This window comes from Lacrimispora sp. 210928-DFI.3.58 (assembly GCF_020554865.1).
Classification (GTDB): Bacteria; Bacillota; Clostridia; order Lachnospirales; family Lachnospiraceae; genus Enterocloster.
On record NZ_JAJCIC010000028.1, the window covers coordinates 1 to 57,671 of the forward strand.

Below are 57,671 nucleotides of genomic sequence, written 5' to 3' on the forward strand. Positions count from 1 at the left end.
TCAGGTGCTAAAGAATTATTTGCAGTCAGTGTAACAAATGTTTGACAAACCTACATTTTTCCTTGCGAATCCGATGATTTTTGCCGCTAAAGCGGCGGATGCCCGGCAGGCAGCCGGGAGAAAATGAATATGGATATTCTATCTCTTAAGCTTCTCCAGCTGAGCCTGCAGTTCCTTGATCAGCTGATCCTGCTGCATGCGCTGATCTTCAGAATATGCCAGCTTTGCATGAGCTTCACTTAGCTCTCCTTTTGCCCGGCTTAGCTCTCCCTTTGCCTGGCTTAGCTCTCCCTTTGTCTGGCTTAGCTCTCCCTTTGCCTGGCTTAGCTCTCCCTTTGCCTGGCTTAGCTCTCCCTTTGCCTGGCTTAGCTTCCCCTCCGTCTGGCTTAACTTCCCCTCCGTCTGGCCCAGCTTGCCCTCTATCTCATTCAGCTTCACTTCGTTCTCACACAGCTCTTTCCTCTGCCTGTCCAGCTGCTCCTGCATCTCATCGATCATATATAATACTGTATTGTGATCCAGCTGCGCCAATTCCTTTGAATACATATTCATCACCTTCTCTATATTCAGGCAGATCTCATAGATGTCCTGATACATGGTTTTAAACTGGGGATAACGGGTGATTAGTTCTATGATCCGCTCCGGCTCCTCCGTGCTCAGGAACGTAAGCCATGCCTCCAGCCTGCTGTCTATAGATTTATTGTCCATACTTTTAACAAAAATGTCAAGCGGTACAAATACATATTCCTGGAGTAAATTCAAGATCAGTCCTGAATCTGAGCTTTGACGGAAAATATGAAGCCACTGTTCGGGCTGTTTATGGAATTCCTGGGGTGATTTCTCAAAAAATACAATCGTGTACACATTCTTGATGTCACGGTAATGAAAACGCTTCCCTTTCTTCCCTCTTACCCGTTTGTATTGCCTGAGAAGATGATCCGCCGAGTAGCAGGCACAGCGCTCTCCTGGAAATGCATAGCCGATTTTTCGGATTTCAATATCTGCCAGGCTTTCGTCCTCCAGTTCAACAATAATATCCGTATAAAGCAATGCCGACTCTGCCCCCAGCCGGACAGAATCATTAGGCAGAACTGCTTTGATATGTACATCCCGGTCAAGCAAAAGTGACAAAAGTTCCTCCAGACGCTCCGGCGTGGCCTCCGGGTTAAAGATTTCCTTAAAAATGCCATCATAGAGCACCTTTATCCCCCTTATGCCTGAACAATAATCCAGAAACATCTCCTGGTCAGTCTCACTCCATTGCTCAAACAGACTCTTTAATTCTACGTTTTCTCCTATCCTTTCCCGTATGTCCTCACGGGTACGTATCATAGGGAAATACTTCCCCAGCAGATTGCTTGCGGGAACCACGGTCTCCTCACTGCAGCCTGTGACTGTGTGCGCAGCTTCATAATTCAGTTTTGTCATTGCAGTTTCCTCCTGAGTGTTTGCTTCATTGCGGAATGGGGATCTTTCCCGAAATGCCGAAATGAGATGCCTTATGGCCTAGACTTTAGTTGATAAGCAATATAGACTCCAGCTGGCAGAACGCCGCCTGGATCAGATATCTTTAGGATACCACAGTTCACATGCTATTTCAATATTTATTCGCCCTTCTTCGCACCTATCTATAGACAGCATCAACCATGAGTCTGTATCTTCACCGATTTTCACAGGAGGCTCCGGAGAAGTTTCCTTTCATATAAAATAAGCATCGCGTAACCACGATGCTCTCTTAATATCTTTAAAACGCAAGGTATTTCCTGCGGTATCACATTAAAATAAACGTATCTTCTTCACCATTTCCACAAACTCCCTGTTGTTCCTGGTCTTTGAGAACAGATCCAGGATCTTCTCTACTGCGTCCTCCGGCTTTAAGGAATTAGTGGCCTTGTGGATGATGTCCACAGCCTCGGCCTCCTCTTTTGTCAGAAGCAGATCATCTCTTCTTGTGCCGGATTTTAAGATGTCAATGGCGGGGAATATCCTTTTTTCGGAAAGCTTTCTGTCAAGAACTAATTCCATGTTGCCTGTTCCCTTAAATTCCTCGTATACCACATCATCCATGCGGCTTCCTGTATCTACCAGAGCTGTTGCCAGCACGGTCAGGCTTCCTCCCTCTCTCATATTGCGGGCTGCGCCAAAGAAACGCTTTGGCATATGAAGGGCTGCCGGATCGAGACCGCCGGAAAGGGTACGTCCGCTGGGGGCAACGGTCAGATTGTAAGCGCGGGCCAGACGGGTGATGCTGTCCAGCAGGATAATGACGTCCCTGCCATGCTCTACCAGGCGCTTTGCGCGCTCGATCACCATCTCGGACACTCTCTTATGGCGCTCCGGAAGCTCGTCAAAGGTGGAATAGATCACTTCGACATTCGGACCCACAATGGCCTCCCGGATGTCTGTGACCTCCTCAGGACGCTCATCAATGAGCAGGATCATAAGGTGCATATCCGGATGGTTGGTGGTAATGGCCTTTGCCACCTGTTTTAACAGAGTTGTCTTTCCTGCCTTGGGAGGTGACACGATCATGCCACGCTGTCCCTTTCCGATCGGCGCCAAAAGATCCAGAACGCGCATTGCCACCGAGGTGCGCTCCCTGGGGTTCTCCATATGAAGACGCTGGTTTGGGAAAATAGGGGTCAGATCCTCAAAATTAGGTCTTGTCTCTGTGGCGCTTATGGGATAGCCATTGATTGTCTTGAGGTATAAAAGAGCGGCAAACTTCTCAGTGACAGATTTCACCCTTCTGTTTCCTACGATGATGTCGCCTGTTTTCAGATTAAAACGGCGTATCTGGGAGGGCGCCACATAGACGTCATTTTCTCCCGGAAGAAAATTCTCGCAGCGGATAAAGCCAAAGCCGTCAGGCATGACCTCCAGAATACCGTTTGCCTCAATGCCACTGTCCAGCTCCGCCATGTCCTGGCTTGAAAGGCCCACAGCGTCATTCCGCTGCTCTGTCCTCTGGAAACGCTCTCCGTTCTCAGAAGCCGGAGCCTGGGCAGGCTGCACTGCTCCCGCGTTCCCATAGCTCTTTCCCTGCTGGTTCCTGGTCTGGGAATACTTGTCATAAGTTCTTGTATTGCTGCGCCTTGTATCATAATTCCGGCTTTCCTGACGCTCAGTCTGCTCCTCGCGTCTGGGTTCATAAGTTTTTACTTCCCTTGCCGGCACTGGCCTGGCCTCTGTCCTTCGCACCTCTGCAGGCTTTACCTGGGGATTCTCCTCTGCCTGCTGGCATAAAAGGTCAATGATCTCAGCCTTTCTCAAGGCACTGATACCTTTTAACCCCTGAGCCTTTGCCAGCTCCTTAAGCTCTGCAAGAGGAAGTGTCTGTAATCTTTCTCGCATATATTCTCTCCTTATACATCATACACAGGCTATACCGCCCATCCCGGCCGGTATGTATTAGTTGCTTTATATCCATCTTTGGTTTGTCAAAAATTAGGGGGGTTTTCCAGATCTGAGGATATCCTGGAGATTGACAGACTGCTGGCAGTACTAAAAAAGAATCCTGCAGCGGGTTGCTTCAGCGGCATCATTCCTCTCCGCTGCAGGCATTGGCTTACTTAGCGGGTGTAACGAGTTTAGGGAACAAGCCCCTTTAGGGCTGCGATCCTGCCCGAAGGGCTTTTTGTTACATAGGAGGCTCCAAAGGAGTTTTCTATGTAACAAAAAACTGCCAGCTAATCTATGTATAGTCATATTATATACATCAAAAGAGCGAAATGTAAAGAAGAAAATTCATTAAATGAAGTTTATCAGACAAAACGGCCTTTTTTTATCACTTGACCGCCTTTATATCCTTTGTGGTGATCACATCTGCATCATAGCCTAGCAGACCGTGAATGAGCACCGTTCCAGATGCTACCGGGGCTGTAAGGACACATTTTTTTATCTCAGCCATGGCATCAAAAATATGCGCCTTAGGGATCGGCTTTGTCAGACGGACACTCACAAGAGGAAGTTCCCCTCCTTTTACCGGAACGGAGGTTGCAATATTGCGTTCCGGAGCAGTCAGCTCCTTTTTTGCATAGATTGTTCCCCTGGGGCAGGAAGCGCCCTCTATAGAGAGGATCTCCAGCGCTCCCTCCGATGTTTCTTTTACCTCTGCCTTTAAACTGCATCCATTAGGACAGATGATACATGTTAATTCTCTCAGCATTCTACGCTCACCTCCAGATCAGAATGGCCTGCCAGCTTCTCCGGGCAGATGGGAAGCTGTATCATTTCTGCCGGTATCGCCTTTTTCATCTTCTTTTCAGCCACTAGCATGTCATCCTGACGCACAACAATGCGGCAGTTCTCAAATGGCCTGCTGACACGCAGGGACAAGCTGACCTTCCCTGTCCCGCTGATCTGCTGTGGGACTGTATGGTTTATGCTTCTGTCTGTCCTGACATGGATAGGGCAGGGAGCCAGCTTTCCGTCCTTTATATAGGAAGCAGCGGCCTCTGCAAGCTTTTCTGCTTCCAGGGATACAAAATCCACCAGATCATGTACATGGAGCACATTTCCGGCTGCAAAGATGCCCTCCACATTTGTCTGGAAATGCTCATCTACCACAGCTCCTCTTGTTCTCTCGTCCAGGCAGACTCCTGCATCCAGAGAAAGCTCATTTTCCGGCAGGAGGCCTACAGACAGGATCAAGGTGTCACAGCTGTACTCTCTTTCTGTTCCGGGTATGGGCTTCATGTGCCCATCCACCTTGGAAACAGTGACTCCTGTCAGACGTTCCCTTCCATGTATGGCTGTAACTGTGTGGCTTAAGTACAATGGGATCCCATAATCATGGAGGCACTGCTCGATATTTCTGGGAAGGCCGCTGGGATAGGGCTGGATCTCAAATACGGCCTGCACATGAGCGCCCTCCAGTGTCAGGCGGCGCGCCATGATCATCCCGATATCGCCGGAACCCAGGATGACCACCTCTCTTGCCGGCATTCTGTTGTAAAGATTGATATAGGCCTGGGCCACTCCTGCGGTGAAAACTCCTGTTGGACGCTCTCCCGGAATTCCCAGGGCTCCTCTGGTACGCTCTCTGCAGCCCATCGTCAGAATAACAGCCTTTGCCTGCCACTGCCTTAAACCCTCTCTGGTAGCAGCTGTTACCACTTTGCTTCCTGTCACCTCCAGCACGGCTGCATCCGTGAGATAGGGGATCCCCCGCGCCTCCACTTGATCAATAAACCTCTTGGCATACTCAGGGCCGCTTAGGGTTTCCTTAAAGCGCGTCAGCCCAAATCCATCATGGATACACTGGCGCAGGATCCCTCCCAGCTGTTTTTCACGCTCAATGATCAACAGATTGCGGATGCCTTTCTCATACAGCTTTATGGCGGCTGCCAAGCCGGCAGGGCCGCCTCCCACTATGACAACATCAACCTTCTCTATCTTGATTCCTTCCATATGATCTCCCTTCATTCTCCCATTTCCCTGACTTTTCCAAAAAACATCCGGGAGCCTTCCCTTGCATACTGTATCTCGGTCTCCTTTTTTCCCAGCTCCTTCTCGATCAGCTGGGCAATACGCATCTGGCAGTAGCCTCCCTGACAGCGTCCCATCATGGAGCGGGTCCTGTACTTGATGCCTGCCATGGTGTCCACCCCTAAGGGATTGTGGATCGCCTGAAGGATCTCCGCCTTTGTCACCTTCTCGCAGCGGCAGATGACCTCACCGTAGTCAGGATCTTCCAGGATCAGACGGTTCTGCTCCTCCTTTGCCAGCTCTGCAAAGCGCCGGATACCCTTTCGCGCAGGGTTAAAATCCGGGTTTTCCTGAAGCTTTTCCCGCTCTGACATCAGGCCGATGGCATATCTGGCAATAGGCACTGCCGCTGTCAGTCCGGGAGACTCGATGCCCACAAGGTTGATGGCTCTTGGGGCCAGCTCATCCCTTATCTCGATCTTGAAGTCCTGGATCTTTCCATTCTCATCCACCCATTTCGGGAGAATACCGGAATAGTTGCGGATATAGTCCTTCTTATGAATGCAGGGCCACAGGTCAGAAGCGCTCTCTGCCAGATAATCCATGTTCTCCTGAGGTACGCCATAATATGTAAAATCTGTCACAGTCTCCGCATTAGGGCCTATGATAACATTGCCGTCTGTGGTATTGGTTACGTGGATGCCCATGTAGGTATTGCTGGGTACAGGATACACAGGCATGGGAAGCAGAGGGCCTGTGCGTTTATCCAGGATAATATAGTCGCCCTTGGAACCGATCACATGATAGCCTCGGATCCCCAGCATATCGGAAACCTTGCCGCAGCCTAATCCGGCACTGTTTACGACCCAGCGGCTGTAAAATACGCCTCCCGCTGTGGTAATGGTATATATGTCATCCCCGCCGCGGCATATCTCTGTCACTTCACATCCGAAGTGGTATGACACTCCGTTTGCATGGGCATTTTCTGCCAGTACAATGGTATATTGGAAAGGATCTACGATCCCGCTGTTTTGGGAAAACATGGCAAATTCTCCTACCACTGCCGGAACCAGTTCATGAAGCCTTTTTTTTCCGATCAGTTCTAAGCCTTGTGCTCCGTTATCTTCTCCCTGCCTGATGGTGCGTTTTAAGGTATCCATATCCTCCTCTGTATTTCCCACCAGCACCTTGCCGCAGCGGATAAATGGGAAATCCAGCTCCTCTGCAAGTCGTCCCATGTCTTTGTTGCCCTCTACACAGAGTTTCGCCTTCAGCGAACCTCTGTCATAAGCAAAGCCGCCGTGAACTACACCGGAATTGCGTCCGCTGGTTTCATAGCAGACATCCAGATTTTTTTCCAGAACACCGATCTTTAAGCGGTATCTGGACATTTCCCTGGCAATGGCGCTTCCCACCACGCCTCCGCCGATGATGAGCACATCATATAACTCCTTCATTTCACTGCTCCTCCTGTAATCTTTTTACGCGTGAGATTCATCCCATGAATTATACGTTAGTTTTACCATATACAAGGGAATATGTCAATAGCAGGCGAAAAAAAACAGCTTTATTCATCCCATGAATAAAGCCGTTCTATCCTCTGTTTTTCATATTCACTTGTTTGTCGTCTCACCTTTATAGCGATTCTCGTTGTACATAAGGTGAAAGTACATGGCCTGTTGTGCTTCTACCGGCCTGCGGTCTCTGATCGCCTCAAAGATCCGGCGGTGGGAGGTGAGTGTCTGCTCGTACTCTGTCTCCTGTACTGAGTCTGCGAACACGCGGACTCCATCTGTAATAACGGGTATCAGGTTCGTCATCACCAGGTTGTGGCTGCAGCCAGCGATCTTTGCATGAAACTGGGAATCCTTTTCTGCATAGTCCTCCCTGGCCTCGATCAAAGCCTCCAGCTCTGCCAGTATCTGCTCCAGCTCTGCGATCTCCGAAAGCTCGGCATTCTGGGCAGCCAGGGCGGCAATGGGAGGCTCCAGCATGACACGCACCTGTATCAGGTCCTCCGTCAGCTTGCGCCTGTCATCGATCATGGAAAATCCCAGAGGATCATCTGCAACACCATTCTTTTCTGATATAAAGGTCCCCGATCCCTGGCGTATGGTCACAATATTCCTGGACATGAGGATCCGCAGGGCCTCCCGCACCGTATTGCGCCCCACTCCCAGGTATTCCACCAGCTCTGCCTCTGTGGGAAGCTTGTCTCCGGCCCCATAGCCCTTTTCCTGTATCATATCCATGAGCTTTCGGGAGGCAATCTCTCCCAAAGTCTGTTTCTCCATGTTACTCCTCCTGTCCCCACTATCAGTGTACCGGCATGTTCACCTTTCATTAAATTCGTAACAGTTCAGACGGGGTATCTTCTTGCCCGGCCAGGCCGGACAAGAAGCATCGGATGTCCATCCGATGTGGAAATCTATAGAAAAATGGCCTTACAAGCAAGCTTGACGGCTATTTTTCTATAGATTTCCTCGCCGTCTGAACTGTTACTTAAATTCTGCTACACCCGCACGATCTTATAGCCAGCCGCCTTTGACAGGCGGTTCATAATAGCCTGTCCCAGATGATCCTCTGAAAAGCTCTCAGAGAATATCACATCCACTCCCAGATCGTCAAATTCCCTGAGCACTGCATAGAGGTTGTGGGCTACGGATTCCTGACTTCTCCTGGCACCGATGGAACGAACCAGGAAGCTGTCGATCCCTTTAAGGCTCTTATAGCTCTCTATGGACTCGTCTGTTCCGATAATCCCTGTCCGAAGGCCCTCTGCTGCCTTCTTCTCTGCCAGGCGGCCTACCATATCCACCATGCGTCTGATACCGTCTTCATCCATTCCCGGCTGCCGGGCACAGGCCAGATCCTGACAGCTGCCTAAACCCACCGTGCAGCCGTCCAAAGCGTTCTCTGGAAGCTCCGCCCCATTTCGGAGCGGCTCCACCAGCGTCAGATCTGCCTTCGGCGCATAGTGCTTATACTTCATTCCCGGAGCCTTTGGCCTCATCCCCGCGGACACAGGACCCAGGATCGCCGGGTCAACTGCCACCTCTCCCAGCACTTCCTTCAGCATCTCCATGGTGATGGCTCCCGGCCTTAAAACCGTTGGGATATCGGAGGACACATCCACGATGGTAGATTCCACACCGATCCCCACAGCTCCGCCGTCTATGATCATGTCAATGCGCCCGTTCATATCCTGCCATACATGATCTGCCGTGGTAGGACTGGGACGGCCGGAGGTGTTCGCACTGGGAGCAGCAACAGGAACTCCCGCAAGAGCGATCAGACGGTTTGCCACCGCATCATTTGGCATGCGGACTGCCACTGTATCCAGGCCTCCTGTGGTGCCATAGGGAACTCTGTCACTTTTGGGAAATATCATCGTCAGCGGTCCCGGCCAGAAGGCCTCCATCAGCTTCCTCCCCGCCTCCGGTATCTCCTTTACAAGAGGCTTCAACTCTGCTGTGCAGGACACATGGGCGATCAACGGATTGTCCGAAGGACGCCCCTTTGCCGCATAGATCTTCCCGGCCGCCTCCTCATCAAGGGCATTCCCTCCCAAGCCATACACTGTTTCCGTAGGAAACGCCACAAGGCCTCCTGTCCTCAGGATCTTTGCCGCCTCCAGAAGTTCCTCATCCTTTATATGCTCTCTGTCTGTGATCACAACTCTTTTGGTTTCCATTTCTGCCACCTCTGTCTCTTCCGTCCTCAATGTCCCATTCATTTTATCACCGGAGCCCGGCGCTGTAAAGACAAATGGAACTTGAGTTTCCGCATTTTGCACCTCAGCAGCCGGGGGAAAGGCTAGTGCTCCGGTTTCGGACATAAGAAGCACTATGGCACCTGATTTTTCCCTAAAGCTATCGCAGCATGGCAGAGGCAATCTTTTATTTTCACAGGCATACCATTGAAAAAAGCGCCTCCGGCTCTCACCGGAAACGCTCTAATCATTTTATTCTGCTGATCCTACTCCTGCTTTCCCGCAGTCCCGATACGCACCAGGGCGCGGTGCAGTTTGGCTTCGGCGAGCTTTAGCTCGCGCTCGGAGATCCCGCTCTGGGCCAGGCGCTCTTCTGCCTTTTTCTTTGCAGCCTGGGCGCGCTCCAAATCAATGTCCTCGCTCCACTCCCATGTGGTGGGGATCAGGCGGCACTCGCCGTCCATGACGGACAGCATGCCTCCGATACAAGCGGCTTTCCTCACGCTGCCGTCCTCCAGCACTACCTGGGCAGTGCCCATTCCAACGGCTGTGCAGTAGTTGCAGTGCCTTGCTAAGATTGCAAGATCACCATGGACGGTACGGCAGGATACACTCTGTACCTGGCCGTCATACTCCAGCCCGTCCATTGATACGATCTGTAAATGGAAGGTTGCCATTACGCCTTTCGCCCTCCCCTCTACTGAAGCTTCTTTGCTTTTTCATATACGTCGTCAATGGTTCCTGCAAACAGGAAGCAGCTCTCCGGTATATCGTCACACTCGCCGTCCAGGATCTTCTTGAAGCCTCTTAAGGTCTCCTTCAAAGGTACGTACTGGCCAGGCATACCTGTAAACTGCTCTGCCACAGAGAAGCTCTGGGACAGGAAGCGCTGGATCTTTCTGGCTCTGGCTACTGTCAGCTTATCCTCCTCTGACAGCTCATCCATACCCATGATGGCGATGATATCCTGCAGCTCCTTATAGCGCTGCAGCACCTTCTGTACGGAACGTGCAATGTTGTAGTGCTCCTGTCCTACTACCTCCGGTGACAGGATACGGCTGGTAGAATCCAGCGGATCTACTGCCGGATAGATACCCTGGCTTGCGATCTCACGCGACAGGGTAGTGGTTGCATCCAGATGGGTAAATGTGGTTGCAGGTGCAGGGTCAGTCAAGTCATCTGCAGGCACGTATACTGCCTGGATGGAAGTGATGGAGCCCTTCTTTGTAGAAGTGATACGCTCCTGCAGGGCGCCCATCTCTGTTGCCAGTGTTGGCTGATAGCCTACTGCGGAAGGCATACGTCCCAGCAGAGCGGATACCTCAGAACCTGCCTGGGTGAAACGGAAAATATTGTCAATGAACAGCAGCACGTCCTGATTCTTCACATCACGGAAATACTCCGCCATAGTAAGACCGGAAAGAGCTACTCTCATACGTGCCCCCGGCGGCTCGTTCATCTGGCCGTATACTAAAGCCGTCTTGTTGATAACGCCGCTCTCCTTCATCTCGCCGTAAAGGTCGTTGCCCTCACGGGTACGCTCTCCAACGCCGGTGAATACGGACAGGCCGCCATGGGCCTTTGCCACGTTATTGATCAGCTCCATAATAAGAACTGTCTTGCCTACTCCGGCGCCGCCGAAGAGGCCGATCTTTCCGCCCTTTGCATAGGGGCAGATAAGGTCTACGACCTTGATGCCTGTCTCAAAGATCTCCGTTGCCGGAGCCTGATCCTCATAAGCTGGAGCCGGACGGTGGATCGCCCAGCGCTCCGCATCCTCCGGCGCCGGCATCTCATCCACCGGCTCACCCAGAAGATTGAATACGCGTCCCAGGCAGGCCTCGCCTACAGGCACGGTGATGGAGCTTCCTGTATCCACTGCGTCTGCTCCGCGCACCAGGCCGTCTGTGGAGCTCATTGCAATGCAGCGCACCACATCGTCACCGATCTGCTGTGCCACCTCGGCCACCAGGCGGCGGCCGTCCACATCAATCTCAATTGCATTCAGCAGCGCAGGCAGCTCCCCTTCATTGAAGCGGATATCCAGTACAGCACCTGTTACCTGCACTACCTTTCCTATATGTCTCTCATTCATAGATAACGTCTCCTTGTTGTTAAGGCTCCTCCGCGCCTGCCACGATCTCCGTGATCTCCTGGGTGATGCTGGCCTGACGCGCCCTGTTGTAGTAAAGGCTGAGCTGCTCTATCATCTCGCCTGCGTTCTTCGTAGCGGCATCCATGGCAGTCCTTCTGGCTGCCAGCTCGCTGGCTACGGACTCGCACATAGCCCCATAAACCAGGCCTGCCAGATACTCTGGCACAATAGCGTCAAAAACGCTTTCGCTGTCCGGTTCATACAGGATCAAGGAACGAACGCCCTCCGGCCCCTCAGCCCCTTCCTTCTTGAAATCCTCCAAAGGAAGCATGGACGTTACGCCCGGCCTCTGGGACAGCATGGAAATGAAGTTCGTATAGCAAAGGGCAATATGCCCGTACTCTCCCGCCCGGTATGCGCCGCACAAAAGCTTTGCGATCTCAAAGCAGTCAGATACGGATATGTTCGCCACCTCGGCGAAATCTTCTGTCACCATCCCTATGCCCCGGCGCTTACAGTATTCCACTGCCTTCTTACCCACAGGCAGGATATCGTATTCCTTTCCCTTTGCCTGGCCTTCAAGAGCCTTCAGCAGGTTGGCATTGTACCCTCCTGCCAGCCCTCTGTCGCCGGCTATCACCACATAGCACCATTTCTCGCTTGCGCTTGCCTTGGTATAGGGGGACATAAAATCCGTGTTCCCTCCTGCTATGTCAGTCAGCGTTTCATGCAATACCTGGAAATAAGGGCGGCTTGCATCCGCGCGCTCCTTTGCCTTGCGCAGCTTGGAGGAGGCTACCAGTTCCATCGCTTTGGTTATCTGCATGGTGCTCTGTATGCTCTTCATACGGAGCTTCACAGCCTTCATATTACCAGCCATGGTTTTTCCTCCTTCATCTTAATCATCTAGTTCTAAGGAAATTCTCCGTATAGTCATTCAGAGCAGCCTTTAACTTCTCCTCTGCCTCGCCCTCTAATTTTCCGGTGCTGCGGATCGCTTCCATAGCAGCAGCTCCGTTGCCATCGGAATCCAGGAAGGTGTAAAGACCTTCTTCATACTTGTAGATATCCTCTACCTCCACAGGGGTCAGGATTCCGTTTACAACTGCATACAGGATCGCTACCTGCTTCTCTACGGGAACAGGCAGGCTTCTGCCCTGCTTTAACACTTCAACGATTCGTTCACCCTGTGCCAGACGCGCCTTTGTATCAGCATCCAGGTCAGAACCGAACTGCGCAAAGCTCTGCAGCTCTCTGTACTGGGAATATACCAGCTTTAAGGTTCCGGCTACCTTCTTCATGGCCTTGATCTGTGCATTACCACCTACTCGTGATACGGAGATACCAGGGTTTACAGCAGGCATGATGCCGGAGTGGAACAGCTCTGTCTCCAGGAATATCTGTCCGTCTGTAATGGAGATCACGTTGGTGGGGATGTAAGCAGATACATCTCCGGCCTGTGTCTCGATAATAGGAAGGGCTGTCAGGGAACCGCCTCCCTTTTCATCGGAAAGCTTTGCAGCGCGCTCTAAGAGACGTGAGTGAAGATAGAATACGTCTCCAGGATAAGCCTCACGCCCCGGCGGGCGGCGGATCAGCAGAGAAAGTGCTCTGTATGCCACTGCATGCTTACTGAGGTCATCATAGATAATGAGTACATGCTTGCCCTTATTCATAAAATACTCGCCCATGGCGCAGCCGGAATAAGGTGCAATGTACTGCAGGGGGCTGGGCTCAGAAGCAGTTGCCGCAACAACAATGGTGTAATCCATGGCGCCTCCGGCTGTCAGCTCGTTCACAACGCCTGCTACGGTAGAACGCTTCTGTCCGATGGCAACATAGATACAGATAACATCCTTGCCCTTCTGGTTCAATATAGTATCGGTGGCGATGGTGGTCTTACCTGTCTGCCTGTCGCCGATGATCAGCTCACGCTGGCCTCTTCCGATAGGGATCATGGAGTCGATTGCCTTGATACCTGTCTGAAGGGGTTCCTTAACGGGCTGGCGGTCGCAGATGCCGGGAGCCGGAGACTCTACCGGGCGGTACTCTGCAGCCTCAATTGGGCCTGCTCCATCTATGGGCTGGCCGATCGCGTTTACTACGCGTCCTATCATTGCTTCGCCTACGGGCACGGATACGACCCTGCCGGTACGCTTAACGGTCTGTCCTTCGCTGATTCCCTGATCGGAGCCGAGCAATACCGCAGATACGCTGTTCTCCTCCAGGTTCTGGGCCATTCCGAATGTGCCGTCCTCAAATTCCAGAAGTTCACCTGCCATACAATTGGTAAGTCCGCTCACCCTGGCAATACCGTCTCCTACTACTAAAACGGTGCCTGTCTCGCTCTGTTCAATGGCATTCTGGTAATATTTGATCTGGCTGCGAATGACCTTTGAGATTTCTTCCGGTTTTAATTGCATTCCATTCACATCCTTTATACGATGATTTCGGTAACTTTTTTACGCAGGCCTGACAAGCGTCCCTGGGCGGTGCCGTCTAACTGCTTCCCTTCCAGTTCCACCTTAAGGCCGCCCAGCACATGGCTGTCCACCTTCTGCGTAAGTACGATGGTTTTATTGCTCATGGCAGCAAGCTTTGCCTTAAGCGCCTCTGCCTGCTCTTTGTCAAGGGCCACGGCGCTGGTAACAACTGCCTCCGCAATGTTATGGTCTTCATTGTAGCGTGCCTTAAATTCACGGCAGCAATCATTCAATTCCCGCAACATGCCATTTTCACATAGGAGCTTTATGAAGTTTAACAGATATGCGTGGATCTTCCCGCCAAAGGCATCGTCAAGGAGCTTTACCCGCTCTGCCTTTGGGATGGACGGCTCTGCCAGCAGTGTGAGATATTCCGGATTTTCCTTCAATATCCCCTGCACCATAGACAGCTCCTCAAGCATACTGTCCGTAACCTTCTCCTCAGCGGCGAGGTCATAGAGGCTGCCGCCGTATAATTTGGCAGTTTTCGTCATGATGCCTCACCTACATTCTCAATAAACTCGTTGATCAGTTTCCTGTGATCCTCTTCACTGATTTCCCGTTCGATTACCTTACCGGCAATATCCATAGCGATGCCGCCGATCTCATTCTTGATATCGTTGACTGCCTTCTTCTTCTCCTGGATAATATCGGCCTCTGCCTTAGCCTTGATGCTGGCTGCCTGATTCTGGGCTTCATTTATGATCGCCTCGCTGCGGGCTGCCGCATCACGCTCTGCATTCTGCATGATGGCATTTGCTGTTTCCTTTGCCTTTGCCATATCAGACTCATAGCCGGCCTTCATGGTCTCTGCCTCTTCCTTTGCCTTTTTGGCATCCTGGATCTGGGCATCGGCCATGGCCCTGCGCTTATCGAGGATAGCAAGAACAGGCTTGAACAGGAAACGCTTGATAAGGTACATCTGGATAAACAGGTTGCAAATCTGCGCAATGAAGGTCCACGGTATAATTGTTACTAATTCCTGTGTCTCTCGCATCTTTCACCCTCCTGTCATTTAGAGACGGTTCATTTTTTCATCTCTGATTAGGACAGGAAGTTCATGAATGAACCAGGTGCAACGAAGATCAGCAGAAGGCCTGTAACGAAGCCGTAAATACCTGTTGTCTCTGCGATAGCACAACCTAACAGCATGGTGCTTGTAACGTCGCCCTTGCACTCAGGCTGGCGTCCAATGGCCTCCAGAGCCTTTGCAACTGCATTACCTTCACCAATACCAGGTCCGATACCAGCGATCAGTGCGCATCCAGCGCCGATCGCACAACCAGCTAAAGCAATACCACGGGCAAGTAACTGAAAATCTGTCATAACAAATTCCTCCTAATTATTGTTTCATATGTTATTTTTGTGAAGCCTCTTTGGGCTGTCATTATCCCTCTGCTGCATTTGCAATATACATGATGGTCAGCATACTGAAGATAAATGCCTGCATAACGCCGGAGAACCAGTCAAAGTAGACAGACAGCACGGCGGGGATACCTACGTCAAGAATCGGAATGCTTCCCAGGACATGTCCCAGGGCTCCCGGCAGCAGGCCAAACAGTGCTGAGGATGCGATGGCCAATGCCGCATAGATCAATCCATTGATTACCACACCAGAAAGAATGTTGCCGAAATGACGGCAGGCCATACTGACAGGAGTGGCAAGCTCAGAAAGAATATTGAACGGTGTCATAACCGGGATAGGGGTGGTAAAGCCCTTTAAATAGCCCAAAACACCGCCGGCCTTGATCTTGTTGGCCGTGATCATGATAAAGACCACCACAGCCCAGGCCGCTTCCGTGGACAGATCGGCTGTAGGGCTCCTTAAGCCGATCAGGCTGATAAGGTTCGATACCACACTGGTTGTAAACAAAGCTGCAACAAAGGGAATCAGTTTGTCAAACTTTGTTCCGCCGGTGTTATTCCTGACCAGATTCGTGGCCTGTTCCACCAGCATCTCAGCTACAGCCTGGCGCCTGGAGATATTCTCAACCTTGAGATCCCTTGTGAGCCATATGCATAAGCCGGTGATGAGTGCCATAACCAGCCAGCTGATCAAAATGGTCTCTGTAATCAGGATATCTCCCAATATGGGAATGCCCGTTGGAATTCTGAAATAAATCGCTGCACCTGAAATATCAAAATTCATGGTTTCACTCTTCTCTCCTTTCCTTTATATTTTATTTTGCTTTTATCATTCCCAGGATACTCCTTGCTTTAATACAAAGGCTGGGAAAAAATAAGGGAATGATACCTGCCGCACCGTTGAGTACGGGAAGCACCATTGCCAGGACTACCCATAGAAGCTGGGTCAGGGTACGGAACCGGTAGCTGGCCTTCATGCTCTTGTAGGCCTCATCCTGGTTATCCGTATTCGCGATCTTCTGGACTGTCAGGCCCATAAAAAAAAAGTTCCCTGCCGCTACTGCGCTGCCCAATATTCCGCCTAATATAACCTTGTAATCAAAAGGAACCGTATCAGGCATAAACTGGTGAAGCGCCCAGAATGCCAGAATCATGACGCAGGTTCCGGCTATTGTACTGCCTGCAATGTAGGCTGTTTCCTTTTTCACCGCCGGCTGAATCTGCATTGGATGCTCCTCCTTTCTACTTATGTTCGTTAAATGCTGCCCCGGCAGACCGTTTATTCTTCTTTTCCTGCTTCATGACTGCCAGATATACCTTGTATGCAGTCATACCGGAGCCGCCTAACCCGAAAAAGAAGCCCGGAATGTAGATCCAGCCGCCGATACCGAAGCGGCTGCTCAGCCAGCTGCAGAAAATGAGGCAAAGAAGAAGGGGAGCTGCCAGAGAAAGGCCCATCTGGCTCAGCCACGTAAGCTGCTTTAAAATCTGTGACCACTCTTTCATATAGCCTCCCGTGCATAACTCGTATACATTATTGTAATAATTGTCTGAAACAATGCGGAAATTCGCCACTATTCTTTTGCCATTTTGTACAATACGAATTGATTATAACGTATGAATCAAAAATTATCAATGGTAAAATAAAAAAATATTGCAAAAACTTTTAGATAATCTTACTTTTTTTGTACGCTTCACAAAATTCGTGTGTCAGTAAGATGTCAAAGTTTGTTATATAAATAACGATTTTGCCTATGAAATAAGCTGCGGCTCCGATACACACTGCCTATGTGCGCGGAAACCGCAGCCATGCTTTTATATTATACCATTGATCGCTGTCTCTGTATACAGTATTTTTTTGTCATTCTCTTCACAATGCTGGTTTTTTATTTCACATTCATCCGCATTTTCACACCTTAATCGGAAATGATCCTCCTCTTCTTCCCACCGCCGTTCATCAGGCTATAGTATGCAGGAAGCATCAAAAGTGCAAGGATAGTGGCAGCAGTAAGGCCGCCGATGTTTACGAGGGCAAGGCCCTGGGTGGTGGTTCCGCTGCCGCCTAAGGCCATGGCCATAGGTATCATGGAGACGACCGTGGTAAGCGTCGTCATGAGGATGGGCCTTAGACGGGTCGCTCCTGCTTCTATGAGGGCCTTCCGCAGCTCCATTTCCCTTCTGTACTGATTCACCGTATCCACATAGAGGATACCGTTATTTACTACCGTACCTACCAGCATAAGGAAGCCCAGCAGGGAGGTCATGCTGATGGCGCTGTCCACCAGCCAGAGGAGGCCGAAGGCGCCGATCAGACAGAACGGTATGGTGGTCATGACCATGATAGAGAACTTCGGTGACTCGAACTGGGCAGCCATTACAACGAACACCAGGAAGATCGCAAAAGCAATGGCCTGGAACAGCGCTGCAAACTCCTCTGCCATGGACTCATCCATGGTGCTTAAGGCCGTAGCAACATTTGCCGTCAGATTTGGCGTCACCACCTCATCCATCAGGAGGGCCTCTGTATTTTTGTCAGAATTCTCTGTGTAAATGCCGGATACCGTTGCGCGGTACTGCTTATCGTAGCGCTCAATGGTAGCCGGGCTGTCGGCAAAGCGGATATCTGCCACATCGGTCAGGGCTACTGCGCTTCCTGTAGGAGTTTGGAGAGTGATGGTCTCTAACTGGTTCAGGGTCTTATACCTGTCCTCAGGATAAACCACCTTTACGTCAATATCCTCACCGTCCACATCCATGGTGGTAGCTGTCATACCGCTCAGCATGGTATTTAAGGTTCCGCCGATCTGAGCAGGAGTGAGCCCTGCTGCCCTGGCCTTAATGGGATTTACGGTTACCTTCACTACGGAGGCGGCATTTTCCAGGGTGGAATGCACCTTTGTCAGCTCCGGACGCTTGCTCAGTTCCTCGGCGATCTTGTCGCTGACTGCCTTTAAGTCATCATAGTTGGTGCTCTGAAGATTGATCTCATAGTCATCAGCAGAGCCCATCATGGAGCTTACCTGAGAATAGGATTCCACAGTGATATTGGTATCAGCGATATTGCCCAGCTCCTGCTTCCACTCCTTCACCACATCCTCTGTTTCCATCTTTCTCTTTTTCTTTAAGTAGACCGTGATCGTGGGATCAGAGCTCATGCTTAAGCCGGAGCTTCCTGCCTGGGTCATATAGGACTCCACGTCCGGATGCTGGCTGATGATGCTCTCGATCTGCTTTAAGATACCATCCACCTTCTCCGTCTTCATACCCGGCTTCACCTCTGCCGTAATAGAAATCTGGCCCTGGTCATCCTCTGCCATCAGCTCCATGCGCAGGAATTTTGCAAGGACAAAGGATAATATCAGCAGGAGAACGGAGGCCAGCATAACAAGTCCTCTCTTATTCAGCAGTTTATCCATGATCCCCCTGTACAGATCCTGAAGTATCTCCACAGGCCTGGACATGGGAGCAGTCTCTCTCTCAACCGGTTTGTAGATCATGTAGCACAGCGGTACCACTGAAATTGCTGATATCAGGGATGCCGTCATACAGAATACAATGGTAAAGCCCAAAGGCCTGAACAGCTCGCCGGTCATACCTCCCAGTAAGGCCAGCGGGAAGAATACCACGCAGGTCGTCAGGGTAGAACCGATAACAGACTGGTACACAATGCCTGTTCCGTTGAGAGCCGCTGTGGCAAATTCCTTAAATCCGGTGTCATCCGTAGCCCTAAAGCAGCTCTCCAGCACAACGATGGAGTTATCTACCATCATACCTACGCCCAATACCAGGGCGCTCAGCGTGATCACGTTAAGGCTGAAGCCCATGAGCTGCATGAGTATCAGGGAGGTCAGGATCGATACAGGGATGGAGCTTCCCACGATCATGGATGCCTTCAGGTCTCCGAAGAACAGCCATATGATGATCATGGAAATAATAACAGCCAGAGCCATTGTCTCGATAACCGAGGTCAGTGAGGACTTGATGGAATCCTTATCGTCATCCACCACTGTGATCTGCAGAGAGGGATCCTGGCGTGTCAGCTGTTTGATCACTCCCTGTACATCCTTTGACAGGGCCAGGGTCGCTGCATCCTGCTGCTTACTGATCGTCAGGGCAATGATGTCCTCCGGCTCTCCGCCCTCCGGCTTATAGCGGGCAATGCTGTCTGCATCATCTGAACCCATATATACATTAGCCACATCACTCAAATACAGGATCCTGTTGCCGCTTACTGTAAGCGGAATGTCTCCCAGGCTTTCCATGCTCTTAAACGGCTGCTCTGTGGATACGGAAAGGGTCTGGTCTCCCAGATCCGTGTCTCCCGCAGGATAGGTGATATCAGCGCCGGCAATGTCATTTGCAATGGAATTCATGGTGATCCCATACTGCTTCAGCTTCTCCGGCATCAGCTCTACTTTGATATATTTTTCTGCGCCGCCTATAATGGATACCTCTGCTGCCGTGGAGAGCTTTTCAAACTCAGGCACCAGGGTATTGTTCACATAGTTGTAAAGATCATCGTCCTCTCCATGGCTCACAGACAGGATGATATTCGGCTTTAAGTTGGTGTTCAGCTCCAGCATAATGGGATCGTCCGCATCATCCGGCAGCTCTGTCTTCACCAGGTCCATCTGCTTTTTCAGATCATCATAAGCCTCGTTCATGTCCGTGCCGTACTCATACTGAAGAATAACAATGGACATATTTTCCCTTGAACGGGAAGAGATCGTGTCAAGACCGCTTAAGGTACTGGCCTTATCCTCGATCGGCTTTGTCACCAGCTCGCTGACGTCGTCAGGGCTGGCACCGGCATATACTGTCATAACGATCATCATGGACATGTTCATATCCGGCATCAGTTCCAGTGGTGACTTAAACACGGAAAAGATACCAAATACGATCAGACACAGGATTGCAAGGACAGTGGTTACCGGCTTTTTTAATACAAATTTCGTTAAGCCCATATTCCTGCCTCCTTTTACTGAGCCTGGGGCTGGCTGTCAGCAGCCGGGGCTTCATCTGCATTTTGCCCGTCCAGGGTAACCTTTGTTCCCTCCTTCAGCTCAGAGGTCCATGTGGTGAGGACAAGATCGTCCATTGTAATCCCGGAAAGCACGACCATGGAATCCTGGTCAAAGATCCCTGTCTCCACAGGAACCTCATGGATGATCCCCTCTGCGCTGTCGTATGTATAAACGTAAGCATCGCCGCCCTTATAATAAACGCTGTGGGTAGGAACAAGCATTGCGTTCTCCGTGGAATCAGAGGGAACGGTCAGCTCCACACTGGTGCCCGGAGCCATCACCTCATTGTCTGCCACGGCGGCTTTTACCTTGAACAGGCCTACATTTGCCTCTGCCATATTGCTGACTTCTGTCACAGTGCCCTGATACTGGGTACCTTCCTTTGTCACAGTGATCCCATCGCCAGGGGTCAGATTATTCTTAATGCGCTCTGTGACATAGAAGGATACGTTATTGCCCGCATCCCCTGCGATCACAGCCAGCTGGGTGGACTGTCCCACCGTGTCATGAAGCTCCATATTGCACTGCTCCACACGGCCGCTTATGGGTGATGTCACATGGCTGAACTCCATCTGGTTGTCATAGGCAAGCTTCGCTGACTCATACTGCAGCCTCCTTGCCTCAGCATTGGTCTGATAGCTCTCAAACTCTTTATCAGACACAAAGCCGGAGGCGTGAAGGGGCGCTGTGCGGCTTAAGGTTGACTGGGCGTCATCCCAGGCGATCTTAGCGGACTCCATGGCGATCCTGGCAGCGTCCACCTGCTTTGTATCGATCTCGCAGATGACCTGGCCGGCTGTCACGATATCCCCGGCCTTAATATTCACTGCTGTGATATCGCCTCCAGCCTTCGGATAAATGTACACAATATCAGCAGGCTCGATATTTCCTATGAGCTCTGTTGTCAGATGGATATCTCCCATTTTCGGAGTCTCTGCCATGACTACCGGATCCGGCGTAGGCGGTACCGGCTCTTCCTTTTTCATGACCCGGAAAAGCACCATTACTGCAGCTGCAGCAAGTACGATTCCTCCAATTACTCGCGTCTTCTTCATCTTCTCCTCTTTCCTTTCCTGTCGTATTTCTGAAATGTTAGCAGTTTCTTAACTTACATCGAGAAAAAAACAAGGGAAATACACCGCAGCTCACGGCAGCCTTCCCCAAATTGTAATTATTAAAACCCTTTATAACCAACCATCTAGTATTTTAGACATTTAACCCCTGTTTTGTCTAACATCAAAACGCGGATAATTAACAACAATTTGCTGTTAATTATCCTGGGTCTGAAAGCGTTCTTTTAAAAAGCTGATAAACGTTTTCAGCTTCTTCTCATTTTCCCTGCGCCATACCAATATCACACTGGCGCTGATCTGGTTTTCCGCATTTGGCAGGGGACGCATGACCAGACGGTCCCCAAAATGATGGTAGAACTCCTTGAAGCCAATGTGGACGCCTTCATTGGCAAGAAGCGCCAGCTCCAGGCTGTTGATATTTTCATAATAGCGCGTCTTTTCCAATATATGCTCCTTTTTTGAGATCATTTCAAACAGGCTGCGTTCTGCCCCGGAGAAAAAGTCCTTATATAAGCTAAGCAGCGTCTCACCCTTAAAATCCGCTAAGGTCAGCTTCTCTTTTTCTGCCAGTGGATTCCGTTTGGAAAGGGTGAGGTACAGCGGAAGCTTCTTTAGTATAAAATAGCCGCATTTTTCTTCCAAATGCTCATAGACAGACGTATAGCTTACTGTCATCAGGATATCCATGTCACTGTTAAACAGCTCCTTTACCCCAAAGAACTCGTTGATCTCAAATTCCGTGTTTGGATTGCACTCCATATAGTCAGCCAGAATTCCGGTTGCCAGCTCTACAATACCCGGCATTTCAAGAACCGTCATGCGGATACGGCTCTTGGCGCGCTCACCTTCCTCCCTTGCCATACCGACGGAATCCCAGATCTCCTTTGGGATATCTCTCCAGCGCCAGAGAAGGAGCTCGCCGCTCCTGGTGAGCCTGACCTCCCTTGTGGTCCTGTCAAACAGCTTCAGCTCCAGCTCCTTTTCCAGGGCTGCGACCTGACGGCTTAAGCCCTGCTGGGAGATGTAGAGATGATTGGCTGCCTCTGTGAAATTAAGTGTCTGGGCCACCTCCAAAAAGCATTCAATCTGATGGATCGTCATAGTCCCATGCCCTCCAAACGCCCAAAGGCGGCCTCCAGCATGGCCTCTGTCACAGGATAGGGATTGTGCTGCACATCAGGCATGGAAGCGATCCTTGGCAGGACAGTCATAAGCTTCTCCCAGGTAAGGCCGATATCAGAAAGCTTCACCGGAAGCCCCGCCTCCCTGTGGAATCCATAAAGGCGCTCAAATTCCTCTTCGTTTCCATCCACAAGCAGGAGCACCAACACACCGTAACCCACCACTTCTCCGTGGAGATGATACTGTTCAATCTCAGGAAATGCAGTCAGCGTATAAAATACCGCGTGGGCCAGGCCTGTATTGTAGTCAATAATGTGTTCCGCCGTCACAAGATTGGATACAATGCCCGTTGTGACAACAATGGACAACACGACCTGCTCCAGCTCATAGGAGGCATGGCCCTCCTCATTGTCCTTCAATGCCTGAATGCCATAGGAAAGAATGGGATCAAGGCACATGCGGGCGATCCGGATCCCCAGAGCCGTGTAATGGGGAAGGGATTCTCCTCTGGAGCTCACCTCGGATTCAAAGTATTTTGCGTAGGTATCTCCCATGCCGGCCCACATGTAGAGGCGCGGGGCCTTTGCGATCACAGCCGTATTGATAAACGCGTGGAGGGCCGGACGCTCAAAAAAGTGAGGTCCCTTAAAGGAGCCATCCGGATTGTAAATGATCGATACCGCTGTGGTGGCCGCACAGGTGGAGGCAATGGTCGGAAATGTAAACAGTGCCTTTCCCAGACAGTTTGCCAAGCATTTGCCTGTGTCCAGAGCCTTTCCTCCCCCTACCGCAAATATCATGTCAGCCTTCCGGACAGACGGAGCCTTTTCCAGACGCTCTACATTTTCATAGCTGGCCTCCCCTCCATACCAAAAGACCTCCAGTATCCGAAGGCTGCTGCCTGCGATCCCCTTTCGGATCCCAGGCTCTGCTGCTGCCAGGGCCCGGTGTCCTCCTATCAGCACGATGGCAGAGCCATAGGGCGCGCAGACAGACGGGATCTGACTGTATATGGTTTCTCCGATGGAGTAGCTGGGTAAGTACATGCTGTAATTTTCCATTCTCATTATCTCCTCATTCCACGATCAAAATTGTATAATATCCGGCCTCTTTGTCCACCTCTTCCAGGCTCTTAAACGTGCGTTCGCCTTCCATGCCGCAGCGCTCTACGCCCTCTGCACGGCAGCCCTTTTCGATCAAAAGCTCTTTTACCTGGCCTATGCGGCTTCCCGCCTTCATGAGGACCTTGACTCCCGGATACTCCAGGGCTTCCTCAATGTGGTAGGAGGAGGGCAGGATGTGGAGCTGCTGCCCTCCCATTGCCAGAGGGCGGCCCAGCCTGGCCGCTGCCGCGCAGAAGGAGGGCACGCCGCTTATGATCTCTGCCCTGAAGCCGGCCTTTCTCACAGCCTCGACTACATAGAGGGAGGTCCCATACACAGTGACATCCCCCAATGTGAGCCAGGCAACGTTTTTCCCGGACTCAAGGCAGCTTATGATGGACTCTGCCGCCTGTCTGTGACTTTGCTTTAACACGTCCCTGTCCTTTGTCATGGGCATGGAGAGATAGAGGAACTCCTTCTTATCTAAATCCGGCGTCACGGGAGCGGCAATGCGGTAGGCTGCACATCTTGCCTTGAGTGCCTCCTCATCGTTCTCCTCCATCGATTCTTTATCACGCCTTGTACCGTCCACGGACAGGGCTACTGCCTGGCACTCTCCGATGGTGCGGATGGCCTTGATCGTCATAAGCTCCGGATCTCCCGGACCCGTGCTCACACAGTATAAGCTTCCTTTTGTCATCTTCTGATTCCTTCCAATTTTCTCCAATTTTATTTCATTTCCGGCTCATCGTTTTTCAGCCATTCCATATGCGCCTTGATCCGCCGCTCATACCCATTGTCAGAGGGTTCATAGAATACGCTGCCCTCCATACCGTCAGGGAGATACTGCTGCTTTACATAATGCTTCGGATAATCATGGGCATATTGGTAGCCTGCTCCGTGTCCCAGCTTTTCTGCCCCCTTATAGTGCTTATCCTGAAGATGGACCGGAACCGGCATGGTCCGCTTTGTTCGCACGGCCTCCATGGCATTGAAAATGGCATTGCAGGAAGCGTTGCTCTTAGGAGCGGTGGCCACATAGATGGCAGCCTGTGACAGGATCAGCTGGCTCTCCGGCATGCCTACCCGTTCCACGGCCTGGGCCGCGCTCACCGCCACCGTCAGGGCCTGAGGGTCTGCATTTCCCACATCCTCTGCGGCGCAGATCATGATCCTCCTGGCAATGAACTTAATATCCTCGCCTGCGTAGAGCATCCTGGCCAGATAGTACACAGCTGCATCCGGGTCCGAGCCCCTCATGCTCTTAATAAAGGCGGAGATGGTATCATAGTGGTTGTCCCCGTTCTTGTCATATCGCACCGCCCGCTTCTGGATACATTCCTGGGCCACATCCAGGCCGATATGTATTTTTCCGTCAGCTGACTGGTCTGTTGTCAGGACCCCCAGCTCCACTGCATTCAGAGCCGCCCTGGCATCCCCATTCGCCGTATCTGCCAGGAAATCAGCTGCCTCCGGCGTGATCTCGGCATGATAGGAGCCCATGCCCCGCTCCTTGTCATAGACAGCACGCAGGATGAGCTCCTTTATATCCTCCTTTTCCAGAGGCTTCAGCTCAAAGATCCTGGACCGGGACAGCAAAGCCCCGTTCACCTCAAAATAAGGATTCTCCGTGGTTGCACCGATGAGGATCAGCGTCCCGTCCTCCACAAAGGGCAGCAGATAGTCCTGCTGGCCCTTGTTGAACCGGTGGATCTCATCTACAAAGAGGATGGTCTTTCTTCCGTACATCCCCAGGCTGTCCTTTGCCTCATTTACAACCTCTTCCATATCCTTTTTGCCTGCCACTGTGGCGTTGATCTGCTTAAAATCAGCGCTGGTGGTATTGGCGATCACCTTGGCCAGAGTAGTCTTTCCGGTACCGGGAGGGCCGTAAAAGATCACGGAGCCCAGCTTATCTGCCTTAATGGCCCGGTAAAGCAGCTTATCCTTTCCAATAATATGCTGCTGCCCCACTACCTCGTCCAGTGTTCTTGGACGGAGCCTGGAGGCAAGGGGAGATTCCTTCTCCATCGTATTCTCCCTCATATAATCAAATAAATCCATGCAGTATCCTTTCTCTTACTATAAAAGTCCTGCCGCCGGATAGGCGGCATGTGTTCAGATATGCCAAATGCGCCCGCCGGGCGCATGAAGGCCTGTCAGACAAGCCTCTCTGCTCAGTCGATCAGAAGCTCATCCACTGTCACAAATGTATATCCTCTGTCCTTCAGCTCATCCACGATCCTCAGAGCCGCCGATACAGAAGTAGGAAAAATGTCATGCATTAATATAATATCCCCTTCCTCGGCATCTTTCAAGACCCGCTTTACAATCCTGTCGGAATTGCGCAGCTTCCAGTCCAGGGAATCTACGGACCAGAGCACTGTTGTCAGATCTACCTGGCACTCCAGCTCTTCACGCCAGTCTCCATAGGGCGGCCTCAGGTAGCGGGGGCGTTCCCCGGTGATCTCCTCGATCAGACGGCTGGTGTCATCCACAGCCCGGCATACGGCTCCTGTCCCGGCCTTTGACAGCTGCACGTGGCTGTAGCTGTGGTTTCCGATAAGATGTCCCTCTTCCTGCATTCTCTTTATGATCGCCTCATTGCCCTCTATATTCTGCCCCATGAGGAAAAAGGTGGCATGTACCCCCCGCTCCTTTAATCCGTCCAAAAGCTTTGGGGTGCAGACAGGATGTGGGCCATCGTCAAAGGTGAGGGCAATGCAGCGGTCCACCTTTCTGTCCGGCTCCGGCTGTATTGTCTGATTCCCAGTATTTTCCAGTCTCCATTCCCCCTCCTCTGCAGATACATGGACATGGCCGGAGGAAAGAGCCGCTGTCCTTACCATTGCAGTGAGCAGGAATACATCTGCCGCACACAGGAGGGCAAACAGCCATATCTTATATTTCAGTTTCACAGGCCTTCCCCTTTTCGCTCCTACTATACTCTAACCCAGTATATGAGCCTCCGGGACCTGAAAATGCAGGTACCCTCTCCCAAAAATGGCAAACACTTCCCCGGTACCAAAAAGAAGCGGCAGGAAATCTCCGCTTTACTTTCCTGCCGCTTTACTATAAAAGTCCCGCCGCCGGACAGGCGGCATGTATTCAGGTATGCCAAATGCGTCCACCAGACTTTCGCGGTGCGGTGGCGCATCCACCCGCTGGACGCATGTAGGTTTGCTGCAAACGTACGCTGCTGGGCGCATGTAGGTTTTGGATATCATTTGATTCATCCGCCGATGGGGATGATCACCGCACCGGGCCCCTCCAGCGTTCCTTCGGATGCGCCTCCTGCGCCACTGCCTTCCGGCTGCTCATTCTGAACCGCTGTCTGGTCCTGTCCCTCTGCTGCCTGGGGGGCCGCATTCTCCGCTGCCTGGGCTGCCGGGCTTAAAACGCCTTCGCCGTTTGCCTGGAACAACGTACCGTTGATATCCAGCACTGTCCCTGCTGCCATGATCCCGGTGGAAGGATCCAGATAATAATGAAGTCCTCCCACCTCCACCAGGCCTTTTGCCATGGCTCCCGAACCATCAAAATAGTACCAGGCTCCTTCCATCTCGCGCCAGCCTGTAGCCATGGCTCCTGAGCCTCTGAGATAATATTTGTTCCCGCCGTCATCCAGCCAGCCTGTCTGCATCACGCCCTCAGAATTAGAGTAATACCAGATTCCCCCGTCATTGATCCAGCCCTTTGCCAGCACACCGGAGCCGTCAAAGTAATACCAGCTTCCGTTCTCCTGCCTCCAGCCTGCTGCCCTGGCACCGGAGGGATCAAGGTAATACCGGCTGCCGCCGTCATTCAGCCAGCCTGTCTGCATCACGCCTTCGGAGTTGGAATAATACCAGGCTGCCCCGTCATTGATCCAGCCGGTGGACAGTGCGCCGGAACCGTCAAGGTAATACCAGGAGCCATTTTCCTGCTTCCAGCCCGTAGCCATCTTTCCCGTATCCGCATCCAGATAATACCGTTTTCCTGACAATGTGATCCAGCCCTTAGAGGTAAGTCCCTCGCTGTCCATATAATACCAGCCGTTTCCATCATTGATCCAGTTGTTTTTCTGCTTTACATAATTCTGATAATAATAGGTATTGCCGTTAATGGTCCTCCATGTATTGGCAGGGATCACAGAGGAGAAATCCCGGAATTGGAAATCAATGTCCACATTGCCGCTTATTCCTTTCACGGATCCGCTGCTGGTGGCCTGCCACATCACCGGATTCTGGTATGCCGGCCTGGCAGAATACCTTGCCACCCATACAGGATAGTTCATAAGGCTCATATCCAGCTTGTTGGCCAGCCAGTTGTCATTGGCATATATAATAGGATAATATCCGGCCTCCGATATCCTTCTGCAGAAGGCATTGGCAATGTCCGCCAGCTCTGCCTTTGAGAGTAATCCCTGAGTGGAGTCTTCCATATCAAAGGCAACGGGATAGGATACGGGATAATCGTGGATCAGGTTCAGCACAAAGTCCGCCTCCTCCACCGCCATCTGGGTGGTGGTGGCAAGGGAATAGATATAGACGCCCACCTTGATGCCTGCTGCACTGGCCTTCTGTATATTGGTGTGGAAATAGGGATCCACAGCACCCTTTGACCTGGTGCCCAGCATCACAAAGGACACATCATCGGATGCCACCTGGTTCCAGTCAATATCTCCCTGCCATCTGGACACATCGATGCCCCTGGCCAGCACATTGCTTATGGCGCTTCCGTCAGACATCTGATAGACTCCATTCACCCGCTTCCAGGCATTGGGATTTGTCTGAACGGCGGCGGATTGGGAAGAATCCGTGTTTGCCGCCCCAGCTGCTGTCTGGCTCTGCCCTCCTGACGGGCCGCTCCCGGGTCCGCCGGAACCTACGGATGTGATCACTGCACCTGAACCAGACTCCCCAGGACCTATTGCCATTGCATTGGCGGCAGGCAGCAGGGCGCCTGCGCCGATCATACCAGCCAGTGCCAGGGACCGGCATCTTTTCATCATACGCGTATTTATTTTCATCGGTCTGCTCCTCTTATCTATACCTGTAAATCCAAAAGGAGGTGAAGCAGTCACAGCCGCAACACCCCCTTATATCCATTTAAACGTACTGCCTTCAAAACAAGCTTTCTATATTGTGCTCATCAGCCCGGACCATCCGTGCGTCCAGGAGCCAGTGTTGTGCCCGATGGACTGGTCGTATTCGTGCTTGTAGGACTGGTTGTGGACACATTGGAGCTGCCGGAAGGAGAACTGTTGCTGGCACCTCTTGAGGAACCTGCCACGCCAGGTCCTCCGTTCACTCCGGTTGCGCCGCTTCCTGTGGACGTGGTCCCAGGTGTCTGTGCAGACACGCCGCCTGCATTCTGGCATGCACCGCTGACATCAAAGGTGTAGTCAACACCGTTGATATTGACCGTAGTTCCTGCGATCATGCGTCCCTCATTAGCAGGATTCAGATAATAATACTTTCCGTCCACCTGGATCCAGCCGGTCATCATGTGGCCGTTGGTGTTAAAGTAGTACCAGGAATTGTCAAGCTGCTTCCATCCCGTAGCCATCTTTCCGTCACTGGCATCCATGTAGTACTTGCTGCCCTCGCTGTCTGTCAGCCAGCCAGTCAGCCTGCGTCCGTCTGTGTTCAGATAGTAGTAGTCCTTGTCCACCTTTGCCCAGCCGGTCATCATCTTTCCGTCTGTTCCAAACAGATACCAGTTATCCTTGATCTGCGCCCAGGAGTTTACCACGCATTTGCCGTTGCTCTGGAAATAATACCATGCGCCCTCCATCTCTCTCCAGCCGCTGGCCATAGAGCCGTCGCCGCGCATAAAATAGTAATCTGTCACATTGTCTTTTGTGATCTTCAGCCAGCCAGTCACCATGGTGCCGTCATCCAGCATGTAGTACCATTTGCCGTCCTCCGGGTTGATCCAGCCGGTCGCCATAAGGCCATTGGGCCGGAAGAAGTACCACTTGCCGTCAATCTGCTTAAAACCTGTGGTCATATGGCCGTTGGACAGATCCATATAGTAGCGGCCTTCGCTTGTATCAAGCCAGCCTGTATACGTTTGTCCGTTATAAATATAGGTCCAGTGGTCATTGGACTTTGCCCAGCCGTCCTCAGCGTAAGCAGTAAAAACAGTTCCGATCGACATCACACTGATAATACCTGCTGCTGCAAGAGCTGCAACGTATTTTTTACGTCCCATTTCTTCTCCTCCTTGCAATTCCCTTTCTATTATGATATCCAACAGGATAATATGTCCATAGCCTAGTAGTTATTGTAACACATCCCGCCTGTATTTGAGATAACAATTTTATTACAATTTTCGTAATTTGCGATAATATTTCTTCGCGTAGCGATACATGATGATGGTGTATTCTCCGAACTCCTCGCCCAGAGCCTTTTTATAAACAGCCCAAAGGCTCCACAGAAAGCCTCCCAGGGCAGCGCAGCCATAAAGGACGCCGTACTCCTCCTTCTCCGGCTCTCTTCCCAGATACAGCTTTAACAGCCGCTCCATCTGTTCCTCATTATAATAGGAATAAATGGCACACATGGAAATGTCCATTATGGGATCGCACATGCCCGCATATTCCCAATCCAGCAGTTTTACACCGCCGTCCTTTAAAAACAGGAAGTTATCCACATTGGCATCAATATGGCACAGGCATTCCGGGCGCTTCATAGCCTCCAGCATATCCATGATCTGATCCATCCACTCCCGTACCTGGGCGTAGTCCTCAAACAGGACTCCTCCGTGGCTTTTGCACAGCGTCTCATAGAAGCCTATGCGCTCCCGGATATCAAAGCGGTGGCCTACCCGGATGCCGGAATGGTGCAGAAGACGGAGCATATCCATGCATCGTTCCATATCCTCCCAGCTGTCAGCCTCTGCATTCCTGGCCTCCTCGTAGTAATCGGCGATCTTATATCCTGTCTCCGCATCCATATATACCACATGCTCCGTGATGCCCAGAGGCGCAATGGCATCATACACCTGCTTTTCCTGTCTCCTGTTGATCAGAAGCTCTGTGCCCGGACCAGGGATACGGCAGATGCAGTGCCTGTCTTTTACGCGGAAAAGGAACGACTTGTTCGTCATTCCTGATTTCAGGCATTTCAGATCATGGATCTCCGATTCCGGCGTCTGAAACACCTGGGCCACCAGCTTCATGGCCGTATTATCCGACTGGTTCTGATACTTTGTGTCAAAGAGGCGCAGCTCCTCCAGATTTTCAAACTCATATACCTGGTCCGGCTGCTGCCTGTTGGCAAATAGCTCGATCTCATCCCATCTGGAGGCAGGCCAGCCTGAGGCCTCCTCTGCCTTCTTAAGAAGGCCTGAGTCCTTCTCGCCGGCAGGGTCATCTTCCTTCTCCAGACGCCTCTTCGCCTCCCCCTTCAGCATGTCCACATAGACCTGTTCCCAGTAGAACTGCTCGGTACCCGGAGCATGATAGTAGGCTTCCAATACGGGCAGAAAGCGGGCGGAAAACTCCTTTGAGAGGTAAACCGGGCCATACATCACCCATTTGTCCCGTCCTCCCACATTGACATCGGTTATCTTCCCCTTTTTGTTGAAGGAAAGACACCACTCTTTTGTCTCCCCTTCCTGGAACACAGCACTGTACCAGGCGCCGCATTCATAGGCGTGATACATGTTCTCCCGCATCCAGTTGTCAGAGGACAGAATATACATATTCTTACCCCTAAGCACCTCCCTGGCCCTGTAGATCGTAGCCAGGGTATTTTTGCAGGAATACTCCGGATTGTAAAGGAGCTTTACATCATATTTATCGATCAGATATTCAAATTTCTCTTTCAGATATCCCACTGCAATGGTGATATCGTATACTCCGGCCTCGTGAAGCTGCTTGATCTGGCGCTCGATCATCCGCTCGCCAAACACCTCCAAAAGGCCCTTTGGCATCTCGAAGGTAAGGGGGACAAACCGGGAGCCAAAGCCTGCTGCAATGATCAGGGCTCCGTCCACCTTATACTCCTCCAAAAGCTGCCTTCCGGCCTCAAGAAGCCTCCAGCCCCGGCCCGGCTGGCTTTCGGCGCCTTGTGCATCTGCCTCTGCAATATACTGCCTCCCAATGCATTCCCTTACCAGCCCATTGACCGTTCCCAGTGAAAGGCCCAGCTGCTCAGCCAGCTCCCTCTGGGTAACATCCGGCTGCTCCAAAACCGCTCTGCATATAAGTCCCCATCTATCCATAACTGTCTCCATTCCGGCTGTATTTTTGTTCAAAATACTTTCATATTTAAAATATGTGAACATTATATCACATATAGAAAAAAACGCAAGCAATAAAAAGGGGGCTGCCGCGCCACATGCAATAAAAAAGAATCCTGCCCGGAGGGCTTTTTGTATCGCAGGAGACTCCGAAGGAGTTTCCTATGATATAAAAAACGCCGGAAACCGCATCATATTTCGCAGCTCCCAGCGCTTTTAAACTTATTTACCTAATGAAACCTATATGCGCCCAGCAGTGGAAGCACCACCACACCATAAAAGTCTGGCGGGCGCATTTCCCCTTGTAAAGCTTTTCTTAAACCTCAAAGATCAGATCGCCGTAGCTAGGCATTGGCCACAGATCCTTGTCAACCAGCATTTCCAGCTTGTCAACAGGCGCTCTTAAGGCTGCCATAGCAGGAACCACCACGCTGTGGTAAGCAACTGCCTTGTCTCTTCCATCGTCCATTGCGGAAGCCTTTGCAGTAGCCTCTTCCAGAGCAGACAGAGCTGTCTTTGCCTCGGTTAACAGGTCAGAGGTCTCAAGAAGGAGCTCTGTCTGTGTGCTGATATCAGCATCCGGGCATGCAGTCTTGACAGCGGAGATAGAAGCTGCCAGCTGTGTGGTGTATTTGATCGTAGCAGGGATAAACTGCTTGCTTGCCATATCGAACATGGTCCTTGCCTCGATGTTGATAGCCTTTGCGTAGTTCTCATACTCAACCTCGGCTCTGGATTCCAGCTCTGCCTTTGTGAATACACCGAACTCCTCGAAGAGCTTTACTGCCTTTTCTGTTGTCAGGGCAGGAATGGCGTCAACCATGGACTTGATGTTCGGAAGCCCTCTTCTCTCTGCCTCTTCTACCCATTCATCAGAGTAGCCGTTGCCGTTGAATACAACTCTCTTGTGAGCAGCCAGCATTTCCTTGATCATATCATGTACAGCCATGTCAAAGTTCTCAGCCTTCTCAAGCTTATCAGCAGCCTCCTTGAATGCCTCTGCCACGATGGTATTGAGCACAGTGTTAGGAGAAGCGATGGAGTCAGAGGAGCCTACCATACGGAACTCAAACTTGTTGCCTGTAAATGCAAATGGTGAAGTTCTGTTACGGTCTGTTGCATCCTTGTCAAGATCCGGAAGGATGTCAACACCTGTCTTTAAGGTGCCGCCGCTCTTAGAGTGGGTAGCTGCGCCTGTATCGCAGAGCTGGTCGATCACGTCCTCAAGCTGCTCGCCTAAGAAGATGGAGATGATTGCCGGCGGAGCCTCATTTGCTCCCAGTCTGTGGTCATTGCCAACATCTGCAGCAGACTCACGGAGCAGGTCAGCGTGAATATCCACGGCCTTGATGATGCAGGCCAGCACCAGAAGGAACTGAACGTTCTCATGAGGTGTATCGCCTGGGTTCATCAGGTTTGTGCCATCATCTGCGGTCAGAGACCAGTTGTTGTGCTTACCGGAACCGTTCACGCCTGCAAATGGCTTCTCGTGAAGAAGGCAGGCCATGCCATGGCGTCCTGCAACCTTCTTTAAGGTCTCCATCACGATCTGGTTGTGGTCAACTGCCTGGTTTACTCCCTCATAGATCGGAGCCAGCTCGTGCTGTGCAGGAGCAACCTCGTTGTGCTGTGTCTTAGCCGGAACGCCTAATTTCCACAGCTCCTTGTTGACATCGTTCATATATGCGCCGATGCGCTCACGGATAGCACCAAAGTAGTGATCCTCCAGCTCCTGGCCCTTTGGAGGCATTGCACCGAATAAGGTGCGTCCTGTATAAATCAGATCCTTGCGCTGTAAGTATTTTGCGCGGTCAACTAAAAAGTACTCCTGCTCCGGTCCTACGGAAGGAGCAACTCTCTTAGCAGTAGTATTTCCGAAAAGACGGAGGATCCTGAGCGCCTGCTCATTGACTGCCTGCATGGAACGCAGAAGAGGTGTCTTCTTGTCCAGTGCCTCGCCCTTGTAGGAGCAGAAGGAGGTTGGGATGCAGAGAGTAACGCCAATGGCATCTTCCCTTAAGAATGCAGGTGAGGAGCAGTCCCAAACCGTATAGCCCCTTGCCTCAAAGGTAGCGCGCAGGCCGCCGGAGGGGAAGGAGGATGCATCAGGCTCGCCCTTGATCAGCTCCTTGCCGGAAAATTCCATGATAACCTTGCCATCGCTTGGTGCAGAGATAAAGGAATCATGCTTCTCAGCAGTTACACCGGTAAGGGGCTGGAACCAGTGGGTGTAATGGGTTGCGCCGCGCTCGATGGCCCAGTCCTTCATGGCATGTGCTACCACATCTGCGATGCTGGGATCCAGCTCTGCGCCATCCTCGATGGTCTTCTTTAATTTCTTGTACACACTTTTTGGCAGACGGTCTTTCATGACGGCATCGTTAAATACGTTCTTGCCGAACATCTCTGCTACGTTGAATACTTCGCTCATAGATTTTCCATCCTCTCTTTTTGTTTTGAATTTTTCATAATCCAAAGATCCTCATATTGCTATATAATGTCTTTCAGCTTAATTTTATTAAGTGCAAGGCCTAATATAGCAAAAAGGCGTTCTCCCTGTGAGAGAGAACACCTTTGTTCTTTACTAAAATAAACCATTTCCCTTAAAAATGCAAGTGGTTTTTTCAATTTTTTGTATTTTTATTTTAATAAGCATTATGAAGCTGTATTAATAGCTGGGTCCATCAAGCCTTGCCGACAGAGCCGAACAGCTCCATCTTCTCTTTTACGGTTGCCTTGATCGCCTCTGCGCCTGGAGCCAGCAGCTTTCTTGGGTCATAGCCTTTGCCCTTCTGATCCTTGCCTGCTTCTACATACTCTCTGGTAGCTGCTGCAAAGGACAGCTGGCACTCTGTATTCACATTGATCTTGGCAACGCCCAGGCTGATAGCCTTCTTGATCATATCCTCAGGGATACCTGTGCCGCCGTGGAGAACCAATGGCATGTCCCCTACTGCTGCCTTGATCTGCTCTAATACGTCAAAGCGCAGGCCAGGCCAGTTCTCCGGGTATTTGCCGTGGATGTTGCCGATACCTGCTGCCAGGAAATCAATGCCTAAGTCAGCGATGGACTTGCACTCTGCAGGATCTGCGCACTCGCCTAAGCCTACAACGCCGTCTTCCTCACCGCCGATAGAGCCAACCTCTGCCTCTAAGGACAGGCCCATGGCATGTGCAACCTTTACCAGTTCCTTTGTTTTCTCGATGTTCTCCTCGATCGGATAGTGGGAGCCATCGAACATAATGGAGGAGAATCCTGCCTTGATGCATTTATAGCAACCCTCGTATGTGCCGTGATCTAAGTGCAGTGCAACCGGAACAGTGATATTCAGCTCTTCCATCATAGCCTTTACCATAGCTGCAACTGTCTTAAAGCCGGTCATATACTTTCCTGCGCCCTCAGACACACCCAGGATAACCGGGGACTTGAGCTCTTCTGCTGTAAGAAGTACGGACTTGGTCCACTCAAGGTTGTTGATGTTGAACTGTCCAACTGCGTACTTGCCTTCTCTTGCTTTCTCAAGCATTTCTTTTGCTGAAACTAACATGTTATACCCTCCTTGTAACTTTGTTATTTTCTTAACTTTGTTACTTTCTTAACTAACTTACTCCATTATAGCGCAGAACCAGGTAAAAAGGAAGCTGTTTTTATAAAAACCTAGATTCCGAGAATATTTTTTACAGTTTCCTTCATTCCGTCCACGGTGCACTCCCTGCTATGGCGGATCTCCGCATGGCGGATCTCCTCCACAGCCTTCGGAACTGCCACGCCTGAGAGGCGGCTTAAGGCATCAACCACGCCGAATTCATCCGGTCCTTCTGCTGCCTTTTCCCCGGCAATGGCCTCCATGACGCTGTGGGAGAACTTATAGGGGCTGGCCGTAGAAGCAATGACTGTCTTGGTGCTGTCGGCAGATTCCCTTTTATATTTCCCATAAACAGCTGCTGCCACACCTGTGTGGGTGTCAATGAGATAGCCGGTGCTGTCAAAGAGCTCCTTGATGGCAGCTGCATTTTCCTGTTCCGTGGCATAGCCGCCCTTAAAATCAGCCATAAAGGCGCGCATCTCTTCTGTCACCGTATAGCTGCCCTGCTCTGCCAGCTCCTTCATAAGCGCTGCATTGGCCTGGGCATCACAGCCTGTGCTCAAGTAGATCAGGCGCTCTAAGTTGCTGGAGATCAGAATGTCCATGGATGGGGAATTTGTAAGAATGAATTCCCTCTTTCTGTCATATGTTCCGGTGGTGAAGAAGTCGTACAGCACCTTGTTGTCATTGGAGGCGCAGATCAGGGTCTTTACAGGGAGTCCCATACGCTTTGCAAAGTATGCAGCCAGGATATTGCCGAAGTTTCCTGTAGGAACTACCACGTTGATCTCCTCGCCCTCTGCGATCTCCCCGCCCTCCAGCAGCCTTGCGTATGCGTACACATAGTAGACCACCTGGGGAACCAGCCTTCCGATGTTGATGGAGTTGGCGGAGGAGAACTGGAAGCCCTTTCCTGCCATTTCCTCTGCCAGAGCCTTATCTCCAAAGAGCTTTTTCACACCTGTCTGGGCATCGTCAAAATTGCCGTGGATCGCTACCACTGCTGTGTTGTCCCCCTTCTGGGTACGCATCTGCAGCTCCTGGATCGCGCTCACGCCGTCCTTTGGATAAAATACGATGATCCTGGTGCCGGGAACATCTGCAAAGCCTGCCATGGCAGCCTTTCCTGTATCGCCTGAGGTGGCTGTCAGGATCACGATCTCCTTTTCCGCCTGGTTCTTCTTTGCAGCTGTGGTCATGAGATGAGGCAGAATGGACAATGCCATGTCCTTGAAGGCAATGGTATTTCCATGGTACAGCTCCAGGAAATAGGCTCCGCCCGCCTTTGCCAGAGGCGCGATCTCCTCTGTGTCAAACTTGCTGTCATATGCTTTTGCGATACAGGCTTTCAGTTCATCCTCTGTAAAATCTGTAAGGAAAAGCTTCATAACCTCGTATGCTGTCTCCTGATAGGTCATGGATGCCAGCTTTTCTAAGGATATATCCAGCTTCGGGATCTCTGTGGGCATAAATAAGCCCCCGTCCTCAGCCAGTCCCTGAAGGATCGCCTGGGAGGCTGTCACGCCGGACTGTCCGCCTCTTGTGCTCTGATAGGATAATGCCATGATAATGTTCCTTTCTGAATCATTTTCTTACGATTTCGTTCTATGTCGGGAAAAGTTTAGCATATTTTAAATAGGGGTGCAACAGAAAAAAGTAAATTTTTCTTGACATTTGCCCTCAATGCGCCTATAATGCAAACCATTCATCAACCACATAGCTTAAAGAAAAAGAGCGAAGATGCTTTAGGGACCTTGTCCTTATTGCATCTTTTTTATTTTCTAAGCGTATTTCCGGAAGGCAGAGGTGACAATTATGCCAGATATGGTAAAAGTAGAACATTTAAAGAAGAATTTCGGGGACCTTGAGGTATTAAAGGATATCAACCTGACTGTAAAGGAAGGAGAAAAGCTTGTCATCATCGGCCCTTCTGGTTCCGGAAAATCCACCTTTATCCGCTGCATCAATTACCTGGAGGAGCCCACAGCAGGAACGGTTTCCATTGCGGGCACAGAGGTTACAAAGAAAAATCACCTGGAGATGGCAAAGAAATACTCCTCCATGGTGTTCCAGCAGTTTAACCTTTACCCCCACCTGACGGTGCTGGAAAACCTGACGCTGGCTCCCATAAAGCTTCAGCATATTTCCAAAAAGGAGGCGGAAGAAAACGCTCTCAAATGCCTGGAGCGCGTAGGATTAAAGGAAAAGTCAGGAAGCTTCCCGGTACAGCTCTCCGGCGGTCAGCAGCAGCGTGTAGCGATTGCCAGAGCTCTATGTACAAAGCAGCCTTTGATCCTTTTTGATGAGCCCACCTCCGCCCTTGACCCTGAGATGGTCCAGGAGGTGTTAAATGTTATGGTAGAGCTTGCCCACGAGAACATTACCATGATATGCGTTACCCATGAAATGGGCTTTGCAAGGCAGGTGGCTGACCGGGTGATCTTCATGGACGGCGGCTACATATTGGAAGAGGGCACTCCGGAGCACTTCTTTGAGGCTCCTGAGCATGAACGCACAAAGGCATTTCTTAGTAAGATCCTGCATTAGCGCACGGACTTTCTTTGATCCCTGTACAGGAAGCCTGTATTTCCTGTTTTGGATAATTTTTTTGAAATGAGGAGGAATTTATTATGAGAAAACATGTGTTATCACTGGCTTTGGCAGCCATCATGGCTGCATCCTTAACTGCCTGCGGCTCCGGCTCTTCTGAGACCACGGCTGCGGCCACCGCTGCGACAGCCGGGACAACTGCCGAAGCCGCAGCTGACAGCTCTGAAGAAAGCACAGAGGCCGCTGCTGCCGGAGAGGTAAGCGCAGATGTGCAGAAGATCATTGACAGAGGCGTATTAAAGGTTGGATGCAAATCGGATATTCCGAAGTTCAGCTTACAGAATACTGCTACCGGCGAGTATGAGGGCTTTGAGGATGATCTGGCCTACAACATTGCAGGTGAGATCTTCGGCTGCACTGCTGACGAGGCAAAGGAAAAGAAGCTGGTTGAATTCCAGGGCGTTACCGCAAAGACAAGAGGACCCCTTCTGGAGAATGGAGAGATCGATCTGGTGATCGCTACCTTCACTATCACAGAGGAGAGAAAGGAAACCTACAACTTCTCCACTCCTTACTATACGGATGCAGTGGGCCTGCTTGTAAATAAGGATTCCGGCATCAACTCCATTGAGGATCTGAATGGAAAGATCATCGGTGTTGCACAGTCCTCCACCACAAAGGACGGCTTCAAGGCTTATGTGGAGGAAAAGGGCCTGGATGTAAATCCTGAATTCCAGGAATTCGACGGCTATCCCGCACTGGCTCAGGCGCTGGCTACAAAGCAGATCGACTGCTTCTCTGTAGACCGTGCGATCCTGGCAGGTTATGTAAATGACTCCAACCAGATCCTGGAGGACCGCTTTGCTGAGCAGGACTACGGCGTAGCTGCCGCAAAGGAGAATACAGGGCTGGCTGAGCTGGTAGAGGGCAAGGTAACCTCCATGCTGTCTGACGGCTCCATGAAGGCTCTGCAGGATCAGTGGGGATTGCAGTAACAGCGCTCTTCGCTGTCTGTAACTGACAAAGACGATATTTATGGAGGGCGCTGCAAGATGACAGCTTTGACCGTCACCGGACTAAGCTTTCAGATTCTCAGGCGTCCTCCTGCATTTTTAATAAGCAAAGGAACGTTGTCATGATAAAAGGTCTTTTAGATGGAAAACGCTGGGCTGCCCTGTGGAAGGCAATCCCTGAATATTATGTACCGGGCTTCTTTATGACTCTGCGGACTGCTGCGGTAGGCCTGGCAGTTGCACTTGTGCTGGGGATCATTTTCGGCACCCTCTCCACCATGAAATGGAAGCCAGCAAAAATCCTGTCACGTATTTATGTGGAATTTATACAGAATACGCCTCTGGCGCTGCAGGTGCTGTTTTATTTCTCCATCCTGCCCATGCTGTTTTCCAGCTCCGGCTTCCGTATCCCGAAGTTTGTTCTGGGCGTGATCGGTGTCGGCATCTACCATGGAGCTTACATCTCCGAGGTCATCCGCACAGGCATTGAAGCGATCCCAAAGGGACAGTCCGAGGCAGCCGCCTCCCAGGGCTTTTCCTACATACAGACCATGTACTACATTATCCTGCCCCAGACCATAAAGATCATCATGCCGCCTCTTGCAAACCAGGCCCTCAATCTGGTAAAGAACACCTCGATCCTGGCAATGGTAGCCGGAATGGACCTCATGTACTATACGGACTCCTGGGGCTCTGAGAGGGGCTTTTTCGCCCAGGCCTATTTTACCAGCGCTCTGCTGTATTTCATCATCTGCTTTCCGCTGGCAAGGCTGGCACGCTATCTGGAGATCCGCTCCATGCGCCTCCCGGCGCCGAAAAAAAATCTGTTTGAGGAGGAAGGCGCATGTTAGAGCTGTTTTTACAGATTTTTACAAAGGCGAATGTAACCTTTATGCTTAAGGGACTGGGCATGACAGTGGCCATCGCCCTGTTCGCCACCATTATCAGCATGTTTTTCGGAACCATCCTGGCTCTCATCCGCACCTACAGCACGGGAAAATGGAAATGGGCCGGTACTCTGGTGGCTGCCTACACGGAGTTCTTCCGCTGTACGCCCAACCTGCTGTGGATCCTCTGGATCTACTTTACGGTCAAGGGAAATAAGATCGCAGTCTCCGTATTTGCCATCTCCCTGTTCACCTCTGCCGTTATGGCGGAGATCTTCCGCGGAGGCTTAAACTCCATACCAAAGGGACAGTTTGAGGCCGCCCAGTCCCAAGGCTTTCATTTTATCCAGACTCTCTGGTATATTGTCCTGCCCCAGACCTACAAGAAGGTCATCCCTGCACTTTTAAGCCAGGTGATCACAGTGATCAAGGATACCTCCTTCTTAAAGATGGTGGATGTGACAGAGTTCATGAGGAACTGTGCCGTCGTGATGGGCAGCATCTATGACGTGCGGGGCATGACAATGCTGTTTGCCTTTGAGGCGATCTGCTATTTTGCGATCTGCTTCACCTTGAGCTGCGTTGTCCGCAGCTACCAGAAAACACTCGTGACTGCATAAGGAGATTGGATGATGGAAAATTATACGATTACGATCACAAGAGAATTCGGAAGCCTGGGGCGTTCCATTGCCCGTTCCCTTTCTGAAAAGCTGGGGATCGAGTTTTATGACAGGGATATTGTGGATGAGGTCGCAAAGCAGCTGAACCTTCCTGTGTCCCGCATCAGCGAGGCCGAGGAAAAGGCCCATCACCGCCTGTTCTCCCATATGTTCCCTCTGGGCACGGACGAGGAGTATATCCAGGATATGATATTCGATGTGCAGAAGGACATTATCCTGGATCTGGCAGCAAAATCCAGCTGCATCATCGTGGGCCGCTGCTCTGATTTTCTTTTGCAGAATAAGAAGAACAATGTGAACATTTTCATCTATGCACCTTATAAGGAGAGGCTGGAAAACTGCATCAACATCCTGGATATGACGGAGGATCAGGCAAAGCGGATGATCATGAGCGTGGATAAGGCCAGAAATGCCTACCACAAAAAATATGCGGGATATCTGCCGGGAGACTCCCTGCACAAGCATTTCATGATCGACTCCTCTCTCCTGGGCGTGGAAGGGACGGCGGAGCTGATCGCCCAGATGGCAAGAGCAAAATTTAAGCTTTGACAACGTGTTCTAAATGGATTATCATCTATAGGAGGCAGCGCTTTTAAGCAGGAATGGTGCTTCATACCTGCTCTGGCGCAGGCCTCTTTTTCTATATAGGCGAAAGGAGCTTCCTGCTTTTTATGAGATATGAACATATTGTCAGAGGAATATTCAAAAGCCGCCCCAACCGCTTTATCGCCCATGTGGAGGTAAACGGAAAGCAGGTGGTGTGCCATGTGAAAAATACCGGAAGGTGCCGGGAGCTGCTGATCCCAGGCGTTCCCGTGTTTTTAGAGTTTCACCCGGAGGCCGGGAAGATGGGCAGAAAGACGGAGTATGATCTTATTGGTGTCATGAAGGGGGATATCCTTGTCAATATGGACTCCCAAGCTCCCAACAAGGTGGCCTGGGAATGGATGCAGGGGATGGCGCAGATGGAAAACGGGCAGAAAAGAAGGGAATATCTGCCGGGGCTTCAGCCTGACCGGCATGCCGAAAGTGACCGGTCTGGCGAAATGCTCTTCAGAGAACCGGGAAACGATCCCATACTCTGGCTCCCCCGAAATATCCGCAGGGAAGTGACCCACGGTGATTCCAGGTTTGATCTGGCTTTTACCTTGGAGAATAGAACAGAGGCCTCTCTAAAGCGCCCTGCATTCATGGAGGTCAAGGGCGTTACCCTGGAGCAGAACGGGCAGGCTCTGTTCCCGGACGCCCCTACGGAACGAGGCGTGAAGCATTTAAAGGGACTGGCAAAGGCCTGCCAAGAAGGATATGAGGCCTATGTGCTCTTTGTGATCCAGATGAAGGGGGTATCCTCCTTTCGCCCCAATGATGCCACACATCCCGCCTTTGGAGGAGCTCTCAGGGAAGCGGCAGCCGCAGGTGTACACGTGCTGGCCTATGACTGCGCCGCCACAGCAGATTCCCTGACAATTGATACTCCTGTGACAGTAACGCTGTAACGGCGGGCTTTGACGTTTCTGCTGCTGTATCCCTTTAAGCCGGAGCTGCATATACTATAGCAGACATCCGTCATCCTGTATATCAAGGAAGGACATGACCTATGGTATATCCCCTGTATGACATGAACCCCGGAGAGCGGGCGGAGGTGGTCTGGCTCATCAGTGAGCCGGAAATGTGCAGCCGCTTAAAGGCTTTGGGTTTTCTCTTTGGCGAGCCCATCACCTGTGTTCTCAAGGACAGTGCCCGCTCCATGGCTGCCTATGAGGTGCGCGGTGCTGTTATCGCTCTCAGGACTGCCAATACCCGTGAAATATTGGTGCGGAAGACAATGGGATCCGAAAAGTCCCCACTGAAGTTTTCTAAATAAACCTGCATGCCCCCGGCAGCAGGTCTTTTATCGTAAAAATGCCTGTTCCCAGACAGTATATGCTGCGGGACAGGCATTTTATTGTAATGTGGCGTTTATTCCTCCTGGTCGTTGGTGAGATGGAGCTTATCCAGCGCGTAGAACACCAGGCTTAAAGCCATGCCCACTACGCAGGCCAGAACCATGCCTGTGAGCTGGATATTTCCGATCTTCACAGCTGCACCGGAGAGACCGGTGACAAAGATAACGCTTGTGAGGACCTGATTGCGGTTTTTGGAGAAATCCACTCTGGAGTCCACCAGTATCCGCAGTCCGGAGGTGCCGATCATTCCGTAGAGCAGGAAGGAAATACCGCCGATAACAGGGCCTGGGATGGTACTGATCAGGGTAGACAGCTTGCCCACAAAAGAGCAGATGATCGACAGAATGGCTGCGCCTGCGATCACACGCACGCTGTACACCTTTGTCACTGCCATGACACCGATGTTCTCACCGTAAGTCGTGGTCGGCACAGAACCGATAAAGCCGGAGAGCATGGTGGAGAAATTGTCTCCGAACAAGGAGCGGTGGAGTCCCGGATCCTTTAAGAGGTCACGGCCCACGATCTTGCTGGTAACGACCTGGTGACCGATGTGCTCTGAGGCGATCACCAGGATGACCGGAAGGATGATCAGAATAGCTTCCATGTTAAACTTTGGCGCGGTAAAATTGGGGAGTGCAAAAATAGGGGCCGCCGCCACCTCATCAAAGTTCACCAGTCCGCAGACAATGGCTGCCGCATATCCCGCCAGCACTGCGATGAGGATGGGGATAACAGAGAGGAATTTGCGGAACAGGATGGAGCCGAACACAGCCGTGCCCAGCGTCACGATGAACACGATGGCCTTCTTCGGATCGATCACCTCATCCAAAAGGCCTGCATTGCTTGCTGCGCTGCCTGAGAGCTCTAAACCGATCAGCGCGACTACCGGGCCCATGGCTGCCGGCGGAAGCACCACATCGATCCAGTCCGTACCGAATTTGTAAACAATGAGTGCCAGGATACAGCCGCAGAAGCCCACTGCCACAAAGCCGCCCAGGGCATATTCATAACCGAAATTGCTGATCACAATACCTGCCGGAGCCAGAAAAGCAAAGCTGGAGCCCAGATAGGCGGGAGCCTTTCCCTTTGTCACAAAGATAAACAGCAATGTTCCCACGCCATTCATGAACAGAACAATGGCAGGGCTTATGCCAAAGAGGAAGGGTACCAGCACGGACGCGCCGAACATGGCGAACATGTGCTGGATGCTTAAAGGCACCAACAGCTTTAAGGGCACCTTTTCCTCTACCTGGATGATACGATGATTTTCCATTTTGAATCCTCCTTTGTTTTCCTCTATTTTGCTTTCTCATCCCCTTGCTTTGCTCCGCTTTACGCGGCTTCTCGGATGGTTTTGCTTCCCACGCTCAAAGCAGCGCTCACAGATGGAGAAGGGATAATCCCATGACAGCTCTCTTCCGCAGGCGGAGCATTTGCGGGAATAGCTGGCACATTCTGTTTTTAAGATGCGGCTGATCTCTTCCTCCGTCTGCCGCCGCTCCTCATCCAGGTATGCATCCTGAATGGGGAGGCCCACCTTCCTTGAAAACTGGAAGTACAGATCGAGCATCTTATAATAGCTCTCCAGATCATAGAGATCAGGGCCCGGACTGTAGGGAAATTCCAGCTCATCCACATCCCGGTACTCTCTGCAGTAATCCTTCCACAGATCCATCACCATTTTATTGTCAATATCCACAGAGCAGGTGATCAGCTTGTAGATCTCCTGCTTTGTAAATTCATCCAAATGTCCCCGGTGCACCTGCTCAAAGTTCATATACAGGGCTAAGAGCTCGTCCACCTCCATCTTCTCATAGATAGCCGGCGGACTCATGCCTGCCCATATTTTGATCAGGGTGTCGATCTCAACAGGCATATCAAGAAGCTGCTCCGGGAAGCCCACATAGGCCTTCATGATCGGAATGGGACGCCTTTCCAGGCCGTCCGCTATCACCTCCAGGTTGTCAATGGCGGCTACATAGCCCTCGTCATAAAGGCCAAACCTCCCCGCCCTTCCTGCGATCTGCTTGATCTCCTCCGGCAGCAGCGTCCGTTTATTGACGCCGTCGAACTTCATTGTCTCCACAAATACGATCCTGCGGATGGGAAGATTTAACCCCATGCCGATGGCATCTGTGCTGACCACTACCTCCGTCTCCTTCTCCAGGAAACGGCGCACCTGCTCCCTGCGGGTGGCAGGGGGAAGGCTTCCATAGATCACGCTGCAGTGGATCCCCTGGTTCTCCAGATGGGCCGCCAGAGCCAGCACGGATTTCTTGGAAAATACGATCAGGGCATCGCCCTTTCTCAGATCCCTTGTCAGGGAATAGGGCTTTTCCTCCACCGTAAGCCTGGTGTTCCGCTTATGGCGCACGATGCGGTACTGGTCGCCGCAGCGTTTGATCATCTGGACAATGATGTCCTCTGCCTCCGGGGCCATGCACAGATGGATCTCCTCTGCCCGGAGTCCCAGCACAGCCCTCGTCCAGTTGTGTCCGCGGTAGGGGTCTGCCACCATCTGGCATTCATCTACCACCACGATATCAAAATACTCGTGATCATTTAACATTTCCACGGTGCAGGCCTGGCACAGGGCACCCGGTACCTCCAATGTCTCCTCCCCTGTTATCATAGAGCAGGCCAGCCCTTCTCCGTTCAGCCTGTCGTACACCTCCAGGGCCAGAAGCCTCAATGGTCCAAAATAAGCGCCATGGCTGCACGCCTTTAAACGCTCTAAAGCATCATGGGTCTTTCCACTGTTGGTAGGGCCTACATGGAGGACAAATCTGCGCTTCATCTCCCTTGCTCCGGGATATTCGTCCTCCGGGTTCTGCTGCACCGATTCCATGATCCCCTTTTTCACGGTCTTGGGAATATAGAACAGCTCATAGGCACGCTCCAGGGAATTGGTAAGAAGGTAGCGGCGGATGCCCTGCATCTTCAGGACATTTTCCAGCTCCTCCAGGGACAGGTCCGACACAAACTGCAGGTCCTTTTTTGCGAGAATGCGGCAGAATGCCTGCATTTTCCCGTAATTTTCCATCCATTCGTCATAAAGGGGACCGGGCTTTAAATGGCCCTCCTTGCGCATCAGATAGGAACAGACCTTTGCAAACATGGCATGGACATCATTCAGCTCATTGGATTTTGCAATGGGCCTCATGCCGGGCTCATTCAGACGGCTGATCCTGGCCCGCACCTCGCTTCCTGTCATGGAACGGTAGCGCTTATTGACATTTCCAAAGAACAGGTCCTTATAATATTCCTCCAGATAATCGATACACTCTGCTTTTATCTCCATGTGTCCTCTTTCTTTTATCTCACCTATTCACAAAAACCGCCAGGTGTCCATGCTCTCATGTCCATCTGGCAGCTGATCCTTACGCCGATGTTACACCATAGTGGTATCTACAAAGTTCTCAAATCCGGAGATACCAAACTCGGCGCTGATATTATTGATGCCCTCCACGATCTCCTCACGGGAGTAATTGGCTGTGTAGAGCACGTCATCCTTAAACTGGTTCAGATACATATAAAATGTCAGGGCCATCTCCAGATACTCCATATTGGATGTGTCCAGCTCCTCGTAAAGCGTGTTCTCCGCCCCGTTCATATCCCCTGCATCTGCCATATCCTTCAGCTTCCTGTAAATGCTGTCCAAAGAGGTATACTTATCCTCTGTATCAGGGAGCTCATAATCAATATCATTCTTGCCCAGAGCCAGCCTGGCAATGGCTCTCACAAGATCGCTGATGGTCCGCATTACATAATCGTCCTGATAACCCATATTTTTCTTCTCCTACGGTGTGTTTTCTGCTTCGCGCATATTAGAATAAGTATAGATGATATCCCCTCTGCCGTCAAGAAGGGAGTTCTCTTAAGTTTCCGCCCCCCTTTCTTGACTCCCTCCCCGGATCACCCTATAATAATGGAATAACCACATGAATAAGGCAGGTATATCAAATGCATCGTCTGCACAATCCGAACAGTCCGAAAAAACAGCCGTCCAAACCGGAGAGTTCCAAAGCCTGGATATGGTCAGGAGGGATCCTGCTCCTGACAGCGGTGGCCCTAAGCCTTCTGGCCCGTTTTCTGCCTGGCTTTGCCCAGGGGTACAGCTCCCTTATCTATCCTCTGTTAAAAGGCAGCATTGGACGGGTATGCAGCCTGATCCCCATTTCAATGTCGGAGGCCGGCGTTTATGGTTTGGCATTGTTCTCTATCTGCTATGTGATCCGCCATAGAAAAAGGCCCTTGGCGGTTTGGTGCCCCCTGACAGGGGTAACTTTGCAGGTGTCTGAACCCCCGGCAGATATTGCTTCGGCAGTATCTGCCGGGGACTTCTTTTTGTCTCACGCACCTTTGGCGGTGGACTGACCTTTCGGCTGTGGCAGTTCCACACAGCCAATGTCATTGTAGTGGATTTCTACTGTCTGCTGAGCGTGCTTGCTCCACTTCACATCCTTTTCGTGGACCACGATCTTTTGAATGAACAGCCGCAGCAACTCCGGCGTCAGCTCCTGGATGTCTGTGTACCGCTTTGCCAGGGAGATAAAGTGGTCGGTGCCGGACACCTGCTCCCGCAGCCTCTGGATGGCAGTTTCCTTTTCCGGGATGGCCTTGTTCAGCATTGCCATCTCCTGGGTGTAGCTGCCGGAGAGCGTCTGGAACTGCTCCGCTGTGATCCGCCCCAGGACGCTGTCCTCATAGAGCCGCTTGAAGATGCTGTCCAGTTCCCTGCTCCGCTTCTTCAAAGCGGCCAGTTCCCGTTCCAGCCCACGCATCTCTTTTCGGATTTCTGCGGATTGCCTGCTGCCGATGTATGCGGCAAACTCCTGGGTGTGCTCCCTGGCCATTGCTGTCACCCGCCGCAGATCCTCCAGAACCACGTCATCCAGCACACACTCCCGAATATAGTGGGCGGTGCAGAGGGTGCCGTCCTTCTTGTAGGTCCGGCAGGTGAAGTGGTTGTAGGATCGGCTCATGGTATGGGCGCGGTGGAGCACCATGGTGCTCCCGCAGTCGGCGCACACCACCAGCCCGGAATACTTGTTCTGCTCGTCCATCTTGGTAGGCCGCCGTTTGTGCTGGCGCACCCGCTGGACGATATCCCAGACTTCCCGGCTCACCAGGGCGGGGTGGGTGTTTTCCAGCACCATGCATTCCTCCCTGGGATGTTCCACTTTCCGCTTGTCCTTGTAGGAACGAGTGCTGTACCGGAGGTTGATGGTGTTGCCCAGGTAAATCTCATTCTCCAGCATATTGGCAATCGTACTGTCAGACCACCCATAGGGATCATTCAAATTCAGACTGCTATGGGCAACGCCAAAGATTTTGTAAGCGTAGGTCGTGGGGCACAGTACCTGCTCCCGCTTCAGCAGCCGGGCGATCTGGCTGGGTCCCTGCCCGGCGGCGCACAGGGCGAAGATGCGGCGCACCACGGTGGCGGCCTCCTCGTCCACCACCAGCTTCTTGTGGTCCTGTTCGTCCTTGCGGTAACCATAGGGCGCTCTGGTGCCCAGCCGCTCCCCGCGCTCCGCCTTAGCCCGCTGCACCGCCCGGATCTTCCGGCTGGTGTCCCGGATGAACCACTCATTAAACAAGTTCTTGAAGGGCATCAGCTCCGTGCTCTCGCTCCGATCGGTGTCCACATTGTCGTTGATGGCGATGTAGCGGACGCCGAACATGGGAAACCGCTCCTCGATGTAAAGCCCCGTGTGGAGCTGGTTGCGTCCCAGCCGGGACAGGTCCTTGGTGATGATGGTGCGGATCTTCCCGTTTTCCATATCCGTCATCATCTGCTGGAAGCCGGGGCGGTTGAAGCTGCCCCCGGAATAGCCGTCATCCACATAAAAGCGGGGGTTGGGGAAGCGGTGCTCCCGTGCGTACCGCTCCAGGATGTTCCGCTGGTTCTGGATGCTGTTGGATTCTCCGTCCACCCCGTCATCCTGGCTGAGACGGCAGTACAGGGCGGTGATCTCATTCTGGTTTGACTGTTTCATACAGCCCTCCTTTTTTCTCGTCAAACCGATTCAGCGCATCGCGTCTACACAATACCCCAAAGCCTGGGGAATGTCCAGCCCTTTAGGCGCACAGCTTTCCCTGCTGTGCGTCCAGGTCGATGAGGGCTTTCAGCTTGTCCTCCGGGGTGGCGCTGCCTTGCTGCGGGAACACAGACACCACACGGATAAGCCGCCCATGGGAGCGCTGAAGGCGTTCCGCTTTTACCTGTTGAACATCATCTTTCGCTTCTTCTGACATTTTCGTTTCCTCCATCTCTGGTCGGGAAGGTTTGGCAACCTTGCCAAACCTTCCTGGGCAGCGCTTTTGGTGATTTCATCAAAAGCGGTCTCCCGGCTCTGTGGTATATTCCGCTCCTCCCGCGGATCGCCTTTGACACTATTGTCAAAGGCGATTTTCTGCTCCTGTGACATAAAAGTGACGCTCCTGACGATTCGGCTGAAAGCGCCCAGTTTCTCCCTAGTGGCCTGCCTACCCCTCCTGGGGGATGCGCGGCCACACGGGGCCTCCAGTGGCCTTACAGGGGGCTATTGTTGAGTGGAGAGAAGAAAGCACTCCTCACAGAGCTTGTCCGCCAGAAACTCCAGCTGCGCGATCTGCTCCGGGGCAAGTTCTCTGGCCCTTGGACAGCGGGCGATCTGCCGGATGTTGGAGTAGATATGGTTTACGGCGGGGTGCGGATCTATCTTCTGCCTGGGCATTCGGGCGTGGATCGTGGCCTCCTTGATCAGCTTGCGGAAATAAGTTGTGACCGGCAGTCTGGTGATGGCCAGATAGCGGCACAGCCGCTGGTACTGCTCCTCCGTCATGCGGACGGACAGAGAACAGCTGTTGTCCCGCATAGGTGGGCGTGGCCTGCGTTTATGCCGCATAGGGGTACCCCAGCTTTCGCACTTGCCAGAACCGTTCCACCACCTGGACCAGGCGGTGGAGGGCCAAGTCCAGATGCTGGGCGGTGCCGCAGCCACTGTTGAATGCCCTGGCCACGGCGTTGATGTCCCGGCCAGCCTCATCCGCAAAGGCGATGGTCGCTCTCGTCTCCTCCTCCCGGTAGCGCATGGGGCGGTTTCGCTCCAGCTCTCTCATCAGCCAGGCGTTGGCGGACAGTCCGGCAGCCCTGCTTTTTTCTTTCAGCAGGTCGTATTCCTCCTGGCTCATCCGGATGCAGGTGCGGTGTGTTTGTGTGTTCATGTTGCTCCTCCTCTCGGGAGACGGCTCCAGGGCCATCCCCGGTTCTCGCACCCATCCTAACAGATAATGCGGACAGTCTGTGTCCGCATTAAAAAAGAAAAATGGGGGTCTCATGATGCACCCTGCCCTGGATTTCTTGACCTCCAGGGTGCTAACATGGACACCCTTGTACGGATTATAATGTATAGTTTAGTACCCCACAGTGTAGACAGCCTATTGTTAAAAACGACACCCTGATGCAGGTGAAAATCGGGTCCGGCAAGGTTGCCGAACCCGATTTTCAGCGCAATGGACTGCCGCCAGAATTGCCAAATGTTCAAATGAGATCGGGTTTGACAATTTTGTCAACCCCGATCTTGCGTGGAACATCTTCCGAAAACTTTTCGGCAACCTTGCCGGAAAGTTCCGCCCGAAGGCGGCATTGGGGACAGGGGTTTCCCCTGCAAGCGCGTTTTGACATCAAAACGCTATGCTTGCGTGAAACGCCCGCCCTTCAGGGCGGGCGTTTCACCGCTGGAGGCAAGTCAATACCTTGGTTAAAATTAGCCTATATGAAAATCCTTCCGACTCTCCATAAGGCTGAGGTAACCATTCTGGAACAGCTTGTGGTAAAGCATCACGTAAGAATTTAACGGCAAACCCGCTACCCTAAATTAAATTGGTTCAGTCCTTATGTTTAAAATGAGCATGTCAATGGTTTATCTCGTCTATTAATCTTCTAAAAAGAAAAAATTTTTGGACAATCGAAAACGAAAATTGTCCAACTAAATCCACTATTGTCTATTTGAGTTTGATAGATTCACAAAATTTCCCCAAATATATTGCACCCCACAAAAAATAATGATATACTTGACAAAATGGGGTGAATGTGTTATGGCAGACGAACTATTTACAGTTGCTCAAGCGGCTGAATATTTGAAAGTATGCGATAAAACGGTACGGCGAATGATTGCCTCTAAGGAACTTGTTGCTTCCAAAGTAGGAAGTAGAAGCTGGCGCATCCGTAAAGATGACATAGATGCCTATCTAAACGCCACCAGTACGGGGCAGGAAGGAGCAGATACCATTGAGTGAAGAACTGATTCAGCGTAATTTGATAGAAGCTCCTGAAAAAATGGGCGATTGGAATTTCTACAATATTGGCGCTACTACATTAAAAGCTCTTAAAGGAGCGAAGATTATTCCCGATAAAGACTATGAGGCATATGAGGGAAAAAAGCCGGATGCCTTAATTGTTAAAAAGCCAATTATTATCGCAGCTATCGAGTATAAAACCCCTCAGGAGTTGCGAACCGAAAAGCAGATTGCTAAAGCTATTGCACAAGAAATTGGGACAGCCCAGATATTGCAGGCAAAAGTTTACATTGTTACTGACGGCAAAAAAACTTTTTGGATTAACCCTGCTACCGGTCAAGAAATTCTACAGGAAGATGGTAGCCGCATTACATTAAATTTTGACAAGAGTAGTACAGAGTGTATTACCCTCATCAATAAGATTCGAGCCTCTATTAATGCTACTAATAATCAAATCAAGGCTGCCGCGTCTGTTGATCCTCTGCCTCTGGCCGAAAAAGTATGGCAAGATTTATGGGCTGTTTCAGGAGCGACGCCTGAAAATTGTTTGTACACCTTTGTTGAGATTTTTATCTTCAAGTACCTTAGTGATTTAGGTGTTTTGAAGGGAATGTATTCATTCTATGATTTGCTTGGAAAATACTCTGGCAATAATGAGAATGAGGTACTTGAATATTATGCTTCCACGGTACGAGTAAAGATTAAAGCTCTTTTTCCTGGCAATCCGAAGGACAAAACTACCATTATCAATGGTACAATTTTTGTATCCAAAGATGACAAGGCTGTTTCTGGATATGCGACTGTTTTCCACAAAATTCTTAAGCGTTTTAATGATTTTGGGACTTTAGAGAACATAGACTACGACTTCAAAAGCAAGCTGTTTGAAACTTTCTTGAAAGAATCAATCAGTAAGAAAAATTGGGGTCAATACTTTACACCCTTGAAGGTAGTTCGAGCTATTGTCAATATGATAGACATCACTCCGGGTATGAAGATTTGCGATCCGGCGTGTGGCGTTGGAAAATTCTTGCTTGAACCGATTCTTCACGATTTGCACCGATTCTATAAAGTGGAGGATGGAGAGTTAAAGCCTCAAATTACGCTGAGTGGTTTTGACAAAGGATTTGATAAGGACGAACAAAAAACAATCATTCTCGCTAAAGCAAATATGCTGATTTATATGTCTGGTTTGCTCCGAGAGCATCCAGAAATGACAGATAAATTTGCTATACTTTTTAACGACACATTTTTGCTTCAGACCAACTCGATTCTTGGAACCTTGGCAAAGCCTGTACATGAGCAGTATGATCTGATTTTAACGAATCCGCCTTATGTTATGAGCGGAAGCAGTAATTTGAAGGAAGAGATTTCCAAGGATGATACACTCAAGAAATACTTTTCTGTAAGCGCAATGGGCATCGAGGGTTTGTTCATGGAATGGATTATTCGTGCCCTCAAACCAAATGGAAAAGCGTTTATTGTCGTGCCTGATGGTATTATGAACCGCAGTAACGACAAAAAGCTCCGTGACTTCATATTGGAGCAATGTGAAATTGATGCTGTCATCTCTCTTCCGTTAAACACTTTCTTCACAACTAACAAAAAAACTTACATTCTTGCTCTGACAAAAAAAGCACCTGTTATGGTGGATGGTGTGCCTACTCTTCAACGCCAAACCTCCCCAGTATTTACCTATTTGTGTTCGGAAATTGGAGAAACTCGTGATGTGTACCGTTTTGACATCGATCAAAATGATTTGCAGGTTGCATCTGATCTTTTTAATATGTTCAAGGGTGCGAAAACGAGCTTTGCCAACACATTGAACATGATTGGTGATCAGAGATGCAAAATTTCGAGCATTGATGACTTTTATAACGGAACTCATTGGTGCGTGGAACGATGGTGGAATCACGAAGAACGGCAGGCTCTTGGTATTGAGGAAGAATCCAAGACAATCGGAGTAAATGACTTTAGAGTTTTACTTGCTGATACGATTAACACATTGTCTGAACTTGATGAACCATTGGCTGAAGTTGAAAAAAAAAACGATGAGGGCCTTCAGTTTTTAGAAATCCCCATTACCCAGGTGTTTGATATTGTTCGTGGCGACGGAAAATATACTCGAAGCTATGTACATGAACACACTGGTGAGTATCCATTATATTCTGGCAACACATTTGGACCATTTGCTCAGATCGATTCCTATGATTATAATGTTCCGGCATTGACATGGGCAATAGATGGTTTAGCGGGCTACATGATGATTCACAGATCACCTTTTTCCGCAACCAACCACCGTGGAATACTCCTGCTGAAAGACACAAATATAGACCTGGAGTACGCAAAATATACCTTGGAACCTATTTTTAGAGAGCTTAAAAAAGGGCGGCAAGGCGATAATGGCGAAAATGAGTACACATCGCTACCACCATTTATGATTCAATCTGTAAAATTTGCTGTTCCGGTAGACCATAACGGAGAGCCTTGGCTTGAAAAGCAAAAAGAAATCGCCGCAGGTTATGTAACTTTGGAACAAACCAAAGAAACTGTTGTTGAACAAATTGCAAATCTCTCACAGGTTTCTATTGTGCCGAATTGTGACGAATATGCGATTGAATATTTGCCTTTGAGTGACCTATTTGACACTATTAAAGGAAAGTCAAAGTACACCAAAAAATACGGGAACCTACACTCAGGCCCCTACCCTGTCTACTCGGCATCAAGTCAAGGGACATTGACCCATTTAGATACCTACGATTATGATGGTCGTTATATGACATGGTCAACAAATGGATTTGCAGGTACGATTCTTATTCTGGATGGTAAATTTTCTGTTAACGGAGATCGTGGAATCCTGGTTCCTAAAAACGGGCGTCAAGATTTGGACTTCGATTATATGAAATTTACTTTGGAACCCATATTCCGGGAGCTGGCTAAAGGTCGAAAAGGCGATAACGGAGAAGATGAATTTACGAAACTATATCCTTCGATGTTAAGCGACATTATGGTACCAATTCCTGTCGATAGTAAAGGAAATATTAGCCTTTCACTTCAAAAGGAGATTGCCCAAAAGTTTATATCAGTACAAAATAGTCAGAAAGAAATCATTGAAAAATTGGATGTACTAATATCCAAGAAAATTTCCATTTAATCGTAAGGAAGCGCTCATTTTATTTTGAGCGCTTCTTTTTACTTGCGTTTCACTTCTTTTGAGACAAGGAGAAAAGCAGATGGAGGCCGAAGTAGAGAAGTTGACCCAGGCAGCCCGGTACGAGCGCAATGAACAGCGCCAGGGCTGCCGCAGCGGCCACTACAGCCGCAACCTCACCACCACTTCCGGGGATGTCACCCTCAAGGTGCCCAAGCTCAAGGGGATATCCTTTGAGACCGCTATTATTGAGCGGTATCGTCGCCGGGAGAGCAGTGTGGAGGAGGCTCTCATCGAGATATACCTGGCAGGTGTATAGGTGAGATGTGCTAAATGCCTACTGCTTCCTGTTACAATCATCAGAACCGGCATCTGTCTCATCTTCTTCAGCTGGCAATGACTGCCTGTCCTGTTTATAGCAATTCAATTCGTTTGCCATTTCCAAAGCCAGGTGAAAGCCACAGAGGAAACTGTCCATGGAGCGCTCTTCTGCCATTAGATTCTGGGTATCCATGATCCGCAGCACCAGTTTTCTCTCCGGTTTTTCCAGTCGCTCGATGAGCTGACGGTGGCAAACTTCAATTTCCTGTTCAGCTTCTGCCATGGGCACAGGTTTATAAAATCTATCATACAGCAGTTTCAGTGTATTGCGCATATTATCCTACCCCCTTGTAGCAAGACAACATACCACAAGCGGATAGAAAAAGCCACAACAATATTTGCATCACTGCAATTTAACTGTATCCAAATTCCGGAAGTTGTTTTTGTGAAGCATAGGTCAAAATGAGGGCATATGGAACACCACATGCCCTCATTTTCCCCATATACGGCTGGAGCTTAACCCATATCGAGAGATCGTTTTTCGCAGCACTTCTCAAAGAGCGGGGGCGAGGACAGTTAACCGGCTGTTTTCGCCCTTTTTTGACGTGCGCAAAAAGAAGGGCCTGCGGATTTTCCGCAGGCCCTTCCACGCTGATGCGCAAAATTGGTTTTTTGTTGTCCTTTTGCGGGGGCGTCTTTCTGTCCAGGGCCTTTTTTCTGATATCCTTGTTATTCTTTGTCTTTACGGTCAACTGTGGGATCAATTATTACCGGAATCCCTTCTCCTATGAAGCCGGGTTTTCAATGTCCCCCTCCTCTCCGGAGGAGCTTTACCAGCTCTGCGAATATCTGGTGGGACAGATCAATGAGAGCGCCATGGCTCTGAAAAACCGCCCTGAAGGCTCCCTGGACTACAGCCCCATCACCCCTTATCCCGGTCAGACTTCAGAGACACCTGCGCCTCCCGCCTTTTATCTGAGAGAGATGGGAAAGCTGGGCCGTGAAGCCATGAGTGGTTTAGGAAGGCTCTATCCCCAGCTTGCAGGCTGGTATCCCGATCCGAAGCCCCTGGTAAATTCCAGGCTGCTGTCTGTGCAGCAGCTCTGCGGCATCTATTCGCCCTTTACCATTGAAGCAAACTACAACAGGGAGATGCCCTACTACAACATCCCCCATACCATCTGCCACGAGCTGTCCCACTTAAAGGGCTACATGCGGGAGGATGAAGCCAACTTTATCGGCTATCTGGCCTGTGCAGGCTCCTCCTCCCCTGACTTTCGCTACAGCGGCTATCTGACCGGCTGGGTCTACGCCGGGAACGCCCTGGCCAAGGCTGACTGGGAGGGCTACGTCCGCCTTTACGGACAGCTGCCCCCTGAGGCCCTGGAGGATCTCGCATGGAACAATGCTTTCTGGGACAGCTTTGAAGGCCCTGTCGCCGAGGCCTCCACGGAGCTCAATGACCGCTACCTAAAGGTACACAGCCAGAAGGATGGAGTGCAGAGCTATGGACGGATGGTAGATCTGATGCTGGCCTACTACCGTTCCCAGCCTGATCCCTACGGAAGCAGGAAATAATTATTATCCCTGTCAGCGTCTGCCGCCATGGCCTCCAGCTCCCGCAGAAGGGCGCTGTCAGGCATGTTCCGCTTCCACCACCTGTAGCCCTTTGCAGATTGTATTTCCTTTAAATCGATCTTTCTCCCTGCATAGTAATCCATGTATACGCCTGCGTATAAAGAGGACATGGACTGCTCGATCTCCTCTCCCAGGCTTCTTAGCTGGCGGCGTATCTGGGCGCTTATGAGGGATCTGATATACTCATAGGACCAGGCTTCAAACTCCAAAAGATTCTCATCCGTACTCCCTGTCTTTCTTGCCCAGGCAGATACATCTACCGCCCTTGTGGCGTATTCCAGGCTTCCGTCCTCCTTCCACACCAGCTCTCCGTACTGGCAGGGCGGGATGCTTATGGCGTCTGTGATGATCTCCTGTATTCCGTAGGCTTCCTCCGGCTCTCCCGGCTCCGCCTTGTGCTTCCGTATTCTCTGAACATGGAGATGACCGCTGAAAAATAAGGGGAGCTCATACTTCTGGAGCAGGCCGATCACTTCGCCATTATTTTCCATGGCGCACTGGGTCGTGTACATGCGGCTTTGGGCCAAAAGATTGTGATGGGCAATGGGAATAACAAAGATCCCATCCTCCTTTGCCTTTATCAGCTGCTTTTCTGCCCATGTCAGGGTTTCCGGTCTTATCCTCCCCTCTACCAGATTTTCCGGCTCATACTGGCAGGAGTCCAGCATCAGGAGCCAGTTTTTCTCGTCCAAGGCATAGACATAGCTTAAGGAAGCCTCATCCCTGCTCAGTGCCTGGCGGTATCCGTAGTCCCGGTACAGGTCAAGGAACTCCTCCGGGCTCACGGAGTCCGTTCCTTTGCTCACATCGCCAAAATAAACAGCGGCATTGCCATTGTTAATGTCATGGTTTCCCGGAATGACAAGTACCTGGATCCCGGCATCCTGCACCCTTTTAAGCCCTTCTGAGAGCTCCTCATGATTCATGCGCTCCCCATTCATGGTGATATCCCCGCTCAGCACAAGAGCAGAAGGATGGTCTTTTATCACCTCATCCAGAAAGGCATCCAGAAGCTCCGGCAGATACCGGACCACCTTTCCGTCACAATACTCCACAAAACGCTGGAATGCCTTTCCTCCGTCCCCCGCCTTGGCACTCTGGTAGTGGAGGTCCGTGGCAAGTATGATCCTTGGAGGGGTATAGGCCTGCCCGGCGCTATCCGGCTCCCAGATATTTTCAAGTTCCTTTTTCCAGCCGCTGTAGCCCTTTTTTCCATAAGTGTTTTTGGCTGCATGACTGCCGGGGATGCCGTCTTCTCCTAGTTTGGTATCGGGAGAAAACGCAGCATCGGAGGGAGAGGCCATCACATCTGCCGGAGAAGCCGCGGCATCGGAAGCCGAAGCCAAAGTACCAGTAATCGGAGTAACAGCACCCGCTCCTGATGCGGTTCCGGCTTCTTCCCCGCCATACTCTGAGGAAATCTCCGTCCTCTGTCCATCTGTCTCTGTCCACTTTTTTAAAACAAACAGCACCCCGAAACACACCAGAAACACCATGGCATATATCAGGGCGCTAATCATCCAAATCTTTTTCTTCATTCAGGTCAGCTTTCTCTCTTCTGCGGATTTACAATGTCAGTCATGTGATGCCTTTATATGATCCCCAGTTCCTTCATGGCATAGGCAATGCCGTCCTCCTCCACTGTCTTTGTCTCGAAGGTGGCATAGGGCTCCAGAACCGGGCTGTGTTTACCCATGAGCACGCAGTTCCTGGCAAACTGAAACATGGAGAGGTCATTGCTGCTGTCACCAAATACATAGGCGTCATCCAGGGAGATGCCATAATGCTTTAACACCAGGTCGATGGCTGTCGCCTTTGAATGGCCTCTGGGCACGCACTCGTAAAAGCCTCTTCCCCTGTCAATAATGTCCATATCCTTTAACCGGCCAAAAAGCTCTCTTGTCCTGCTCTGAGCGTCAGAGCCTATATACATCTTGTCAAAGTCGGACTCTTCATCCTCCCAGGCATAAGCCCCT

Annotated in this window: 52 protein-coding genes and 2 pseudogenes (1 of these 54 running past the window's edge); 13 read left to right on the forward strand and 41 right to left on the reverse strand. The window is 50.9% G+C overall.

Annotated features, from left to right (window positions below):
* Positions 1–138: 138 nt before the first annotated feature.
* The 30 genes from LIZ87_RS15895 to thrC all read right to left on the reverse strand — a co-directional run bounded on the left by LIZ87_RS15895 (position 139) and on the right by thrC (position 36,791).
* Complete coding sequence (locus LIZ87_RS15895; RefSeq protein ID WP_227148365.1) at positions 139–1,428, reverse strand: PD-(D/E)XK nuclease family transposase; 1,290 nt, start codon at positions 1,426–1,428, stop codon at positions 139–141.
* 348 nt (positions 1,429–1,776) lie between these two features.
* Entirely contained in the window at positions 1,777–3,354 is a 1,578-nt protein-coding gene (gene rho / locus LIZ87_RS15900; RefSeq protein ID WP_227148367.1) for a transcription termination factor Rho, read from the reverse strand.
* A 433-nt stretch (positions 3,355–3,787) separates the two neighbouring features.
* The gene (locus LIZ87_RS15905) at positions 3,788–4,168 is read right to left on the reverse strand and encodes a DUF1667 domain-containing protein (RefSeq protein WP_227148369.1); all 381 of its coding nucleotides are present in this window, start codon (positions 4,166–4,168) and stop codon (positions 3,788–3,790) included.
* Positions 4,162–5,412 (reverse strand): NAD(P)/FAD-dependent oxidoreductase, encoded by a 1,251-nt coding sequence (locus tag LIZ87_RS15910; protein ID WP_227148371.1) that lies wholly within the window; start codon positions 5,410–5,412, stop codon positions 4,162–4,164. The genes LIZ87_RS15905 and LIZ87_RS15910 overlap by 7 nt, the downstream gene beginning before the upstream one ends.
* 11 nt (positions 5,413–5,423) lie before the next feature.
* Positions 5,424–6,887, reverse strand: a complete 1,464-nt coding sequence (locus LIZ87_RS15915) for an NAD(P)/FAD-dependent oxidoreductase (protein ID WP_227148373.1) — start codon at positions 6,885–6,887, stop codon at positions 5,424–5,426.
* 156 nt (positions 6,888–7,043) lie between these two features.
* Positions 7,044–7,724 (reverse strand): FadR/GntR family transcriptional regulator, encoded by a 681-nt coding sequence (locus LIZ87_RS15920; protein ID WP_178317418.1) that lies wholly within the window; start codon positions 7,722–7,724, stop codon positions 7,044–7,046.
* Between the two features lie 218 nt (positions 7,725–7,942).
* A complete protein-coding gene (locus LIZ87_RS15925) occupies positions 7,943–9,124 on the reverse strand; it encodes an L-threonylcarbamoyladenylate synthase (RefSeq protein WP_178317419.1) in 1,182 nt (393 codons plus the stop codon).
* Positions 9,125–9,408: 284 nt separating this feature from the next.
* Positions 9,409–9,819 (reverse strand): ATP synthase F1 subunit epsilon, encoded by a 411-nt coding sequence (gene atpC / locus LIZ87_RS15930; RefSeq protein WP_178317420.1) that lies wholly within the window; start codon positions 9,817–9,819, stop codon positions 9,409–9,411.
* A gap of 20 nt (positions 9,820–9,839) precedes the next feature.
* Positions 9,840–11,237, reverse strand: a complete 1,398-nt coding sequence (gene atpD, locus LIZ87_RS15935) for a F0F1 ATP synthase subunit beta (protein ID WP_178317421.1) — start codon at positions 11,235–11,237, stop codon at positions 9,840–9,842.
* A gap of 19 nt (positions 11,238–11,256) precedes the next feature.
* On the reverse strand, positions 11,257–12,117 hold the full coding sequence (gene atpG / locus LIZ87_RS15940) for an ATP synthase F1 subunit gamma (RefSeq protein ID WP_227148375.1): 861 nt from the start codon (positions 12,115–12,117) through the stop codon (positions 11,257–11,259).
* Between the two features lie 22 nt (positions 12,118–12,139).
* Positions 12,140–13,660, reverse strand: a complete 1,521-nt coding sequence (gene atpA, locus LIZ87_RS15945) for a F0F1 ATP synthase subunit alpha (protein WP_178317423.1) — start codon at positions 13,658–13,660, stop codon at positions 12,140–12,142.
* 14 nt (positions 13,661–13,674) lie between these two features.
* Positions 13,675–14,214, reverse strand: coding sequence for an ATP synthase F1 subunit delta (atpH, locus tag LIZ87_RS15950; protein WP_178317424.1), 540 nt, complete (start codon positions 14,212–14,214; stop codon positions 13,675–13,677).
* Entirely contained in the window at positions 14,211–14,717 is a 507-nt protein-coding gene (gene atpF / locus LIZ87_RS15955) for a F0F1 ATP synthase subunit B (RefSeq protein ID WP_178317425.1), read from the reverse strand. Before atpF ends, atpH begins: the two co-directional genes overlap by 4 nt.
* A gap of 47 nt (positions 14,718–14,764) precedes the next feature.
* Entirely contained in the window at positions 14,765–15,046 is a 282-nt protein-coding gene (gene atpE / locus LIZ87_RS15960) for an ATP synthase F0 subunit C (protein ID WP_178317426.1), read from the reverse strand.
* A gap of 61 nt (positions 15,047–15,107) precedes the next feature.
* Positions 15,108–15,869 carry a F0F1 ATP synthase subunit A gene (locus LIZ87_RS15965; protein ID WP_227148377.1) on the reverse strand — a complete coding sequence of 254 codons (762 nt, stop codon included), beginning with the start codon at positions 15,867–15,869 and terminating at the stop codon, positions 15,108–15,110.
* Between the two features lie 31 nt (positions 15,870–15,900).
* Complete coding sequence (locus tag LIZ87_RS15970; protein WP_227148379.1) at positions 15,901–16,311, reverse strand: ATP synthase subunit I; 411 nt, start codon at positions 16,309–16,311, stop codon at positions 15,901–15,903.
* A 16-nt stretch (positions 16,312–16,327) separates the two neighbouring features.
* Positions 16,328–16,591, reverse strand: a complete 264-nt coding sequence (locus LIZ87_RS15975) for an AtpZ/AtpI family protein (protein WP_178317381.1) — start codon at positions 16,589–16,591, stop codon at positions 16,328–16,330.
* Between the two features lie 410 nt (positions 16,592–17,001).
* Complete coding sequence (locus LIZ87_RS15980) at positions 17,002–20,049, reverse strand: efflux RND transporter permease subunit (protein ID WP_178317382.1); 3,048 nt, start codon at positions 20,047–20,049, stop codon at positions 17,002–17,004.
* Between the two features lie 14 nt (positions 20,050–20,063).
* Positions 20,064–21,164 carry an efflux RND transporter periplasmic adaptor subunit gene (locus LIZ87_RS15985; protein WP_227148381.1) on the reverse strand — a complete coding sequence of 367 codons (1,101 nt, stop codon included), beginning with the start codon at positions 21,162–21,164 and terminating at the stop codon, positions 20,064–20,066.
* Positions 21,165–21,377: 213 nt separating this feature from the next.
* Positions 21,378–22,283, reverse strand: coding sequence for a LysR family transcriptional regulator (locus tag LIZ87_RS15990; RefSeq protein WP_178313727.1), 906 nt, complete (start codon positions 22,281–22,283; stop codon positions 21,378–21,380).
* Positions 22,280–23,365: an iron-containing alcohol dehydrogenase family protein gene (locus LIZ87_RS15995; protein WP_227148383.1), complete on the reverse strand. Its 1,086-nt coding sequence runs from the start codon at positions 23,363–23,365 to the stop codon at positions 22,280–22,282. The genes LIZ87_RS15990 and LIZ87_RS15995 overlap by 4 nt, the downstream gene beginning before the upstream one ends.
* 13 nt (positions 23,366–23,378) lie before the next feature.
* Positions 23,379–24,134 (reverse strand): precorrin-2 C(20)-methyltransferase, encoded by a 756-nt coding sequence (locus tag LIZ87_RS16000; protein WP_227148385.1) that lies wholly within the window; start codon positions 24,132–24,134, stop codon positions 23,379–23,381.
* Between the two features lie 2 nt (positions 24,135–24,136).
* Positions 24,137–25,471 carry an AAA family ATPase gene (locus LIZ87_RS16005; protein ID WP_178313734.1) on the reverse strand — a complete coding sequence of 445 codons (1,335 nt, stop codon included), beginning with the start codon at positions 25,469–25,471 and terminating at the stop codon, positions 24,137–24,139.
* Positions 25,472–25,584: 113 nt separating this feature from the next.
* Positions 25,585–26,325, reverse strand: coding sequence for a polysaccharide deacetylase family protein (locus LIZ87_RS16010; RefSeq protein WP_178313736.1), 741 nt, complete (start codon positions 26,323–26,325; stop codon positions 25,585–25,587).
* A 314-nt stretch (positions 26,326–26,639) separates the two neighbouring features.
* Positions 26,640–28,418: a GH25 family lysozyme gene (locus LIZ87_RS16015; protein WP_227148387.1), complete on the reverse strand. Its 1,779-nt coding sequence runs from the start codon at positions 28,416–28,418 to the stop codon at positions 26,640–26,642.
* 122 nt (positions 28,419–28,540) lie between these two features.
* Positions 28,541–29,605: an N-acetylmuramoyl-L-alanine amidase family protein gene (locus LIZ87_RS16020; RefSeq protein WP_178315586.1), complete on the reverse strand. Its 1,065-nt coding sequence runs from the start codon at positions 29,603–29,605 to the stop codon at positions 28,541–28,543.
* A gap of 111 nt (positions 29,606–29,716) precedes the next feature.
* Positions 29,717–31,621 carry a phosphotransferase gene (locus LIZ87_RS16025; RefSeq protein WP_178315588.1) on the reverse strand — a complete coding sequence of 635 codons (1,905 nt, stop codon included), beginning with the start codon at positions 31,619–31,621 and terminating at the stop codon, positions 29,717–29,719.
* 334 nt (positions 31,622–31,955) lie between these two features.
* A complete protein-coding gene (locus tag LIZ87_RS16030; protein WP_227148389.1) occupies positions 31,956–34,070 on the reverse strand; it encodes a glutamine synthetase III family protein in 2,115 nt (704 codons plus the stop codon).
* Between the two features lie 253 nt (positions 34,071–34,323).
* Entirely contained in the window at positions 34,324–35,187 is an 864-nt protein-coding gene (fba, locus tag LIZ87_RS16035; RefSeq protein WP_178316668.1) for a class II fructose-1,6-bisphosphate aldolase, read from the reverse strand.
* A 110-nt stretch (positions 35,188–35,297) separates the two neighbouring features.
* The gene (gene thrC, locus LIZ87_RS16040) at positions 35,298–36,791 is read right to left on the reverse strand and encodes a threonine synthase (RefSeq protein WP_178316667.1); all 1,494 of its coding nucleotides are present in this window, start codon (positions 36,789–36,791) and stop codon (positions 35,298–35,300) included.
* A gap of 250 nt (positions 36,792–37,041) precedes the next feature.
* Here thrC and LIZ87_RS16045 point away from each other — a divergent pair, with 250 nt between their 5' ends.
* From LIZ87_RS16045 to LIZ87_RS16075, 7 genes are all read left to right on the forward strand, one after another.
* Entirely contained in the window at positions 37,042–37,773 is a 732-nt protein-coding gene (locus LIZ87_RS16045; RefSeq protein ID WP_334301013.1) for an amino acid ABC transporter ATP-binding protein, read from the forward strand.
* A gap of 83 nt (positions 37,774–37,856) precedes the next feature.
* Positions 37,857–38,771 (forward strand): transporter substrate-binding domain-containing protein, encoded by a 915-nt coding sequence (locus LIZ87_RS16050; protein WP_227148391.1) that lies wholly within the window; start codon positions 37,857–37,859, stop codon positions 38,769–38,771.
* A 140-nt stretch (positions 38,772–38,911) separates the two neighbouring features.
* Positions 38,912–39,640 carry an amino acid ABC transporter permease gene (locus tag LIZ87_RS16055; RefSeq protein ID WP_178315974.1) on the forward strand — a complete coding sequence of 243 codons (729 nt, stop codon included), beginning with the start codon at positions 38,912–38,914 and terminating at the stop codon, positions 39,638–39,640.
* Complete coding sequence (locus LIZ87_RS16060; RefSeq protein WP_178315975.1) at positions 39,634–40,296, forward strand: amino acid ABC transporter permease; 663 nt, start codon at positions 39,634–39,636, stop codon at positions 40,294–40,296. Before LIZ87_RS16055 ends, LIZ87_RS16060 begins: the two co-directional genes overlap by 7 nt.
* 9 nt (positions 40,297–40,305) lie before the next feature.
* On the forward strand, positions 40,306–40,905 hold the full coding sequence (locus LIZ87_RS16065) for a cytidylate kinase-like family protein (protein WP_319638593.1): 600 nt from the start codon (positions 40,306–40,308) through the stop codon (positions 40,903–40,905).
* A gap of 122 nt (positions 40,906–41,027) precedes the next feature.
* Positions 41,028–41,852, forward strand: a complete 825-nt coding sequence (locus LIZ87_RS16070) for a DNA/RNA nuclease SfsA (RefSeq protein ID WP_227148393.1) — start codon at positions 41,028–41,030, stop codon at positions 41,850–41,852.
* Positions 41,853–41,953: 101 nt separating this feature from the next.
* Positions 41,954–42,220 (forward strand): FeoA family protein, encoded by a 267-nt coding sequence (locus LIZ87_RS16075; RefSeq protein ID WP_227148395.1) that lies wholly within the window; start codon positions 41,954–41,956, stop codon positions 42,218–42,220.
* A 95-nt stretch (positions 42,221–42,315) separates the two neighbouring features.
* Here LIZ87_RS16075 and uraA read toward each other — a convergent pair whose 3' ends face one another.
* The 3 genes from uraA to LIZ87_RS16090 all read right to left on the reverse strand — a co-directional run bounded on the left by uraA (position 42,316) and on the right by LIZ87_RS16090 (position 46,089).
* On the reverse strand, positions 42,316–43,575 hold the full coding sequence (gene uraA, locus LIZ87_RS16080; RefSeq protein WP_178316724.1) for a uracil permease: 1,260 nt from the start codon (positions 43,573–43,575) through the stop codon (positions 42,316–42,318).
* 36 nt (positions 43,576–43,611) lie between these two features.
* On the reverse strand, positions 43,612–45,603 hold the full coding sequence (locus LIZ87_RS16085) for a helicase-related protein (RefSeq protein ID WP_227148397.1): 1,992 nt from the start codon (positions 45,601–45,603) through the stop codon (positions 43,612–43,614).
* Between the two features lie 90 nt (positions 45,604–45,693).
* A complete protein-coding gene (locus LIZ87_RS16090; RefSeq protein ID WP_178317404.1) occupies positions 45,694–46,089 on the reverse strand; it encodes a DUF6483 family protein in 396 nt (131 codons plus the stop codon).
* 176 nt (positions 46,090–46,265) lie between these two features.
* Between LIZ87_RS16090 and LIZ87_RS16095 the strand changes: the two genes are divergently transcribed.
* A complete protein-coding gene (locus tag LIZ87_RS16095; protein ID WP_227148398.1) occupies positions 46,266–46,679 on the forward strand; it encodes a hypothetical protein in 414 nt (137 codons plus the stop codon).
* Here the strand turns inward: LIZ87_RS16095 and LIZ87_RS16100 are convergent.
* From LIZ87_RS16100 to LIZ87_RS16115, 4 genes are all read right to left on the reverse strand, one after another.
* The gene (locus LIZ87_RS16100) at positions 46,655–48,304 is read right to left on the reverse strand and encodes a recombinase family protein (RefSeq protein WP_227148400.1); all 1,650 of its coding nucleotides are present in this window, start codon (positions 48,302–48,304) and stop codon (positions 46,655–46,657) included. The genes LIZ87_RS16095 and LIZ87_RS16100 overlap by 25 nt on opposite strands.
* Before the next feature lie 82 nt (positions 48,305–48,386).
* Complete coding sequence (locus LIZ87_RS16105) at positions 48,387–48,563, reverse strand: hypothetical protein (protein WP_162612239.1); 177 nt, start codon at positions 48,561–48,563, stop codon at positions 48,387–48,389.
* 287 nt (positions 48,564–48,850) lie between these two features.
* Complete coding sequence (locus tag LIZ87_RS16110; protein WP_227148402.1) at positions 48,851–49,165, reverse strand: hypothetical protein; 315 nt, start codon at positions 49,163–49,165, stop codon at positions 48,851–48,853.
* A gap of 19 nt (positions 49,166–49,184) precedes the next feature.
* Positions 49,185–49,514 carry a plasmid mobilization protein gene (locus LIZ87_RS16115; protein ID WP_227148404.1) on the reverse strand — a complete coding sequence of 110 codons (330 nt, stop codon included), beginning with the start codon at positions 49,512–49,514 and terminating at the stop codon, positions 49,185–49,187.
* 236 nt (positions 49,515–49,750) lie between these two features.
* On the opposite strand from LIZ87_RS16115, the gene LIZ87_RS16120 reads away from it, so the two are divergent.
* The 4 genes and pseudogenes from LIZ87_RS16120 to LIZ87_RS16135 form a co-directional block, all read left to right on the forward strand.
* Positions 49,751–50,146, forward strand: coding sequence for a hypothetical protein (locus LIZ87_RS16120; protein ID WP_227148405.1), 396 nt, complete (start codon positions 49,751–49,753; stop codon positions 50,144–50,146).
* A 241-nt stretch (positions 50,147–50,387) separates the two neighbouring features.
* On the forward strand, positions 50,388–50,588 hold the full coding sequence (locus LIZ87_RS16125; RefSeq protein WP_195451378.1) for a helix-turn-helix domain-containing protein: 201 nt from the start codon (positions 50,388–50,390) through the stop codon (positions 50,586–50,588).
* Entirely contained in the window at positions 50,581–53,739 is a 3,159-nt protein-coding gene (locus LIZ87_RS16130) for an N-6 DNA methylase (RefSeq protein WP_227148407.1), read from the forward strand. The genes LIZ87_RS16125 and LIZ87_RS16130 overlap by 8 nt, the downstream gene beginning before the upstream one ends.
* A gap of 79 nt (positions 53,740–53,818) precedes the next feature.
* Positions 53,819–54,052, forward strand: a pseudogene (locus LIZ87_RS16135) (transposase); the annotation flags it as partial.
* Positions 54,053–54,073: 21 nt separating this feature from the next.
* Here LIZ87_RS16135 and LIZ87_RS16140 read toward each other — a convergent pair.
* A complete protein-coding gene (locus tag LIZ87_RS16140) occupies positions 54,074–54,340 on the reverse strand; it encodes a DUF6809 family protein (protein ID WP_227148409.1) in 267 nt (88 codons plus the stop codon).
* Positions 54,341–54,470: 130 nt separating this feature from the next.
* Positions 54,471–54,809, reverse strand: coding sequence for a hypothetical protein (locus LIZ87_RS16145; RefSeq protein ID WP_227148418.1), 339 nt, complete (start codon positions 54,807–54,809; stop codon positions 54,471–54,473).
* On the opposite strand from LIZ87_RS16145, the pseudogene LIZ87_RS16150 reads away from it, so the two are divergent.
* A pseudogene (locus LIZ87_RS16150) lies at positions 54,757–55,635 on the forward strand (DUF3810 domain-containing protein); the annotation flags it as partial. The gene LIZ87_RS16145 and the pseudogene LIZ87_RS16150 overlap by 53 nt on opposite strands.
* Here the strand turns inward: LIZ87_RS16150 and LIZ87_RS16155 are convergent.
* Both LIZ87_RS16155 and LIZ87_RS16160 read right to left on the reverse strand, forming a co-directional pair.
* The gene (locus LIZ87_RS16155; protein ID WP_178317406.1) at positions 55,617–57,233 is read right to left on the reverse strand and encodes a metallophosphoesterase; all 1,617 of its coding nucleotides are present in this window, start codon (positions 57,231–57,233) and stop codon (positions 55,617–55,619) included. The pseudogene LIZ87_RS16150 and the gene LIZ87_RS16155 sit on opposite strands and share 19 nt — an antisense overlap.
* A gap of 53 nt (positions 57,234–57,286) precedes the next feature.
* On the reverse strand, positions 57,287–57,671 hold the 3' portion of the coding sequence (locus tag LIZ87_RS16160; RefSeq protein ID WP_178317407.1) for an HAD family hydrolase. The gene runs 425 nt beyond the window's last position; only the last 385 of its 810 coding nucleotides appear in the window; its start codon lies off the right edge, out of view; it ends in the stop codon at positions 57,287–57,289.

What these genes read in the sequence shown, in the direction of transcription:
- LIZ87_RS16090 (WP_178317404.1), bottom strand. Translation starts at nt 46,089, where the DNA reads ATGGGTTATCAGGACGATTATGTAATGCGGACCATCAGCGATCTTGTG.
- LIZ87_RS15980 (WP_178317382.1), bottom strand. Translation starts at nt 20,049, where the DNA reads ATGGGCTTAACGAAATTTGTATTAAAAAAGCCGGTAACCACTGTCCTT.
- atpA (WP_178317423.1), bottom strand. Translation starts at nt 13,660, where the DNA reads ATGCAATTAAAACCGGAAGAAATCTCAAAGGTCATTCGCAGCCAGATC.
- LIZ87_RS16105 (WP_162612239.1), bottom strand. Translation starts at nt 48,563, where the DNA reads ATGTCAGAAGAAGCGAAAGATGATGTTCAACAGGTAAAAGCGGAACGC.
- LIZ87_RS16055 (WP_178315974.1), top strand. Translation starts at nt 38,912, where the DNA reads ATGATAAAAGGTCTTTTAGATGGAAAACGCTGGGCTGCCCTGTGGAAG.
- LIZ87_RS15990 (WP_178313727.1), bottom strand. Translation starts at nt 22,283, where the DNA reads ATGACGATCCATCAGATTGAATGCTTTTTGGAGGTGGCCCAGACACTT.
- LIZ87_RS16070 (WP_227148393.1), top strand. Translation starts at nt 41,028, where the DNA reads ATGAGATATGAACATATTGTCAGAGGAATATTCAAAAGCCGCCCCAAC.
- LIZ87_RS16110 (WP_227148402.1), bottom strand. Translation starts at nt 49,165, where the DNA reads ATGCGGGACAACAGCTGTTCTCTGTCCGTCCGCATGACGGAGGAGCAG.
- rho (WP_227148367.1), bottom strand. Translation starts at nt 3,354, where the DNA reads ATGCGAGAAAGATTACAGACACTTCCTCTTGCAGAGCTTAAGGAGCTG.
- LIZ87_RS15995 (WP_227148383.1), bottom strand. Translation starts at nt 23,365, where the DNA reads ATGGAAAATTACAGCATGTACTTACCCAGCTACTCCATCGGAGAAACC.
- LIZ87_RS16155 (WP_178317406.1), bottom strand. Translation starts at nt 57,233, where the DNA reads ATGAAGAAAAAGATTTGGATGATTAGCGCCCTGATATATGCCATGGTG.
- LIZ87_RS16095 (WP_227148398.1), top strand. Translation starts at nt 46,266, where the DNA reads ATGCATCGTCTGCACAATCCGAACAGTCCGAAAAAACAGCCGTCCAAA.
- LIZ87_RS16120 (WP_227148405.1), top strand. Translation starts at nt 49,751, where the DNA reads ATGCAGGTGAAAATCGGGTCCGGCAAGGTTGCCGAACCCGATTTTCAG.
- LIZ87_RS16115 (WP_227148404.1), bottom strand. Translation starts at nt 49,514, where the DNA reads ATGAACACACAAACACACCGCACCTGCATCCGGATGAGCCAGGAGGAA.
- LIZ87_RS16140 (WP_227148409.1), bottom strand. Translation starts at nt 54,340, where the DNA reads ATGGCAGAAGCTGAACAGGAAATTGAAGTTTGCCACCGTCAGCTCATC.
- LIZ87_RS16065 (WP_319638593.1), top strand. Translation starts at nt 40,306, where the DNA reads ATGATGGAAAATTATACGATTACGATCACAAGAGAATTCGGAAGCCTG.
- atpE (WP_178317426.1), bottom strand. Translation starts at nt 15,046, where the DNA reads ATGACAGATTTTCAGTTACTTGCCCGTGGTATTGCTTTAGCTGGTTGT.
- uraA (WP_178316724.1), bottom strand. Translation starts at nt 43,575, where the DNA reads ATGGAAAATCATCGTATCATCCAGGTAGAGGAAAAGGTGCCCTTAAAG.
- LIZ87_RS15895 (WP_227148365.1), bottom strand. Translation starts at nt 1,428, where the DNA reads ATGACAAAACTGAATTATGAAGCTGCGCACACAGTCACAGGCTGCAGT.
- LIZ87_RS15970 (WP_227148379.1), bottom strand. Translation starts at nt 16,311, where the DNA reads ATGCAGATTCAGCCGGCGGTGAAAAAGGAAACAGCCTACATTGCAGGC.
- LIZ87_RS15905 (WP_227148369.1), bottom strand. Translation starts at nt 4,168, where the DNA reads ATGCTGAGAGAATTAACATGTATCATCTGTCCTAATGGATGCAGTTTA.
- LIZ87_RS15985 (WP_227148381.1), bottom strand. Translation starts at nt 21,164, where the DNA reads ATGAAGAAGACGCGAGTAATTGGAGGAATCGTACTTGCTGCAGCTGCA.
- LIZ87_RS16100 (WP_227148400.1), bottom strand. Translation starts at nt 48,304, where the DNA reads ATGAAACAGTCAAACCAGAATGAGATCACCGCCCTGTACTGCCGTCTC.
- LIZ87_RS16075 (WP_227148395.1), top strand. Translation starts at nt 41,954, where the DNA reads ATGGTATATCCCCTGTATGACATGAACCCCGGAGAGCGGGCGGAGGTG.
- LIZ87_RS16020 (WP_178315586.1), bottom strand. Translation starts at nt 29,605, where the DNA reads ATGGGACGTAAAAAATACGTTGCAGCTCTTGCAGCAGCAGGTATTATC.
- LIZ87_RS15965 (WP_227148377.1), bottom strand. Translation starts at nt 15,869, where the DNA reads ATGAATTTTGATATTTCAGGTGCAGCGATTTATTTCAGAATTCCAACG.
- LIZ87_RS16025 (WP_178315588.1), bottom strand. Translation starts at nt 31,621, where the DNA reads ATGGATAGATGGGGACTTATATGCAGAGCGGTTTTGGAGCAGCCGGAT.
- thrC (WP_178316667.1), bottom strand. Translation starts at nt 36,791, where the DNA reads ATGGCATTATCCTATCAGAGCACAAGAGGCGGACAGTCCGGCGTGACA.
- LIZ87_RS16015 (WP_227148387.1), bottom strand. Translation starts at nt 28,418, where the DNA reads ATGAAAATAAATACGCGTATGATGAAAAGATGCCGGTCCCTGGCACTG.
- LIZ87_RS16050 (WP_227148391.1), top strand. Translation starts at nt 37,857, where the DNA reads ATGAGAAAACATGTGTTATCACTGGCTTTGGCAGCCATCATGGCTGCA.
- atpD (WP_178317421.1), bottom strand. Translation starts at nt 11,237, where the DNA reads ATGAATGAGAGACATATAGGAAAGGTAGTGCAGGTAACAGGTGCTGTA.
- LIZ87_RS16005 (WP_178313734.1), bottom strand. Translation starts at nt 25,471, where the DNA reads ATGGATTTATTTGATTATATGAGGGAGAATACGATGGAGAAGGAATCT.
- LIZ87_RS15915 (WP_227148373.1), bottom strand. Translation starts at nt 6,887, where the DNA reads ATGAAGGAGTTATATGATGTGCTCATCATCGGCGGAGGCGTGGTGGGA.
- LIZ87_RS16045 (WP_334301013.1), top strand. Translation starts at nt 37,042, where the DNA reads ATGCCAGATATGGTAAAAGTAGAACATTTAAAGAAGAATTTCGGGGAC.
- LIZ87_RS15975 (WP_178317381.1), bottom strand. Translation starts at nt 16,591, where the DNA reads ATGAAAGAGTGGTCACAGATTTTAAAGCAGCTTACGTGGCTGAGCCAG.
- LIZ87_RS15910 (WP_227148371.1), bottom strand. Translation starts at nt 5,412, where the DNA reads ATGGAAGGAATCAAGATAGAGAAGGTTGATGTTGTCATAGTGGGAGGC.
- atpH (WP_178317424.1), bottom strand. Translation starts at nt 14,214, where the DNA reads ATGACGAAAACTGCCAAATTATACGGCGGCAGCCTCTATGACCTCGCC.
- atpF (WP_178317425.1), bottom strand. Translation starts at nt 14,717, where the DNA reads ATGCGAGAGACACAGGAATTAGTAACAATTATACCGTGGACCTTCATT.
- LIZ87_RS15920 (WP_178317418.1), bottom strand. Translation starts at nt 7,724, where the DNA reads ATGGAGAAACAGACTTTGGGAGAGATTGCCTCCCGAAAGCTCATGGAT.
- atpG (WP_227148375.1), bottom strand. Translation starts at nt 12,117, where the DNA reads ATGGCTGGTAATATGAAGGCTGTGAAGCTCCGTATGAAGAGCATACAG.
- fba (WP_178316668.1), bottom strand. Translation starts at nt 35,187, where the DNA reads ATGTTAGTTTCAGCAAAAGAAATGCTTGAGAAAGCAAGAGAAGGCAAG.
- atpC (WP_178317420.1), bottom strand. Translation starts at nt 9,819, where the DNA reads ATGGCAACCTTCCATTTACAGATCGTATCAATGGACGGGCTGGAGTAT.
- LIZ87_RS16060 (WP_178315975.1), top strand. Translation starts at nt 39,634, where the DNA reads ATGTTAGAGCTGTTTTTACAGATTTTTACAAAGGCGAATGTAACCTTT.
- LIZ87_RS16030 (WP_227148389.1), bottom strand. Translation starts at nt 34,070, where the DNA reads ATGAGCGAAGTATTCAACGTAGCAGAGATGTTCGGCAAGAACGTATTT.
- LIZ87_RS16085 (WP_227148397.1), bottom strand. Translation starts at nt 45,603, where the DNA reads ATGGAGATAAAAGCAGAGTGTATCGATTATCTGGAGGAATATTATAAG.
- LIZ87_RS15925 (WP_178317419.1), bottom strand. Translation starts at nt 9,124, where the DNA reads ATGGAAACCAAAAGAGTTGTGATCACAGACAGAGAGCATATAAAGGAT.
- LIZ87_RS16125 (WP_195451378.1), top strand. Translation starts at nt 50,388, where the DNA reads ATGGCAGACGAACTATTTACAGTTGCTCAAGCGGCTGAATATTTGAAA.